General features: G+C 62.8%; 36 protein-coding genes and 2 tRNA genes. 32 read left to right on the top strand and 6 right to left on the bottom strand.

The genetic code is table 11. The features are described from left to right. The 8 genes from Uis1B_RS01065 to rplI all read left to right on the top strand — a co-directional run. On the top strand, nucleotides 1–628 hold a 628-nt coding region (locus Uis1B_RS01065; protein ID WP_165782658.1), incomplete at its 5' end, for a transposase. A 423-nt stretch (nucleotides 629–1051) separates the two neighbouring features. Beyond that, entirely contained in the window at nucleotides 1052–2065 is a 1014-nt protein-coding gene (locus Uis1B_RS01070) for a ribose-phosphate diphosphokinase (RefSeq protein WP_101614720.1), read from the top strand. A gap of 93 nt (nucleotides 2066–2158) precedes the next feature. Further along, entirely contained in the window at nucleotides 2159–3628 is a 1470-nt protein-coding gene (locus Uis1B_RS01075) for a metallophosphoesterase family protein (protein ID WP_101614723.1), read from the top strand. Between the two features lies 1 nt (nucleotide 3629). Continuing rightward, entirely contained in the window at nucleotides 3630–7109 is a 3480-nt protein-coding gene (locus Uis1B_RS01080; RefSeq protein WP_165782659.1) for an AAA family ATPase, read from the top strand. A gap of 114 nt (nucleotides 7110–7223) precedes the next feature. Then, the gene (rpsF, locus tag Uis1B_RS01085; protein WP_101614727.1) at nucleotides 7224–7520 is read left to right on the top strand and encodes a 30S ribosomal protein S6; all 297 of its coding nucleotides are present in this window, start codon (nucleotides 7224–7226) and stop codon (nucleotides 7518–7520) included. Between the two features lie 101 nt (nucleotides 7521–7621). Next, nucleotides 7622–8251: a single-stranded DNA-binding protein gene (locus Uis1B_RS01090; protein ID WP_101614729.1), complete on the top strand. Its 630-nt coding sequence runs from the start codon at nucleotides 7622–7624 to the stop codon at nucleotides 8249–8251. Between the two features lie 81 nt (nucleotides 8252–8332). Beyond that, a complete protein-coding gene (gene rpsR / locus Uis1B_RS01095; RefSeq protein WP_055427494.1) occupies nucleotides 8333–8581 on the top strand; it encodes a 30S ribosomal protein S18 in 249 nt (82 codons plus the stop codon). A 14-nt stretch (nucleotides 8582–8595) separates the two neighbouring features. Continuing rightward, entirely contained in the window at nucleotides 8596–9051 is a 456-nt protein-coding gene (rplI, locus tag Uis1B_RS01100) for a 50S ribosomal protein L9 (RefSeq protein WP_101614731.1), read from the top strand. Nucleotides 9052–9164: 113 nt separating this feature from the next. On the opposite strand, the gene Uis1B_RS01105 is transcribed toward rplI, so the two are convergent. Continuing rightward, a complete protein-coding gene (locus Uis1B_RS01105; RefSeq protein WP_101614732.1) occupies nucleotides 9165–9512 on the bottom strand; it encodes a phenylpyruvate tautomerase MIF-related protein in 348 nt (115 codons plus the stop codon). 139 nt (nucleotides 9513–9651) lie between these two features. Between Uis1B_RS01105 and Uis1B_RS01110 the strand changes: the two genes are divergently transcribed. Next, complete coding sequence (locus tag Uis1B_RS01110; RefSeq protein ID WP_243390195.1) at nucleotides 9652–10206, top strand: GtrA family protein; 555 nt, start codon at nucleotides 9652–9654, stop codon at nucleotides 10204–10206. A gap of 54 nt (nucleotides 10207–10260) precedes the next feature. Here the strand turns inward: Uis1B_RS01110 and Uis1B_RS01115 are convergent, their stop codons facing one another. Further along, nucleotides 10261–11613 carry an MFS transporter gene (locus Uis1B_RS01115; RefSeq protein WP_101614735.1) on the bottom strand — a complete coding sequence of 451 codons (1353 nt, stop codon included), beginning with the start codon at nucleotides 11611–11613 and terminating at the stop codon, nucleotides 10261–10263. A 418-nt stretch (nucleotides 11614–12031) separates the two neighbouring features. Between Uis1B_RS01115 and Uis1B_RS01120 the strand changes: the two genes are divergently transcribed. Both Uis1B_RS01120 and Uis1B_RS01125 read left to right on the top strand, forming a co-directional pair. After that, nucleotides 12032–12691, top strand: coding sequence for a histidine phosphatase family protein (locus tag Uis1B_RS01120; protein WP_101614737.1), 660 nt, complete (start codon nucleotides 12032–12034; stop codon nucleotides 12689–12691). A 140-nt stretch (nucleotides 12692–12831) separates the two neighbouring features. Next, a complete protein-coding gene (locus tag Uis1B_RS01125; RefSeq protein ID WP_101614739.1) occupies nucleotides 12832–13725 on the top strand; it encodes a hypothetical protein in 894 nt (297 codons plus the stop codon). Between the two features lie 175 nt (nucleotides 13726–13900). Here Uis1B_RS01125 and Uis1B_RS01130 read toward each other — a convergent pair whose 3' ends face one another. Then, a complete protein-coding gene (locus Uis1B_RS01130) occupies nucleotides 13901–14944 on the bottom strand; it encodes a DUF805 domain-containing protein (RefSeq protein ID WP_165782660.1) in 1044 nt (347 codons plus the stop codon). A 389-nt stretch (nucleotides 14945–15333) separates the two neighbouring features. On the opposite strand from Uis1B_RS01130, the gene Uis1B_RS01135 reads away from it, so the two are divergent. The 4 genes from Uis1B_RS01135 to Uis1B_RS01150 all read left to right on the top strand — a co-directional run bounded on the left by Uis1B_RS01135 (nucleotide 15334) and on the right by Uis1B_RS01150 (nucleotide 27458). Next, a complete protein-coding gene (locus Uis1B_RS01135; protein ID WP_133124785.1) occupies nucleotides 15334–23880 on the top strand; it encodes a beta strand repeat-containing protein in 8547 nt (2848 codons plus the stop codon). A 77-nt stretch (nucleotides 23881–23957) separates the two neighbouring features. Beyond that, complete coding sequence (locus Uis1B_RS01140) at nucleotides 23958–25589, top strand: SpaH/EbpB family LPXTG-anchored major pilin (protein ID WP_165782661.1); 1632 nt, start codon at nucleotides 23958–23960, stop codon at nucleotides 25587–25589. Between the two features lie 140 nt (nucleotides 25590–25729). Then, entirely contained in the window at nucleotides 25730–26626 is an 897-nt protein-coding gene (locus Uis1B_RS01145) for a class C sortase (protein WP_101614746.1), read from the top strand. Nucleotides 26627–26654: 28 nt separating this feature from the next. Next, nucleotides 26655–27458 carry an isopeptide-forming domain-containing protein gene (locus Uis1B_RS01150; protein ID WP_101614748.1) on the top strand — a complete coding sequence of 268 codons (804 nt, stop codon included), beginning with the start codon at nucleotides 26655–26657 and terminating at the stop codon, nucleotides 27456–27458. 23 nt (nucleotides 27459–27481) lie between these two features. Here the strand turns inward: Uis1B_RS01150 and Uis1B_RS01155 are convergent, their stop codons facing one another. Next, complete coding sequence (locus tag Uis1B_RS01155; RefSeq protein ID WP_101614778.1) at nucleotides 27482–28255, bottom strand: ABC transporter permease; 774 nt, start codon at nucleotides 28253–28255, stop codon at nucleotides 27482–27484. 377 nt (nucleotides 28256–28632) lie between these two features. On the opposite strand from Uis1B_RS01155, the gene gltX reads away from it, so the two are divergent. The 5 genes from gltX (at nucleotide 28633) to Uis1B_RS01180 (ending at nucleotide 34620) form a co-directional block, all read left to right on the top strand. Beyond that, the gene (gene gltX / locus Uis1B_RS01160; protein ID WP_101614751.1) at nucleotides 28633–30159 is read left to right on the top strand and encodes a glutamate--tRNA ligase; all 1527 of its coding nucleotides are present in this window, start codon (nucleotides 28633–28635) and stop codon (nucleotides 30157–30159) included. A 260-nt stretch (nucleotides 30160–30419) separates the two neighbouring features. Continuing rightward, nucleotides 30420–30492, top strand: a tRNA-Glu gene (locus Uis1B_RS01165). A gap of 40 nt (nucleotides 30493–30532) precedes the next feature. Continuing rightward, nucleotides 30533–30604 (top strand) — tRNA-Gln (locus Uis1B_RS01170). A 359-nt stretch (nucleotides 30605–30963) separates the two neighbouring features. Continuing rightward, nucleotides 30964–33132, top strand: coding sequence for a KUP/HAK/KT family potassium transporter (locus Uis1B_RS01175; protein ID WP_101614754.1), 2169 nt, complete (start codon nucleotides 30964–30966; stop codon nucleotides 33130–33132). Between the two features lie 78 nt (nucleotides 33133–33210). After that, nucleotides 33211–34620, top strand: a complete 1410-nt coding sequence (locus Uis1B_RS01180; protein ID WP_243390196.1) for a metallophosphoesterase family protein — start codon at nucleotides 33211–33213, stop codon at nucleotides 34618–34620. Nucleotides 34621–34648: 28 nt separating this feature from the next. Here the strand turns inward: Uis1B_RS01180 and Uis1B_RS01185 are convergent, their stop codons facing one another. Further along, nucleotides 34649–35518, bottom strand: coding sequence for an IclR family transcriptional regulator (locus Uis1B_RS01185; protein WP_101614758.1), 870 nt, complete (start codon nucleotides 35516–35518; stop codon nucleotides 34649–34651). Between the two features lie 194 nt (nucleotides 35519–35712). Between Uis1B_RS01185 and leuC the strand changes: the two genes are divergently transcribed. The 12 genes from leuC to Uis1B_RS01245 all read left to right on the top strand — a co-directional run bounded on the left by leuC (nucleotide 35713) and on the right by Uis1B_RS01245 (nucleotide 51973). Next, nucleotides 35713–37116 (top strand): 3-isopropylmalate dehydratase large subunit, encoded by a 1404-nt coding sequence (gene leuC / locus Uis1B_RS01190; RefSeq protein ID WP_101614760.1) that lies wholly within the window; start codon nucleotides 35713–35715, stop codon nucleotides 37114–37116. Nucleotides 37117–37232: 116 nt separating this feature from the next. Beyond that, complete coding sequence (gene leuD, locus Uis1B_RS01195) at nucleotides 37233–37919, top strand: 3-isopropylmalate dehydratase small subunit (protein ID WP_101614763.1); 687 nt, start codon at nucleotides 37233–37235, stop codon at nucleotides 37917–37919. Nucleotides 37920–38977: 1058 nt separating this feature from the next. After that, nucleotides 38978–40138: a beta/alpha barrel domain-containing protein gene (locus tag Uis1B_RS01200; protein WP_101614780.1), complete on the top strand. Its 1161-nt coding sequence runs from the start codon at nucleotides 38978–38980 to the stop codon at nucleotides 40136–40138. Nucleotides 40139–40274: 136 nt separating this feature from the next. Next, nucleotides 40275–41825 carry an RNA-binding domain-containing protein gene (locus Uis1B_RS01205; protein ID WP_101614765.1) on the top strand — a complete coding sequence of 517 codons (1551 nt, stop codon included), beginning with the start codon at nucleotides 40275–40277 and terminating at the stop codon, nucleotides 41823–41825. Between the two features lie 341 nt (nucleotides 41826–42166). Then, nucleotides 42167–43489: a UDP-N-acetylglucosamine 1-carboxyvinyltransferase gene (gene murA / locus Uis1B_RS01210; RefSeq protein ID WP_101614767.1), complete on the top strand. Its 1323-nt coding sequence runs from the start codon at nucleotides 42167–42169 to the stop codon at nucleotides 43487–43489. Nucleotides 43490–44004: 515 nt separating this feature from the next. Next, nucleotides 44005–44892, top strand: coding sequence for a lysophospholipid acyltransferase family protein (locus tag Uis1B_RS01215; RefSeq protein ID WP_101614768.1), 888 nt, complete (start codon nucleotides 44005–44007; stop codon nucleotides 44890–44892). 138 nt (nucleotides 44893–45030) lie between these two features. Continuing rightward, nucleotides 45031–45771, top strand: coding sequence for an MIP/aquaporin family protein (locus Uis1B_RS01220; RefSeq protein ID WP_101614770.1), 741 nt, complete (start codon nucleotides 45031–45033; stop codon nucleotides 45769–45771). Nucleotides 45772–45989: 218 nt separating this feature from the next. Then, nucleotides 45990–47057: a glutamyl-Q tRNA(Asp) synthetase gene (locus Uis1B_RS01225; protein ID WP_207763351.1), complete on the top strand. Its 1068-nt coding sequence runs from the start codon at nucleotides 45990–45992 to the stop codon at nucleotides 47055–47057. A gap of 361 nt (nucleotides 47058–47418) precedes the next feature. Next, on the top strand, nucleotides 47419–48474 hold the full coding sequence (locus Uis1B_RS01230; RefSeq protein ID WP_423734844.1) for a class C sortase: 1056 nt from the start codon (nucleotides 47419–47421) through the stop codon (nucleotides 48472–48474). Between the two features lie 358 nt (nucleotides 48475–48832). Then, on the top strand, nucleotides 48833–49669 hold the full coding sequence (locus Uis1B_RS01235; protein WP_101614773.1) for a YggS family pyridoxal phosphate-dependent enzyme: 837 nt from the start codon (nucleotides 48833–48835) through the stop codon (nucleotides 49667–49669). A gap of 57 nt (nucleotides 49670–49726) precedes the next feature. Next, entirely contained in the window at nucleotides 49727–50542 is an 816-nt protein-coding gene (locus Uis1B_RS01240) for a fumarylacetoacetate hydrolase family protein (protein ID WP_101614786.1), read from the top strand. Between the two features lie 324 nt (nucleotides 50543–50866). After that, complete coding sequence (locus tag Uis1B_RS01245) at nucleotides 50867–51973, top strand: ABC transporter substrate-binding protein (RefSeq protein ID WP_243390199.1); 1107 nt, start codon at nucleotides 50867–50869, stop codon at nucleotides 51971–51973. Nucleotides 51974–52082: 109 nt separating this feature from the next. Here Uis1B_RS01245 and Uis1B_RS01250 read toward each other — a convergent pair. Then, nucleotides 52083–52531 (bottom strand): DDE-type integrase/transposase/recombinase (locus tag Uis1B_RS01250; RefSeq protein ID WP_165782662.1); only part of this gene is annotated, 449 nt, incomplete at its 5' end.

A 52531-nucleotide genomic window follows, 5' to 3' on the forward strand; every position in this document is an offset into this window, starting at 1 on the left:
CTCCATCCGGGTCGTCACCGGCGACGGCGCACGCTGGATCGACTCATGCGTGCGCGAATGGTGCCCGGACGCGCAGCGCGTGCTCGACGGCTTCCACATCGTCTCCTGGATGAGCGACGCGCTCGACCAGGTCAGGAAACGCCTCTGGAACCAGGCCAGACGCGAAGGCGACGAGGAGACCACGAAACGCATGCGCGGCGTCAGGTACGCGGTCCTGAAGAACCCCGACCATCTCACCGGACGGCAGGACGAATCCCTCACCGCGTTGGGGAACACGGATCCCAGGGGACAGCTCTACCGCGCATGGCGGCTCAAGGAACTCCTGCGCAACCTGCTCAGACACCCCATCGAACAGGCCCGCGGAGAGCTCAAACACTGGGTATTCTGGGCGTCCCACAGCCGCATCCCCGAGATCGTCGAACTCTCCAGGAAGATCAGGAGACGCCGGCCCGACATCCTGCGCACGATCGAGCTCGGCTACTCCAACGCCAGGCTCGAGGCGTTCAACAACCGCATCAAGGTCACCATCCGCATGGCCTACGGCTTCCACCACGTGAACAACCTCATCAGCTTCGTCATGCTCAGATGCGGCGGCCTCGACATCCGACTGCCGGAGCCCACCAACTAACCCACGAAAACAACAGAAGCCTCAAAAATTACGTAGATTTATTGGTGTCGTCGTACTATGGGTTATGCGCCGCGTGGTCGCCGCTGCACTTTCGGTCGGTCGTCGGGCTTGCCCGTCGAAAGGTCGATTGGACGGCTGCGCGGTTGCTTTCCCGTGATTGCGGTGATGCGGTTGCGGTGTTGCGGGTGCAACGGTTGCGGTATTGGCGAATTGATTTTCGGCGGCCTGTCGGCTCAAGGGGCGTTGTTATAGTGTGGAGAGCCGGAAAAACGTATCGGGAAGACGGTGGATCCCTTGTGCGACATGGCAGAATGTGTCGTGTCGCGGTGGGACGTCCGGTGGTTTTCGCGGTGGGAGCCACGGCGAAAACCACGGTGAGAACTTTGGCGAGGACCATAGCGAGAACGAAAGGCGGTTCGTCGGATGTCGGTGTTGTTGGAAGGTACCCCCGAAAGGCGGCTGGCACTGGTAACGGGTCGTGCCTATCCGGAGCTGGCCGAGGAGACGGCGAAGTATCTGGGAATCGACGTGTTTCCGACCAACGCCTACGATTTCGCCAACGGGGAGATGTACGTGCGGTTCGCCAAGCCGGTTCGTGGTGCCGACGTCTTCGTTCTGCAGGCGCATACCGATCCGATCAACAAGTGGATCATGGAGCAGCTCATCATGCTTGACGCGCTCAAGCGGGCCGATGCGCGATCCATCACCGTGGTGGCGCCGTTCTTCGGGTATTCCCGACAGGACAAGAAGCATCAGGGTCGTGAGCCGATCACCGCGCGGCTGATGTTCGACCTGTTCCGTAAGGCTGGCGCCGACCGGATCATGACCGTGGATCTGCATGCCGCGCAGGAGCAGGGATTCTTTGACAAGCCGGTGGATCACCTTACCGCCATGCCGATTCTGGTGGATTACGTGCGCGAGCATATTCCGCTGGAGAACGCGACGATCGTTTCCCCGGATGCCGGCCGTATCAAGGTTTCCGAGCAGTGGGCCGCCAAGCTGGGCGGTCTGCCGCTGGCGTTCATCCACAAGTCGCGTGACATCACCCGTCCGAACCATGCCGAGGCGCATGGCATCATCGGTGATGTGGAGGACAAGGATTGTGTGGTGGTGGACGACATGATCGACACTGCGGGCACGATCTGCGAGGCCGTGAAGACGCTGCGGGGAGCGGGCGCGAAGTCCGTGACGCTGGTGGCCACGCACGGTCTGCTGTCCGGGCCGGCCGTGGAGCGGCTGAAGAGCTGTGGCGCACGGGAGATCGTGCTCACGGATACGGTGCCGGTGCCGGATTCCAAGCGTTTCGATGGATTGACCGTGCTGTCCGTGGCGCCGCTTCTGGCGGCGGGCATCCGTTCGGTGTTCGAAAGCCGGTCGGTGACCACGCTGCTCAACGGTCTGCCGGCGGATATGCGCACGCGGAATATTTATGCGTGATTGAGTTTGCGGGTGTGGCGATTGCGACACGCGGCCATGAATAAAACAGGGAGATATCTCCCTGTTTTTTCATATGCCGCTTAGTCTGAGGCCATGAAGATTCTGCATACCTCGGATTGGCATATCGGTAGACGGTTCAAGGGCCTTGACCTCGCCGATTATCAGCGTCGCGCGCTGGACTGGCTGGTGGGGCTGGTCAAGCGCGAACGGGTCGATGTCGTATGCGTTTCGGGAGATGTCTACGATTCTCCGACCCCGTCGGCGTCGTCGGTGGATCTGCTCGACGATGTGCTGACTCGCCTGACCGGGATCACCGATGACGATGGCCGTCCGGCCGTTGATGTGATTATCACGCCGGGGAATCATGATTCAGCGACGAAGCTGGGATTCGGTGCTCATATGATGTGTCCGAATCTGCATTTGCGATGTGAGATCGGGGATATCGCATCGCCGGTGATCGTGCGGAGGAGGCGCCGGATCGAGGGGCGGGCGGAGACGCTGTCTGTGGAGACGCTGTCTGTGGAGACGCTGGCCGTGTACGCGCTGCCGTATCTTGATCCGGACGTCGCGCGTCCGACGTTGGCGCGGATGCTGGATGAGTTCGAGGGGAATACGGCTGCGTCGAATGATGTCGTGTCGGCGGATGGTCGGACTGTGTCGGCGGATGGTGTCGTGTCGTCGGATGGTCGGACTGCGGGTGATGCTGTGTCGTCGGATGGTGTTGCCGTGTCCATTCCTCGTTCCCATGAGGGTGTGATGACGGCGGCGATGAGGCTGATCGGTGACGACCTGAGGCGGCGGCGGAGCGAGGATTCTCGGCTGACGGCGATGTTGATGGCGCATGCGTTCGTGACGGGGGCGTCGCCTACCGATTCCGAGAGAACCATCGCCGTGGGAGGCGTCGACGGTGTTCCGGCAGGCGTGTTTGCTGGATCGGGGCTGGATTATCTGGCGTTGGGGCATCTGCACCGTCCGCAATGGGTAACGGTGCCGGATGATGGGGATCGTCGTGCCGTGACACTGGCCAGATATTCCGGATCGTTGCTGGCGTACTCGTTTTCGGAGGGGTGTCGCCCTCCGGTGGTGGGCAATGGCAAAAGCGTGGTGCTGGTGGAAACCGATGAGGAGGGGCGGATCGCTCCGGATCGTGTGCGGGTGATTCCTGTGGAGTCCGGCGAGCCGGCGTTGGTGCGGCTTCGAGGGAGTATGGCGGAGCTCACCGGCCCGATGGCAGACAATCATAGGCGGGATTGGGTGAGTCTCGCCGTCACCGAACCGGAATACCCACATGGCATGTATCGCAGACTGGATGAATGCTACGAGTCGGCATTGGAGAAGGGCTTCGAATCGACTCGTCGGGCGAATGATCGTGCCGGCAATGATGCGGGCGCCGCGGACGCCGCTGATGGGGGTGCGTCGATGGCTGGTCTGCGTCGGAATCACACCGAGTTGGATGTGGTGAAGGCGTTCGTCGTGCACACATTGGGCCGCGATCCCGATGCGGCGGAGTTGGATGTGCTGCAGACGGCCATCGAACGGGTTCATCGGGAGAATGGGGACTGACATGAAACTCATCGGAATGCGTTTTCAGGGGATCGGCCCGTATCAAGGCGAATACTCGATTGATTTCGCGGCGTTGAACCGTTCCCGTATTTTCCTGATCGAGGGAGAAACGGGGGCTGGAAAGTCCACGATTCTCGACTGCATCAGCTTCGCGCTGTATGGTGACGTGTCCGTGGACGACGCCAGCAAGAACAGACTGCGATCCCGCTTTCTCGATTTGCAGGACAAGCCGTCGTTCGTCGATCTGATCTTCGAACTCAACGGGCGATACTACCGGGTGAAGAGGGAGCCGGCCTACGACCGTCGCAAGAAGCGCGGCGAGGGTACGGTGGCCGTGAATGCCAAAGGGAAATTATGGAGGCTTGACCCCGGATTCGGCGAGCTGCTGCCGGGTGAGACGTCTGGCGAGACGCTTGGTGAGACGCCTGGTGAGACGTCTGGCGAGACGCCTGGTGGTGGTGTTGTTTCCGACGGTAGGGCCGATCGATACTTCACGTACGCCGAACAGGACGAGCACGGCGAACTGCTGGCCGCGCAGGCGCGAGACACCGGCGCCGAGATCATTCGGCTGCTGCACCTGAGCCGCGACCAGTTCTCCAAAACGGTGATGCTTGCCCAAGGGCAGTTCGCGGGATTCCTGAAATGCCGTCCGGAGGAACGCACGCAAATCGTCAAAAGCCTGTTTTCGGCGGATGTGTACGAGTCGATTCAGAAGACATTGGACGAAATGCGCAAGGAGCAGGCCGCGGATGTGTCTTCTCTGCGCAGTGATCTGCTGCATTCGGTGCTGACGATGAAATCGGTGACGATGATGCTGGAAGATGCCCGGGATGAGCGGGAAACGCGCATTGAGGATGATGGTGTTGCTTCCGGTGGCGCTGTTGCTTCCGGTGGCGTTGCTGACGGCGATGGTTATGGCGTCGTTGATGGTGATGGTGCTGGCTGCTCGATGCCGGAGCCGAAGGAATGGGCGTTGCGGAATGGTGACATCGCCGAACCGGCGCTGGAGCCCAAGATCATTGAGACGATTCTGCGCAGTCGCGCTGCGGAGGCGAAGCGTTGCGCCGATGAACTGCTGACGAGACGCAGCCGCGAGCTGGACGAGGCTCAGGAGCAGGCGGAGGCGGCTCAGCGGCGGTGCGACGGTATGGATCGGTTGCGCGTTTCGGGTGCGAACGTCGTTGAGGCGCGAACCAAGATGGACGAGCTTGATTCGCTCGCCGATGAATACGCACAGCGGCGCAGAACGTTGGAGAAGTCGGATGAGGCCAAACCCGTCGTGCGGGCGGCGGACGATGTGAATGGCAGACGGGCCGATGGCGACGCTCGGCAGGCGGAGCTTGACGCGGTGACGGCACGTTTGAACGAGATCGAGCCGGAGCAGGAGCTGAACCAGGCGCGTGAGGAGGCGGTGCGGCGGGCCGCAGCCAGACCGGTGGCCGAGCGGCGGTTGGACGAGGCTCAGCAGCGACGCGAGAGACTGAAACGCTACGAGCAGGCTGCGGATGATGCGAAGCGGGCCGAGAAAGCCGATGCTCAGGCCCGTGATGCGCTGGAACGAATCGTGCAGGAGCTCGGGGAGCTGGAATCCGAGGAATCGGTGGAAAAGGCGATCCGCGAAGCCATTCGCGTTGAAGAACAGCGGGATCTGCTCGCCGAACGACTCGAACAGGCCACACAGCGGTTGCGGTACGTTCATCAACACGATCAGTCCGTCGAACGTGTGGGCGCATTGCGTGCCGCACTCGCTGACGCGCAGCAGGACCGGCAGACGGCGGAAGACGAATACCGCCAGGCGAAGGAGATGTTCTTCGCAGCCGGCGCCGCCTCCTATGCCGCTCGACTCGAGGACGGTTGCCCCTGCCCGGTATGCGGTAGCTCGGTTCATCCCGAGCCGGCGATAGTGCCGGAAACCGTAATCGACCAGGAACGATTGAACGTTTTGGAGCAGCACGCTCGCCAAGCCGCTGATGCGGTGTCTCAGGCGAACGCAGCCGTGGAAAGCGAATTGGAGAGGAGTGCCTCGCTTGCAGTGCTTAGCGACGGATTGAACGCCGAGGAAGCCCGAACAGCGATCGACGAGTTGAACGGGAAGATCAAGGATTCGAACGACGTCGAAGAGCGGCGGCGCGCACTGGAACAGCAACTGGAGCATATTCGGGCCGTCCGCCGGCAGGAATCGGAATCCCGGCAGCATGCCCAGTCCGCAAACGACCAGATGGACGCCGCACGGCGACTCATGCGATCCATGCGGGAACTCTGCCGTGACGATGACGGCGAGCCGTACACCGAAACCTCGATCGCGGAACTTGAACGTTCGGCTCGCGAAGACATCGCCGAATGCGAACGGCAGGATGCATTGGCGAAGACTCTTGACGAACGGATCGAACGGCGTCGGGAGCTAACGCGTCAGGCCGCCGAATTGCAGGCGGTGCTGAATGAGATCCGGGAACAGATCGCAGTCAAGTCGGCCGAACTCGACGCACTGCTCGCCTCCAGCGGGTTCGACGATTTGCCTGCCGCGCGAGCCGCTGAGATCTCAGATGACGAACATGCCCGCATCGCCGCCGATATCAAACAATACGACCGAACCGTGGATGTGGCTCATGATCGACTGCTACAGGCACGAGGCGAATTCCGAAAGCTCCGGGATTCCGACGAGATCGCAAAGCTGAATCTCACGATGTTCAATGGGCAGGTCGTGACGCTCGACGAACAGGGTACGCAGCCGGAGCAGTTGGAATCCGAAGCGCGGCAGGCTGCGGCGCTCGATCTCACCGAAGCGCATCAGGAGCTCGCCGACATCAAAGCACGCCGGGATCACGCCATTCGCATTCAGGAACGGGCCAGGAATCTGGACGCCGAGCGCAAGGCCGCCGACCGTTCCATGATCGAATCACTGCAAGCCTGGCTCAAAGCCTCCGAACGATTCGTTCCCGTTCGTGACATGGCGCTGCTGACCGCCGGCCGACCCGGCTCTCTGGCCAACGACGGGCTTTCGCTCGTCACCTTCGCCGTCACCGAACGATTCCGGGACGTGCTCGCCCGCGCCAACGACATCCTCAAAGACATTCACGGTGGCGTCTACGAGCTTCGACTGGGATCCCACGAGGGACGAGGAGTCAAAACCGGCCTGCCCATCGAAGTGTTCGACCGTCGCAGTGAACTCACCACCGAGGCCACCACGCTTTCAGGAGGCGAAACGTTTTTCGTCTCCCTCGCGCTCTCCCTGGCGTTGGCTGACATCATCCAAGCCGAAAACGGCGGCATCTCCATGGAAACGCTGTTCATCGACGAAGGATTCGGCAGTCTTTCCGAGGAGTATCTCGACGACGTGCTTGCCGTGCTGCGGCGTATCAGCCGTCACCGGGACATCGGTGTGATCTCCCACGTCGGACAGCTCAAAAGCCAGATCGCCGAACGGATCAGCGTCGCGCGCATCAGCGAGGATTCCGCCAGTACATTGCAGGTGATCGTATGAAGTTGAGATTGTCCGAGAGGGTGAGTATTTTAAGAGAGTTGCCCATTTTGGGCACGCGCTTACACACTCCTGCCATGGAACGTCCATGGCCTTTTAGTCCGAAGGAGGTGGGTGATGTCTGCGCACAAGTATGAACTGATGCTCATTGCCGATCCTGAACTGGACGAGCGAGCACTCAAGAAGCTCACCGAGCAGTTCCTGAAGGTTGTCACCGATGAGAAGGGCACCATCGACAGCACCGATTACTGGGGCCGTCGCAAGCTTGCCTACGAAATCGCCGGCAAGACCGAAGGCAACTACGCCGTTATCGAATACACCGCTGAGCCGGCCACCAGCGACGAGCTGGATCGTCTGCTGAACCTCAACGAGTCCATTATCCGTACGAAGATCCTTCGTAAGGACGCCAAGTGAGTCTTCGGGTTCAACCCGAAACCCGCATCTTCACACGTTACTGATTACCCGACAGGCAGATCCTGAGTCTGCCGACGAGCGGGACCAATGGAAGGCTGAATATGGCAGGAGATACCATCATCACGGTTGTGGGCAATCTCACGGCCGACCCCGAGCTGCGTACCATTCCGAGTGGCGCCACGGTGGCCAACTTCACCATTGCCTCCACTCCTCGTACCTACAACAGGCAGTCGGGCCAGTGGGAGGATGGCGATGCGCTGTTCCTCCGCTGCTCCGCATGGGATTCGAACTACAATCCCCTCGCCTCCAATATTCAGGCATCGCTGTCCAAGGGCATGAGGGTCATCGCTCAGGGCCGCCTCACCCAGCGCTCATATCAGGCGAACGACGGTTCGCAGCGCACGGTGGTGGAACTGCGCATCGATGAGATCGGTCCCGCGCTTTCGCGCAACACCGCTCAGGTCACCCGCAACAACAACGGCGGTGGCTATCAGGGCGGCAACGGCGGCGGATTCGCCGGCGCCCAGCGCAATCAGCGCAATCAGGCTCCGATGCAGCAGGGTGGCTACCAAGGTGGCTATCAGGGTGGTGCCGCGGCTCAGTCCGCTCCCGCCCAGCAGGCTCCTGCCGCTGACCCGTGGTCGACCGGTGCCAACACCGGCACCAGCTCGTTCGGCTCCTATGGTTCCACCGACGATTTCGGCGGTGGCGGAGACGAGCCTGAATTCTGAGCCGATTCCAAGCCCAGGACATCGAGTAATCAATTCGATACGAAGAACACGAACATCAGTTTTAATTTGTAAGGAGTGCATATGTCACGCAAGAGGCCGCAGCCGCCGGTGAAGCCGTTCAAGAAGAAGCCGAACCCGCTGAAGGCTGCCAAGATCACCGAAATCGATTACAAGGACGTCGCTCTGCTGCGCAAGTTCATTTCCGACCGCGGCAAGATCCGTTCCCGTCGTATCACCGGCGTCACCGTTCAGGAACAGCGTCAGATCTCCAAGGCCATCAAGAACGCCCGCGAGATGGCTCTGCTGCCGTACGCCACGTCCGGTCGCTGATAGGAGGAACAACAATGGCTAAGGAAACCAAGGTTATTCTCACCACCGCCGTTGCCAATCTGGGTCAGTCCGGTGACGTCGTCGACGTCAAGCCCGGCTACGCCCGCAACTACCTGATCCCTCAGGGTCTGGCCTTCGCCTGGAACAAGGGCGCCGCCAAGCAGATCGAGCAGATGCAGCGTCGTCGTCGCGCTCTGGCCCTTGCCAGCCGTGAAGACGCCGTGGCCGCCAAGAACGCCATCGAAGGCTCCACCGTCGAGCTTTCCGCCAAGGTCTCCGAGTCCGGCAAGCTGTTCGGTGGTATTTCCGCCGACGCCGTCGCCAAGGCTCTGACCGCTGCCGGCAACGCCGTCGAGGCCAAGTCCATCTCCATGAACGTCATCAAGACCACCGGCGATTTCCCCGCCACGGTCCAGCTTCACCCGGAGATCTCCGCCAACTTCACCGTCAAGGTGGTCGCCGCCGAGTAAGCCTCGCCGCTTACCGCGCGTAACACACACCTGAGCTTAAGCCAGAAACCCCCGTTGGAAGGCATGACGCCATCCAACGGGGGTTTTGCTGTGCCGGTACGCCGCCGACGAAGCTAGAAGTTCCTTCCGCTCCAGCCCCAATCCGTCGTCGCCGTGTAGCGGATGTACATGCGGTTCTCGGGAATGCCCAGCTCCTGGTTCAGCGCCGCAGAGATCTGCTCGGTCAGCGACTCCCACACATCGCGGGCCACGCTTGTACCGAACACGTTCACCTCCACATAGGCGGCGGGCGCGTCGTCGCTGCCGCCGAAGTAGATCGGCATGTTGTCTTCGAACGGACACATCAGCCAGCCCTCCGACTTGCCCGGCACGGCGGTGATCGCCTTGCCGTATGCGGCCTTCAGCGCTTCGCGCTGGGCCTGGGTGGTGGAGCAGCTCACATGGGTGTGAATGACGGGCATGATTCCTCCTTGCTTCCGGTTTCGGACACCGGAGTCTACGACGATTCACCACTCATTATGCCGTCAAGCGCGAAGAATGTGTGTGACTGCGACGTCGCCGCGGCTTCGCCATCGCCGCCACACGGTATAAAGGTTCGTTGTGAGAAAACTGATCGCACAGCTTATGAAGTTCGGTCTCGTCGGAGGCATCGCATTCATCATCGACTACGGTGTGATGAACCTGCTGCTCCTTACGCATATGCACAACGTGCTGGCGACCTCGATCTCGTTCTTCGTCTCATTGATCTTCAATTACGTGGCAAGCATGAAATTCGTGTTCAAGCATCGACCTGACATGGCCCGGTGGATGGAGATCACCATCTTCTTCGCCGCGGCCTTCGTCGGATGGATCATGAACGAGGTGATCGTGTGGATCAGCACCTCATGGATGCCGCACGATTCGATGTACACCATGCATGTGCAGTACATCATCTGGACGAACATCGGCAAACTCGTCGCAACCGTGGTGGTGATGGTATGGAACTTCGTGATCCGAAAGTGGCTGCTTGACGACACCCACACCAATGCCATGAACCGGCTACGCCCGGAGGGGCACAAGCTCACCGAAGCCGAGCTTGAGGCCAAACGGGAGCGAAGTGTGGCTCATCGACTCGGCATGTGGTCCATCGAACATGCGCCATTCGGGTGGAAATAACGATTGCCCGTCACTCTTTGACGCAGGCCTGAAAGAGTGAACGGAAGCGGCGCCTCACACCGTCACCTCCGCCAGAATCGGCGTCTCAGTGCTGGTCTTGATCTGCCTGAATCCAACGAAGGCAATGGCCAGCGAGCCCAATGCCAGCACGGTTACGGTCATGAAGCCCCCGTGCGAGCCATAACGGTCGATGAACTGACCGGCCACCGCCGAGCCGAACGAAGCCCCGATGGAATTCATCGCGCCCATCCACGCCACACCTTCGGTGAATCGCGAGGGCGGCACCAGATGCAGCATGATCTGATTGCCGTTGATCCACGTCGGAGCCTGACACACGCCGCACAGCAGGTAGATGATCATGATGACCCACAGATGATTGGCGAACACGAAGCAGGAAATACCGAGATTCACCACGGCGAGGCAGAAATAGAAGCGCTTCCACAGCGGAATGACCCAGTTCTTCGCGCCGTACACCAGCGCACCGCACAGCGAGCTGAACGAGAAGCAGGCGAATACGAATCCCGTGAACTGGGCCATATCCTGCTCCTTGGCGAACGCGATGATCGAAATGCCCGTAGCACTCTGGAACGCGCCCAGTCCGAACCACGTCACGCACACGGCGAGCAGGCCCGGGCCGAAAATCGAGTCCTTGGCCTTGTCGGCGTCCGCACCCTGCATGGCAGCGGCCCGGGCGGCCTCGCGCTCTCGGTATTCCTTGCGGGTCAGTCCGGCTTCGCGCGCCAGCTGGGTCTGCGACGGCGGTTCGGTGGACAGCTCGGTGAGAAACATCAGCGCGCCCACGATCACGCAGACGCCGGTGAACGAGAACGCCAGCACGCCGGAGATCACGGCGAGAATCGAGGCGAGCGGGTTGCCCACCACCCACATGCATTCGTCGAACACGCCCGACAATGACAACGCGCGGTTGATCCGCTCATTGTCGCCCTTGAGCTGGTTCGTCCATCGGGCGCGGCTCATCGCGCCCCACGGCGGGATGAATGCCAGGAACGGCGTGATCACATACAGGATCCATTCCGGCACTCGATGCGTGATGCAGGTCACGAGGGCGATGGCGGCCACGATCCAGATGATGATCGACGGAATGGAGATCTGTCGCTGACCGAACTTGTCGACCAGGCGTCCCAGCAGTGGTGTGAGAATTGCCAGGGCGATGGCCTGCACGGCGGTGAGTGCGCCGGCCAGACCATAGCTGCCGTAGTAATGCTGCACGGAGATGGTGATGGTCATGCCGATCATCGGGAACGGCATGCAGGCGATCACCGAGCCGATGGAATACCGCGCCGCATGGGGGAGTCGCAGCAGTTCGGCGTATCCGCCGAAGACGCGGTGATTCACGTCCTTGATAGCCTGAAACATGGATGGTTTGGATGGTTGATTCGACTGCATTTCTCCTCCTTTTGGGTGTGCGATGCTCCTCTTCGGGCATCGGGAAGCGATGGGTTTGTGGGGTTCCGGGGGTTTGCCCCGTCGTCAGCGTGTCTGTTGGCCGCCGGGCACCGTGGCCCGATTTTGCGCTTATCGACCTTGCACCTACCGTTCGGTTGGTTTGTGCATGTGCGGACTGGGCTAGTCTATGTCCGTCCAACGGTGCGACACGCGGCGGATATGATGGATACGGCAGTTTTTTCGATGAATGTACCGACGGGTATTGATTCGGCGATCGTAGTGCGGCGGCCACCGTGTGAACGCTCATGGATCCGTGTGAACGCCCATGGATAACGGGGATTGCACGCGGGCGGCGGACGCGGATGCGAGTGCGCGGACGGTCGGACGAATCAGACAAAGTCAGACAAAAGGAGTGACGATGCCAGCAACCACGGTTCATCTGGTCCGGCACGGCGAAGTGTACAACCCCGACCATGTGCTGTACGAGCGACTGCCCGACTTCCATCTTTCCGATCGAGGCGTGCGCATGGCCCAGGCAACCGCACGCTACATGGCGGGGCACAGCGGCATCAACCACGCTGAGGCGGTCTATTCCTCGCCGCTCGACCGCACCCGCGAGACGGCCGGCGAGATTCTGAAGGCGCTGAACGCGGTGCGATCGCAACGCGGCGAACAGCCTCTTGATCTGCATACCGATCCACGGCTGATCGAAGCCGGCAACGAGTTTCGCGGCCGACGCATCGGTCACGGTTCAGGAGCGCTGTGGCGTCCGGAGAATCTGAGGCTGATCCGCAATCTCCACAGGCCGACGTGGGGGGAGTCGTATCAGAGCATCGGGCGACGGATGAGCGAATTCGTCTATGAGAAGGTGGACGAGTACGCCGGCGGGCAGATCATCGTCGTCAGTCATGAGTCGCCGATCTGGTCGTTCCGGCACCTGCTGGAGACCGGGCACCCCGAACATTGGATGTTCCTGAGGCATACGGCGCTCGCCTCGGTGACGTCCATCACCTTCGACGCCGATACGCATGAGCTGCTCGCCATCGCCTATGCCGATCCGGCGGCATCGGTGCAGTAGGCCGAGCGGTGCATTCCGGTGCCGTCCGGTCCGGATCGGGATGCACGCCAAAGGTGATCTTGCTCACGAATCGGTACGAAAACCGGGAAAACCACGAAAACTCGGGCTGATTTTCCGTGGATCCGACCATACTGGACAGTATGAGCAATACTGCATGGACTTCCTCCGCAGCCGCGTTGAAGCAGCTGCCGTCGTTTGCCGCCGCCGTTGAAGCCGGCAAGACGCTGACCGGCATGTGGCCGCTCCACGACCATATGCACATCGACAATGACGTGAAGTACGCCGAATCGTTCCAGGTGCGCGTCACCCGCCAGTTCGCGCTGACGCTGACCGGCGAGGACATCACCGTGCCGGATGCGGAATACGTGTACGAAGGTGCGGATGAGATTCCGGGCCGTCCGCAGAGCATCGTGGATGCGCTGCTTGCCGCGAACGATGCCTACGACGAGTCGGCCGACTTCTCGGATGACGGCGATGCGGCACACATCGTGGAGGCCGCCTCGCTGCTGGGCGACGTGTGGAACGACGAAACCGCCGAGGCGGTTCGCGCGCTGACCGATCGGGTGGCCGACGAAGCCGGAAAGCTGGCCTCCGACGACCTGGAGGATCGCTACGCGTTGACGACTTCCGCGTTCGCCGAAGCGCTGGTGACGGTGAGCGGGCACGCCGCTGATTCCGCTGCCGCAGCCAAGGCCGCGCTGCCCGTCGTGCTGTATTTCAAAGAGCTGAACGAGCGTTTCGGTGTGCCGATCGTCTTCGTGTCGGCCGAGGATTTGGAACGATTCCGCGCCATTGCGGTGGAGGGGCCGGAGGCCACTGACGCCGAGGGCCGCAGTGGTGCTGAGCGCTTCGGTGAACTGCTCGACCCGCTGGCGAAGGCCGAGTGGACGAAGCGCCATGACGATATTCTGTGGGATCCCGTGGAAGCCAAGAAGAAGGCCCGCGAGGAGGATGAGAAGAAGAGCAAGGCTGCGCTTGCCGCCAAGTTCGCCCATATCAAGGACGATCCGGGCAAGGAAACGGTCGAGCTATAACGCCGCATGGGATATCGAGAGCTGGGCTGCATGTGGCAGTGGACTTGGCTCTCGCTGGCGGGAGCTGGCTCGCGCAGCGAGTCTGAGGGTGGCTGGATGATGCGTTGATTGATGCCCCACCCGCTGCGCGGGAGCCCCGACGTCTTGTGCGACGTGCGCCACTGCTACGAGTAATTCACTGCCGTCCGTCCGGGCGGTCCCAGCGGGCTCCCGCGGGATCGCTTCTGCCGACGAACATCACGATGTTGAGCACCACGGCGGCGATGATCAGTATGGCACCGATGAGGATCGCGGCCGCTCCGGCTCCGGCGCCGCCATTGCCGTTCGATGCGAACAGCAGGCCAACGCCTCCGGCCATCATTGCTATGAACGCCAAGACGCACAGTCCATACGGTAGCAGCAGCCACCATCCGCTTTTGTTGCGGTCATGCAGCCGACGGACGGCCACCGCAAGCTGCGGAATAAGAATCGCCAGACCCCATATCGCTTCCAGTCCGTTGACCACCGCGGAATCGTTCGTGGCGCTCGACAGGATGTTGAATGCCGAACCGACGATGAACGTGAACAGGACCACCCACCAGTATTCGCTGCGGGATGCACGGCCGTGGAACGTAGCGTACTTTTTGAAGAACCGTACGATCGCATTCGGGAAACTGATGCCGTAGTAGGGAGCCCACAGCGGCGGTTCCCCTCCGTTAGGTGCGTATCCGGGGCCGTAGCCGCCGTAATTGGGGGCGGTGGATCCGGATCCGCCGTTGGGCGCGAACCCGTTCGGATTTCCTTGGGAGTAGTCGAAGTTCTGCTGACCGGGATTCTGATAGCTCTGCCCGTTTTCGCTCTGCGGATACTGCGGGGTTGCGGAATACTGCGGGTCGGTCTGCGGGGCTGCATACTGCGGATTCTGGTATCCCTGATCGCCGGTCTGCGTGTATCCGGCTCCCGACTGGGGCTGATCGTAGGAGGGCTGACCATACGCGGGTTGACCGTAGACCGGAACTCCGTCATATGTTGGCTGTTGCGCGGCCGGCTGCTGGGGGTTCGGCTGCTGCGTCGCGGACGAATCGGCACCGGGCTGCTGAGGCATTGGCGAATGCTGAGGAGTCGGCGGCTGATAGGACTGGCCATAGGGGTCGGTGGTGCTATTGCCGCCGAAATCGCTGAACTGGCTGTTGGGATCGTTCGGCTTTCGGCTGCCGTTGAAGCCATTCGGGTCGGTCATGGTTCCCCTTCCTCGTCCCCGCAGGAGTTCTCCTGCGGTATTGGTACGTGCGTGCGGCTGTGCATTCGCATATTCGTTTCCATTCTCCCGCATAATCGGCGAATCCGCTACTGAACAGCGTCGGTGTGATGTTTCGATGTGGTGGTTAAGGAGGTGTGTCGCGTCGTTGCCTACTGTTGCCAAATTTTGCCTCCGCCTACTGAATTAACGACGGAAACGCTTGCGCGGTCGACTGGTTAGTGAGGGTATAAGGGGGTATATGGACGACAGATTGCGGTGTTTTGTCGTCTTTGGGCCTTACCTTTACTGTGTTTGCCCCCCCCCCCAAATGATGGTAGGGGGTGGCCGATGCAGTGCGAGATGAATCGGACGTTAGAGGAAGAGACACGATGACCGCATTCGATTGGGTGAGCTCTCGGTTGCGCAACCGTGCCGGCTGTATGCCGGGCGAGAACGGCCATGCCTCGGCATGTTCGGCAATACACTCATCCACGGATCGAGAATCCACTGGCCATGAGTCCGTGGACCGTGAATCCGCTGTTCGCAGGCACCCCCGACAGAGTGCAGCCCCCCGCGGTCGCAAGGCGTTGGCCGCATTCCTTGCCGTCGTCACCTCGATGTTCGCGCTCGTTCCCTCGGCCGGCGCCGATACCGCCAGCGTTTCCACGGGGAATGCATCGTCCATGCAGATCGTAGCCGCCGATACCGGTGCTGCCGCCGCAGTCATGAACGATGCGAACGATACCGGGAGCGATACCGGGAACGGCGGTGCCGTCAATGATGCCGCTTCCGCTCGGTCATCATCCGCTGCAACACCTGCGGCACTGCCGACCGCATCCCCGTCCCCGACCGCATCCCGGCCCCCGGCGGCTTCCGATGCGGCCAAGACGGCCGAGCCCAAGGCCAGGGCCGTTGCCGGAAATCCACGCGGCGCGAACACGAACCGCAAAACCGACGGCACCGCAACACGCGCAGCCAACCCCGCACCCCGCGCAGCGGCCGCCACCAACGACTCCCTCTCCGGCCGCAGCGTCGCCGGACAGACCGTCGCCACCATCAACGGCAAGCGTTACATCCTGATCGGCAACGAACAACAGCTGCACGCCATCGGCACCGGGAAGAAGGTCATCGGTCGCATCTGGCGTGTGCAGCAGACCTACTCGCACACCGGTGATCTCGGTCTGATCCCGCAGTACGACTGGGTGGACACCGGCACCAAGGAAATCGCCTACGACGGCGACGCCGACCTCGCCGCGGGAGAAAAACTACGCAACGAGGACGCCGAAGACCACGACACCGTGCTCATCCCTCTCGAGGGAAAGACCCGCTACCGCTACTTCTCCTACGATGAGAACGGCAACGAGGTGAACGCCACCTCAACCGCCGGCGCGAACACCGGACTGGCCTACAGCGCCGACGCGCACTATCTCGTCTTCAGGAACATCGACCTTGCCGCCGATGCGGAAAACGGGGTGACCACGGGAGCGCAATGGACGCCGCTGATGTTCTCCGGCACCATGATCGGCGCGATCTCACCGAACGGCGACACCCAAGGCGACCTGTTCAAGCAGATCGCCGCCGACGGCCTCGGCCCGGCCAACGCCGACGTCACCAAACCCGTGATCTCCAACGTCGTGGTGAATCAGCCAGCCGGCAACCTGCACGTCGACAAGCAGCAGGGCATCGGCTTCTTCGCGTCGATCACCAGCAAATCAAGCATCACCAGCAGCGGCAACAACTCCGGCGGCGTGCAAAGCCTCGGCACGGTCACGGTCTCCAACCTCAAGCTCAGCGACGTCTCCGTCACCAACCAGGCCACGGTCGCCTACGTGAACCCGACGCTGGTCTCCGCGCTGCTCGATCTCGTCGGTCTGCTGCTCAAACCCCTTGGGCTCGGCCTCGATGATCTGCTCGCCGTGCACAAGAACAATCCGTCGAACTTCGCCACCGGCGCGTTCGCCGGCCGCATCTACGGCGACGCGAAGGTGACCGGCTGCGAAGTGGAGAACGCCGCCGTCGCCAACGTCAAAGGCATGACCGGCGGATTCGTCGGCTACGTCGAAGGCGCCACCCGATACGACATCGTCTCCGATTCGCTGGGCACGCTGATCACCGTGCTCGCCGACATCCTCAACGTCATTCCGTTCCTCGGCCTCGGCGATCTCGTCGACTGGCTGCTGGGCAGCACGCTCGGCCTGAACGCCCTGGTGCCGATCGGCTACTACAACCCGGTCGTGACCGACTCCCACGTCTCCGGCCTCAAGGCAGGCACCGTGATCGGCAACGCCGATTCCCCCTACGCGGGCGGATTCGCGGGCGCGCAGATCGGAGCGATCATCGAGGACTCCTCGGTCACCAGCAGCACCGCCTTCGAGGTGCGCGCGAAGAAATACGCGGGCGGGTTCGTCGGCGTGAGCCGCAACGGCGAAGTCGGCGGTCTGCTCAACTCGCTCGGCATCACGATCCTCTCCGCCATGCGTCCGCAAAGCCTGATCCAGAACTCCACGCTCACCGTCAGCGGTGGAACCGGCGGCATCACCGTCACCGCCGAAAACTACGCGGGCGGATTCGCCGGGCGGCTCGCCAACGCCTACGCGGTCAACGACACGCTATCGGCCACCGCGAAAGTCACCGCCACCGCATCGCACGCCGGCGGCTTCACCGGCCGCGCATCCGCAGGATGGGGGCTGGAGGCCGGCACCGATTCCGACGAACAGTCCGCCGACACGTCACTGGTCAAACAGCTGACGAAAATCCTCACCAAACTGCTCGAAACGAACCCCGACGGTGCCGGTGCGCTCCTCACCATCGCCGGCGTGAACCCGTCGATCATCCTCGGCGCGCGGATGAGCGGCGACATCACGGTCACCTCGAACGGCGACTATGCGGGCGGCATCGTCGGCGACGGCTCAGGCACGGTGATCGGCGACTCCTCGCACGCCCGCCTCGAAAAACTCTCGTTCTGGAAATACAACAACCCCCGAGACTTCCCGACCCAGCGAACCACCACGCTCGCCGGTCTTCGGGCCGTCACGGCCAAAGGCTCCTATGCGGGCGGCATCGCCGGCAACCTCCAGCCCACCACGGTCGCCGGACTGCTCAACAGCGTGATCAAGATCGGCGACCTCAGCACATTGAAGAAATTCGACCAATTCTCCGCGTTCACCGTCGAGAATGCCGTCGTCAGCGGTGTGGCCGGCACCGGGGATGCGGCCGGAAGCGCAACCGGCGGCTGGACGGTCACCGCCGGCACCTACTACGCAGGCGGCGCGATCGGCTGCGCAACCGGCGGCGACGCCACCAACGTGACGCTCAACGCCCTGGCCTCGGTGGAGGCCAAAGGCGAGGCCGGCGGCTTCATCGGATTCTCCGGCCCCGGAGACACGGTCGGTGCGAACAGTCTCAGCCTGCTCGGACTGATCAAGGTCTCCGGCCTGCTGTCGGTGGCGGAATACTCGTCGGTCAGCGTGAGGGACGCCACCGTCTCCGGCGTTCCGACCGGCTACACCGTCACCGCCACCGGTGCGAACAGGAACAACGAAACCAACGACTATGCGGCCGGCGGCTTCTACGGTCAGGCCAACAGCACCAAAACCATCGACGCCCACGCGGTCAACCTCAAATCCGTGACCGCCGACATCGCCACCTCCGACGGCATCGCCGGCGGATTCGTCGGTTACTCCACCACGGGCGGACTGGCCGACGCGATCAACGATTCCGACGACACCACGCTGCTGCAGAGCCTGATCGACGGCGGGCTGCTTTCCGTCAACGACCTGCTCGGCGCGGTGCCGTACCTGATCCCCAACTACAAGAACACGGACGTCTCCTACGTGAACGGCGGATTCGTGAAGGCCGACGTGGCGGGCGGCTTCGCCGGCGACTTCCAAAGCGGCAAGATCAACCAGTTCACCGCCGACGAACTCAAGAACGACCCGACGCTCGCAGCCCAGCAGGCCAAGGTGAAGGCGAATCCGGTGGCGGTGACCAACATCGACCATGTGACCGGCGGCGCGTACGCCGGCGGATTCGGCGGCAAGGTCGTCTCCGGCGCGCTCGCATCCGCAGGCAAGGGCGGACTGAGCCTGCTCGGCAAGATGGGCACGGTGAACATCTCCAGCCTGCTCAGCCTCGTCTCCGGCTACGTGCCGTTCGTGCTGTACGCGGGCGTGAAATCCGACGCCGACACCTTCAAGGCAGCGGGCGGCACCGTCGACGCCAAGGCCGACTACGGTTTGACCGTCTCCGCCGAACGACTCGACGCCACCGATCTCAATTCCGGTTCGGCCGGCGGATACATCGGCTACGGTTCCGGCGTGCAGGTGAGCACGTCATCGGTGACGCAGCTGCGCCACACCACGGTGAAGGCCCCGGCGAATCTGGAAGCCACCGGGTCGATCGACGACACCTATCTGAGCGCGGACAGCGCCTACGCCGTGGACGCTCCCCGATACGCGGGCGGCTACATCGGCAAGATGGACATCGGATCCACGGCGGCGGTGGGCGAAGGACTCGACCTGCTGGGCGGCACGGCGGCCGAAGTGAACGTCAGCCAGATCCTCAGCGTGCTCGACGTGGTGGTCTCCACCATCGAGCAGTCCGACGTCTCCGGCGGTACGGGCGGGTACTCGGTGCGATCCAGCGCGGCCGACCATGCGAACGCCGACGGGAGCGCCGATCCGCTCGGCATGGCCGGTGGTTTCGCGGGCGACATCGAAGGCGGGCACATCCAGAACTCCGACGCGCACGAGTTCGCGTACATCATCGGTCAGGTCGCCGCGGGCGGCTACGTCGGCTCGATGCAACCCGGCGCGGCGGCGAACGTGCTCGGCAAGGGCAACGTGTTCAAATACATCGTGGACGCCACCAACGCGGTCTCCGTGATCCAGGACTTCGTGCCCACCATCCGCAACAGCTCCACCGACGCGGTGATCTGCGGCGGTGCGGTACGGGCGCAGGCATCCTCCGACACCACCACTCGGCGAGGCATGGCCGGTGGCTACGTGGGCCACAACCGCGGCGGACACGTCTGGGGCAAGCACGATCCCGCGCAATGGTCGAGCATCGCCGGCACCACGCCGACCGCGCGCACAGCGTACGCGGCCCGCATCCGCAGCGTGTACGGCGCCGAACTCGCCGGCGGATACACCGGATTCATGGAGGCGGCCGACACCGCCGACGCCGGCACGATCTCCGTGCTCGGAGGCCTTGTGAAGCTCGCCGGTCTCGTCAACGCCCTGTCGCTGGTCTACCCCACCGAGGAGCACAGCGCGGTCACCGGTCCGCTGCGCAACATGAGCTACGGCCAATGGCAGACGTGGCGCGACAACGTGGGCAAGTACGGTGCCTACGGCGCGCAGTTCACCGACGTGGTGAAGGCCGGCGCCGACACGGTGAAGGATCAGGCTACGCTGAACGACTTCCTCGACGACTACATCTTCGGATTCAACACGGTAGCCGGACGTGCCGCCTACGCGGCCGGCGCGAATCTGCGCGACTCCGGCGTGGCAGGCGGCCATGTGGGCCTGATGCGCACCGGCACGATCACCGACGGCCAGTCGCAGGACGTGAAAACCGTCGCCGCCATGCGAGCCGCGGGCGGCTACGCGGGCGCGATGGAAGCGGGCTCCGTCGCCAGCTTCGGCGACGTGGAACTGCTCGGCCTGGTCGATCTCGACCTCGGCAAGCTGCTCGGCGCCCCGCAGGTGTTCGTGCCGGTGATCAAGGCGTCGAGCGTGGCCGGATACCGCAAGGGACTCAAGGTCTCCGCCACCGGCACCGACATCACGCACGGCACCGGCAATGCGGGCGGGTACGTCGGACTGATGGTCGGCGGGCAGATCTGGGGAGACCGAGACGCCGACGGCAATCAGACGACCGACGCGACCAAGGCCACCCACGCCGACGTCAGCAATCTGCGCAAGGTCTCCGGGCGCAACAACGTGGGCGGCTATGTGGGCATCGCGGTGTCCGGCTCCACGGCCGACGTGGACACCAACGCCTCCGACGGGTTCCTGCAGAAGGTGCTCGACTCGCTGATCGACAACGCGAACCCGGCCGGGCTGGTGAACCTCCTGCAGGCCACCATGGTCACGATCCGCGGCGCCCACGTCAGCGCCGACAACCCCGACTGGGGCTTCACCGTCGAAAGTCGGTACGATACGCAGGCCAACGGCAAGACCGAAACCCGGTACGCGGTCACGGCCGGCGGATTCGCCGGCTCCCTGCAGGCCGCGATCCTCGGCGACCGCGACTCCGCCAAAGGCTCCGGTACGGCGGCCGACGTGTCCAATGATCCGGCCGAAGTCACCGTCACCGGTCTGCGCGGCGTGGACGGCGGCCAGTACGCCGGCGGATTCCTCGGTCTCGGCGACGTCTCCTCCGTCGCCTCGGTCGGCGGTGGTACGGCCGGCACGAGCGGCGACACCAACCTGCTGATCAAACTGCTCAAAGTGGGCAACGTCGGCGTGCTCGAAGCGTTCCGCACGTTCATCTACGACGGCCGGGTCGACGGCGTGCCCGACGGCATCCAGGTCAAGGCCCACGACGCCAACACCTACGGCATGCTCGACTCCACCCGGTTCACCGGCGCGGCCGGCGGCTTCGGCGGCGGACTGATCAACGGATCGGTGAAGAAGTCCAGCGTCACGAACCTCAACAGCGTCACCGGGCTCAACTATACGGGCGGATTCATCGGCCATCTGGGCAAATCCGGCACCGTGGACGCCAGCCAGGCCGAGGTCGCGAGCTCGCTGCTCGCCGGACTCACCGCCGGCGTGATGGACATCTGGGGCTCCCATGTGGACGACTCGTCCGTGGCCGGCATCGCGAACGGCTTCACCGTCACCGCCACGCACAACGGAGCAGACTACGGTCGTGGTGAATCCCTCACCGACAACAAGCATCGTTCCGGCGAGGAGGTGGCCGCCGGATTCGTCGGCTACGCGGACCTTTCCCGCATCTCCGGCGCCACGGTGACGAACTTCAAGAAGGCCGCCAGCGGCGAACTGGCGGGCGGATTCGCCGGCCAGACCACCAAGGCGTATCTGGTGGACGCTGGCGTGAACTCCAAGCTGGTGGATCTGCTGCTCAAATACATCGTCAACCCGCTGCTCGATATCCTGTACGTCAACGACATCGAACACATCGGCGACAAGCTCGACGATCTCAAGGAGCAGCATTTCGGCTGGCTCACCAAGTTCATCGATCTTGAGCTGTTCACCGACGGCAACGCGCTGTACGTGAACCTGCTCGGGCTGAAGATCGGCGTCGCGCTCGACAAGCACGGCACCGCAAACGACGACACCGACGACACGGCCGACATCTTCATCGGCGACTCGCACGTCACCGTCGGCTGCTCCAAGCAGGGTGTGGACTCCGATTCGGCGGACAACGTGAAGGTGCAGCTTATCAAGGCCAACCGCACGAAGATCACCGGCTCCTCGGTGCAGGGCATCGCCGACGGCTACGACGTGTTCGGCGGCGGGGCAACGCAGACCTCCGACGGCACGGCGAATCTCAAGACCGGATACGCCGGCGGATTCGTGGCCGTCAACGACGAGGGACTGCTCGAACGCAACGACATGACCTACGCCGACACGATTCGCGGCACGTCCGGCCTGGTCGGGCCGTTCTCCGGCAGAACCAACCTCGAATCCGTATACGACTTCAACACCGTGTACGGCATCGAAGGCAACGGCAACACCTACCACATTTACCGTGACGTGCCCGCCACATGGTCGTACGCGCTCACCGCCGCCCGCAAGCAGTTCACCTACGGATCGCATATGGACGACGGTACGGGAACCGGCGGTTCGGCCGGCACCGCAGGCACGCGGAAGCTGCCGCTCAACCGGTACGACGTGGCGCATCTGGCCCGCAGCCTCGTACCCGGCACCACCGACCAGTACACGGATCCCGACATCAAGCAGTTCGCGGACTATCAGGACGCGGTGATGGCCAACAACGTGGGTGGATCGAATACCGGAACGTCGGCCTCCGGCGTGCAGAACGAGGCCAAGCCGCTCGGCGTCTACGTCTCCTCGGCGAAGGCCGTGCTCATGCTCGACACCGCCGTAACCGAAAACAACGGAGGCCTGACCCCCGAACCCGATGAAGGTCAGGATCCGTGCGGTGCGAACGGCTGCCAGACGGTCGATCTGACCCTGCAGAAGGTGTGGAACGACGTGGCCGGCACCGTGGAACGGCCGAAGGCGATCACCCTGCGGGTCACCGCCACCTACACCGACAAGGACGGCAAGACCGTCACCCCGACGAAGATCGTGTGCCGTGACGCCGACTGCACGGCGAAGGAGCAGGCCAATCCGTGGACCGTGACCATGGACTCCTCCGACGACGCCGGACTGTGGAGCGATACGTGGCGCAGGACAATCACCGGACTGCCGGTCGCATTCGTCGACAAGGCCTCCGGCGCGAACGGCGAGGACGTGGTGCGCTACTACACGTACAGCGTGCAGGAGATCTCCATGACCTATCCGGGCGACGGCGGAACCGGCGATGTGGCCCGCACGCCGGCCGAAGGCGGCTACAGCGTGAGCGTGGCCTACGACGCCAAGGAGCGCGTGGCCACCGTGACCAACTCGGTCGCATCCCTGCCCGACACGGGCGGCATGGGAACCCTGTGGATCGTGATCCTCGGCCTGCTGCTGGTGGCGCTCGGCACCGCCTGGTATCTGCGCGACCGGTTCAAGCCGGCGGGATTCGCCGTCTCCGCGTCGGGTGGTGCCGGTGGTGCTGGCGGTGCTGGTGGTGCCGGTGGTGCCGGTGGCGCCGGTGGCGCCGGTGCGGGAGGTGGTGACGGTGGTGCTGGTGCTGGCGCGGGAGGCATCGGTGGTGCCGGTGATGCTGGCTCTGGTGCCTTGGCTTCCCCCTTTGGGGGAAGCTGTCAGCGGCAGCTGACTGATGAGGGCCAATGAACGCCGGACCCCAGATTCAAGACTTCCGCCGATCGGCGGTAATGCAATGTTCCAAATATAAGAGAAAGGAAGCAGTGATGACATCACTGATCAAGAGAATCGCAGCCGTGGTGCTCGCCGCCGCGACCGCGCTCGGCATGGCCGGCCTCGGCGCCGCCACCGCCAACGCTGCAGGAACCGGTACCATCACGGTGAACACTGTGCAGGGCTTCGCCGAAGACAATGGCTTGAAGCTGTACAAGATGTTCGGTGCCACTGTCGATGCGACGAAGACGCCGACCGAGACCACCTACACGCTGGAGCAGGATTGGAAGGCGTTCTTCACCAGTGATGATGCCAACGCTGCCGGCACCAAGTTCGCCGACGACGCAACCCTTTCCACCAATGCGGTGAATTACATTAAAGGTCTGAGTGACACTGAGCTTGCCTCCTTCGCTAACACTGCGAAGACTTGGTCCGAGGCGAACAATATCGCCGCGACTGCTACAAGCGTTAACAAAGCCAACGACAAGAGCTATACCTTCGAGAACCTTGATCTTGGCTACTATCTGATCGCTCCGGCCGACAGCCAGTCCAGCAACACTGTTGACCAGTCCTACCATGCACTGCTGGTGAACCTTACCGATGCGGATCACAACGCGTCCATCCAGCTCAAGCATGAGTTCCCGACCATCGACAAGACTGTTGAGAACAAGCCCGCCATTGACAAGAACATCGGCGACACCGTGAACTACAAGCTGTCCTCCATCGTGGCCACCAACATGGCTGATTACACTGAAGGCTACGTCTTCACGTTCCACGATGTGCTGTCCAAGGGCCTGACCGTCGACGTTGACAACTTCGCTCCCACCGTGAAAATCAATGGTACTGACGTTCCCGCGGCCGATTACACTGCAACTGCTGCCAAGCAGGCCGACGGCACCACTAAGATCACCGTGAAGTTCAACGACATCCAGAACAAGCATCCGGAGGCCGCGGGCAAGGAAGTCACCGTCGAATACTCCGCCACCCTGAACGCGGACGCCGTCACTGGCACTGCCGGCAACAAGAACTCCGCACAGATCGAATACAGCAACGATCCGTCTAGCAACCAGACCGGTACCTCCGTGCCGAGCGAAGTCAAGGTGCACACCTTCGAATTCACTCTCGATAAGTACACCGGCAACATTTACAACGAGTCCTCCGAACGACTCGGCGGTGCAAAGTTCAAGGTGTACGGCGACAACAACGGCACGGCTGATACCACTGCGCTGAAGTTTGCCGTTACCGCCGGCAACGGCAGCACTGCCACTACTGCCAAGTACAACAAGGATCAGGCCGCAGCCGGTCTGACCGACGAGCTCGTCACTCCGGAATATGGCCGCATCGTCATCTCCGGTCTGAAGACCGGTACTTACTGGGTGGAGGAGACCGAAGCTCCCGCCGGCTACAATAAGCTGACCGAGAAGATCAAGGTCGTAATCGAAGCCACCTACGATCTCAACGGTCAAGGTCAGGTGGACGCTACTCATACCGGCAAGCTGACCTCTTGGAAGATCACCTATAACGGTGCTGATGGCACCGGTGAGCATCCGGTGGTCCCGGTGCAGAACAACAGCGGCTTTACACTGCCGTCCACCGGTGGCATGGGCACCATCGCCTTCACCGTGGCCGGCGTGCTGATCGTCGCCTTCGGCGTCGTCTGGGCCATCCGCCGCAAGCGCGCCTAACCGCGTCCTCTCGGCTTCCCCTCTTGGGGCTTCCCCCCTCGGGGGAAGCTGGCTGCCGCTAGGCAGACTGATGAGGGGTATGCGACGTTAGCCCTCGGCTTCACCGGCCCCCTCCCAATCCATCTCAAGAAACCCAATCCATGAAAAAACTGCGCGACATTCTGCCCCTGCTGGTCATCATCGGAGGCCTCCTCGTCCTCTTCTACCCGACGATCAGCAACCTTCTCATCATGCGCAACGCCAGCCGCGCCGTAGGCAACTACGACGCCGCCGTCAACGCCATGAGTGAGGAGCAGTACGCCAAAGTGCTGAATGCCGCGCACGCCTACAACGCCAAACTCGCCAAGCAGGCCGCCGGAGGCACCACCGCGCTCTCAAACGCGGTGGACTCCGCCGCCCGCGACAAGGAATACCAGTCGATCCTCAACATCGACGGCAACGGCATGATGGGCTACATCACCGTGCCGCGGCTCCACGAGACCCTGCCGCTCTACCACGGCACCGCCGAAAAAGTGCTGCAGGTCGGCATCGGACACCTGGAGGGCACGTCGTTCCCCGTGGGCGGCGCGTCAACCCACACGGCGGTCTCCGGCCACCGAGGACTGCCCAGCGCCAAGCTGTTCACCGACCTCGACCAGATGAAGAAGGGCGACCTCTTCTTCTTCCGCATCCTCAAAGACACCTACGCCTATCAGGTGGACAACATCATCACGGTACTGCCCACCGACACGACATCGCTGGCCATCACGGCCGGCAAGGATCAGGCCACACTGATCACCTGCACGCCATACGGCGTGAACACGCACAGACTTCTGGTACGCGCACATCGCGTGCCGTACACGCCCGACCTGGAGGATCAGGCGGCCAAGCAGTTCGGACTGCACATACCGCCGCAATACCTGATCCCGATGATCGGACTGGCGGTGCTGCTCGTCGGCGGCGGCATCGCCCGACACCTGTACCGCCGAACACACGACGCTCCGGTGCGGCAAGGCACCACCGGCGAAAGGAGACCGCGACATGGCAAGCACGCCTAGATCAGCTGGGGCATTCAGAGCGGTCGTCATGATCTCGGCCCTCCTGGCTCTGCTCGCATCCGTCTTCACGCTGCCGGCCATGATCACGCCGGCACGCGCCGCTGATGTTTCTCCTGACGCGTCGGCCGCATCATCCGTCGGATCGCTGACCATCACCGCCCAGATCAAGGACGCCGGCACCACTCGATATCTTGCCGGCGACACCTACTCCGTGGCGTGGGTGGCCGCCGCGCAGCTCGGCCCCACCGGCACCATCGCCTCGCTGAGCACCCGTGCCCCGTTCCGCTCAATGAACCGCAACTGGACCGCGCTCACCTCATCCCAGTTCAACACCGCCGCCAAGGAGCTCGCCTCCTACGCCGGCGCGCACAGGCTCTACGACGTCACCACGCACGCCGTCACCGATTCGGACGGCACCGCCGTGATCTCCGACCTGCAGCCCGGACTGTATCTCGTCTCGCGCACCGGCATAGCCAAGGCGAACGCCGCCTACAAATGCGACGCCTTCCTCGTTGCCGTGCCGGAAACCAACGACGGTGCCGCCGGGGGAGTGGGCACGGCGAACTACAGCGTCGTTGCCGCGCCGAAATTCGAACGGACCGCCACTCCCGTGCCGCCCACGACGAACCGGCCCGGCGGTCAGCCTACGCCCGGCATCACGCCGCAGACCGGCAATACGCAAACCAACGCGGGATCGCCTTCGAACGTTGCCAGAACCGGTGCCGAAATCATGCGGTACGTGGAGGCCGCCGTCATCCTCGGGGCGGCGGCTGTGATCCTCCTGTTCATCCGCGATCGTTTCCGTGACCGACGTCGTGACCGCGATCGCTAGATGCTGGGCGCTCGGTGTCGCCGCTACTGATCCAGGTCCTCGTCCTTCGCCGAGCCGAGCAGTATGCGCTCGCTGAGATTCACCACCAGCATGAGCACGGCGGTCAGTGCCACGATCACGAACGTGGCCGAGAAGATCAGCGGCGTGCGGAACGAGTTGTACGCCGCCTGCAGCCAGATGCCAAGACCCTTACGGGCGCCCAGATATTCGGCGGTCGATGCCGTGGCGAAGATGTAGGCGGCCGAAATGCGAATGCCGCCGTAGATCTGCCTTGCTGCCACGCGCAGCTTCACATGCCACAGCGTCCACGTTTCGGTGGCTCCGCAGGTGAGCGCCACGTCGGAATAGAACTGCGGTACGGCGGCGAGGCCGCGAATGGTCTGCACGGCGATCGGGAACAGGCCGAAAATCGCCACGATCACGATCTTGCCGTTGATCTCGAACCCGAACCAGATCAGGAACAGCGGGGCGATGGAGATCAATGGCATCGTCTGTGCCGCGGCCAGCAGCGGGAAGAACGCCGCGTTGAGCATCCGGGAGCAGTAGAACACGATGCCCACCAGAATGCCCAGTGCCACGGCGAACGCGAAACCGACGAACCCTTCGAATGCCGTGACCTGCGTGGCCGGCCACAGCGTGGGCCAGGTCTCGATCGTAGCCTGCACGATTTCGCTCGGTGCGCTCATCATCGTCGGCGGCACGTCGCTGGTGCGTACCCAGACCTCCCACACCGCGATCAGCACCGCCACCGCGATCACCGTGGGCACGTACCGCTTCAGCTTCTCCAGCACCGTCATCATCACCTTGCCTCCTTGCGCCTGTGCGCATCACGGCCGGGCGTTGAGCAGTAAGGTGAGGAGCCTGCGCGCAAGACGGCCGACAAAACTTCCAACCACACAGTATAGAGCGCGCTGGAATGCGCCAGGTTGCGCTGGATCGCGTGATCTGCCGTCCCTGAACCTTCCTTACCTCGGGCGAACCGAGTTGTGAGGCTTTGTTCCGGCGTATACGGCAATTGCGGTGATTTTCCGATGTAGACAGTGTTGAAATTCCGCGGTTGTGCGAGTGCCGCAACGGCTCTCTGCCGAAGCGAAGCCTCACAACTCGATATTTCGGTGGTATGGTGCCCGGGAGCCGCCCGCTGCCGTCCCGTTGACGCGGCACAATAGAACGTATGACTGAAGAGCATTCTGAAAACAGCAGGCCTGAGCTGCCTGAAAACGTTCGCGTTCGTTTCTGCCCGTCTCCGACCGGAACCCCCCATGTGGGCATGGTGCGCACCGCCCTGTTCAACTGGGCCGAGGCCCGTCACACGCACGGCACCTTCGTGTTCCGCATCGAAGACACTGACGCCCAGCGCGATTCCGAGGAAAGCTACAACCAGATTCTCGACGCCCTGAAGTGGCTCGGTCTCGACTGGGATGAAGGCGTGGAGGTCGGCGGCCCCGACGGACCGTACCGCCAGTCCGAGCGCGGCGACATCTACAAGGACGTGGCGGCCAAGCTGCTTGAAGCCGGCTACGCTTACGAATCCTTCTCCACCCCCGAGGAGATCGAGGCGCGCAACGTGGCCGCCGGCCGTCCCAAGGCGTTCGGCTACGACGGCTACGATCGCAACCTCACCGAGGAGCAGAAGGAGGCGTTCCGCGCCGAGGGCCGCAAGCCCGCGATCCGCCTGCGCATGCCCGATGAGGACATCGCCTTCGACGATCTGATTCGCGGCCGCATTGAGTTCAAGGCCGGTTCCGTGCCGGACTACGTGATCGTCCGTCCGAACGGCGACCCGCTCTACACGCTCACCAACCCGGTGGATGATGCCATGATGCGCGTCAACGTGGTGCTGCGAGGCGAGGATCTGCTCAGCTCCACCCCGCGTCAGATCGTGCTCTACCGCTACCTGATCGAGCTTGGCGTGGCCAAGGAGATGCCGCTGTTCGGCCACATGCCGTACGTGATGGGCAAGGGCAAGAAGAAGCTTTCCAAGCGCGACCCGGAATCCAACCTGTTCCTGCACCGCGACCACGGCTTCATTCGTGAAGGCCTGCTCAACTATCTGGCCCTGCTGGGATGGTCGATCGGCCCCGATCGCGACGTGTTCTCGATGGACGAGATGATCGAGAAGTTCGACATCCGTGATGTGAAGGCCAATCCGGCCCACTTCGACATCGACAAGGCCATCGCCATCAACGCCGAGCACATCCGCATGCTCGAACCGCAGGACTTCCTCAACCGTTCCGTGCCGTATCTGCATCGCGACGGCGTGGTTTCCGCCGACAATTGGGATGCGCTCACCGATCGCGAGCGTGAGGTGCTCACCGCCGCCGCACCGCTTGTGCAGCCGCGCGTGCGTCTGCTTGGCGAGGTGGCCGGCATGGTCGGATCCCTGCTGTCCGACGCCGAGTACATCGAGCCGGAGGATGACGCCCGTAAGACGCTCAAGGATTCCGCCGGGGAGGTGCTCGACAAGGCCGTGGCGGCGCTGGAAGGCGTGGCTCCTGCCGATTGGAAGGCCGAACCGCTGCACGAGCTGCTGAACAAGGAGCTGATCGAGGAGGGTGGTTTCAAGCCGCGTCTCGCGTTCGGCCCGGTGCGCGTGGCTGTTTCCGGCCGTCGTGTTTCGCCGCCGCTGTTCGAGTCGATGGAGATCCTCGGCAAGGACGTCACCGTCGCCCGACTCAAGGGTCTGCGCGCCCACCTGTGATGGCCGGCCTGCGCAGGCAGTCCTCCCTTGAGGCTTCTTTGGAGGGGAAGCTGTCGGCGCTAGCCGACTGATGAGGTGACAAGCAACGCACTTGGTCGAATCGTTCATGAAACCCCTGAAAACGGCTTCATATGAACGATTCGGCCAAGTGTCGCACGAGGCCTGACGACCGCGACACGCCGAGGGTTGCACGCTGGGGGATTCATCCGTATAGTAATCACTCGTTGCGCACGAGAGTGCACAGCGGAAAACTAAAGAATGCCCCCATCGTCTAGCGGTCTAGGACTACGCCCTCTCACGGCGCCAACACCGGTTCAAATCCGGTTGGGGGTACGACTGACGGAACGGCCCAAGAGCCGCGACGCCTGCCAATTGGGGTATGGTGTAATTGGCAACACAGGTGATTCTGGTTCATCCATTCTTGGTTCGAGTCCAGGTACCCCAGCGAATAGCCTCGCGAATCGAATGATTCAGCGAGGTTTTTTTGTTATCGCCATGGCTTTTAGCGCCGGCCGTGTGTGGCAGTACGCCGACAGTGTGACTTCGCTCGTCGGGATAATGATCCATGACGTTAGCGCTTCGTTAACATACGGCCGCTTTTCCGTTTGGAATCCGTTAGGGCCTGTCTTCGCCGCCGTCTCCCGGAGTAACGTGAGCGGTGCTCGCACAACCTTTCACGATGGCTGATCTCGGACGTCGGGTGCCCGCCGCCCGATGCCGGATCCTCGACCTCGGGTATTCGGCAGTGTCGTCGGCGGAGACGATGTCCTTGATGTATACGGTTCATAAGGGGGAGACCGGCAGATGAGCGCCAGCGGTGTCAGTACACAACCACGGCCGAAAGCCGAAGCCAAATCCAAGCCGAAGACGAAAACCACCCGCATCTCCCGTATCGTCGGCGCCGGCCGCACGGGCCGCGACCGACGTGGCGGCACGCGTGCGGCGCCGGGCGGGCGTGGCATCCCGCTGACCGTGGGCACGGCGCTGGTGGCGCTCGGCATCGTCTACGGCGACCTGCTTACCAGCCCCGTGTACACGCTGCCCGCCGTGCTCGCCGGTCAGGGCGGCCTCGCCGCGGTGACGACCGACTTCGTCGTGGGCGTGCTGAGCCTCGTCTTCTGGACGCTCATGCTCATTGCCACGCTGAAATACGTGCTCATCGCCCTACGTGCCGACAACAAGGGCGAAGGCGGCATCCTGGCGTTGTATGTACTCGTGCGCCGGCATTGGAAGTGGCTGATCGCGCCGGCCATGATCGGCGCGGCCGCGTTCCTGGCCGACGGCGTCTTCACGCCCGCGGTGAGCATCACCTCCGCGATGGAGGGGCTGCGCACCATTCCGGCGCTCGCCTGGCTCGACACCCATACGGTGATGGTCATGAGCCTCGTCGTCATCGTGCTGCTGTTCCTGCTGCAACACAACGGCACCACGAGCATCGGTCGCCTGTTCGGCCCCGTCATGCTGCTCTGGTGCCTGTTCATCGCCGCCGCCGGTTTGCCGCACGCCATGCGTCATCCCGAACTGTTCCTGGGCGCGCTCAACCCGTGGAACGGCATCTCGTTCCTGTTGTCGTCGCAGAACCATGCCGGATTCGCCGTCCTCGGCAGCGTGTTCCTCTGCGTCACCGGCGCGGAGGCCCTGTATTCCGACATCGGCCACGCCGGCATCAAACCCATCTACGCCACGTTCCCGATCGTCGTGGTGTGTCTGCTGGTGTGCTACACCGGCGAAAGCGCGTGGATCCTCGACCATGCGGGCGATCCGTCGTTCGCCGGCAACGTCAGCCCGTTCTTCCAGATGATGCCGGAGCAGTTGCGCGGCTTCGCCGTCGTGTTCGCCGTGGCGGCCGGCGTCATCGCCTCGCAGGCGCTCATCACCGGCGCGTTCACCATGGTCAAGGAGGCCACGTCCGTCAACTGGATGCCGCATCTCAAGGTGCTGTATCCCTCCGTAACCAAGGGCCAGCTGTACATTCCCGCCGTGAACTGGACGCTATGCGGTCTGACGATCATCGCCGTGCTCACGTTCAAGGACAGCCATCATATGGAGGGCGCGTACGGACTGGCGCTCAGCGTGGCCATGGTCACCACGTCCATCCAGCTCGCCGCCTACATCCTGCGTGTGTGGCCCGGCCTGCACGACTGGCAGCGCCGTCTCGGGGCCGCCGGCATGCTCGTCGGCTTCGGCGCGCTCGACACGGCGTTCATGGTCTCCTGCCTGATGAAGTTCCTCAACGGCGGCTGGTTCAGCGTCATGGTGTGTGTGGCGGTGCTCGCCGTCATGATCTCGTGGGAGGAGGGTACGCGCGTCGAACGCAAGGCTCGCCGTCGTGTGAAGATCGCCGGTTTCGAGGACGAGCTGATCCGCCTGTCCACCGACGACGACGTGCCGCTCACCGCCGGCAATCTCGTGTTTCTCACGCCCGACATGACCACTGACCGCGTCGACAGTGACATCCCGCGCAGCATCTTCGCCGGCAATCCCAAGCGCGCGTACGCCTATTGGGTGGTGACGGTGCTGATCAGCGACCATCCGTATGGGGAGGAGTGGTCGGCGCAGTCGTATGCGCAGGGGCATCTCATCCGTGTGCGCATACGATTGGGATACAAGGAGCCGCAGCGTGTGCGACCCATGCTGCGAGTGATCATGCGCGAACTGCTGCGCACCGGAGAACTGCCCCCGCAGCGCAACGCCTATCCGGGGTGGAACGGCGAGACCGCCGACATCGCGGCCACTCGCTATGTGTTCATCAAGAAGTCGCTGGTTCCCGAATCCGACATCAAGGATCTGGAACGGTTCGCCATCCGGCTCAAATACGCGATCCGTTCGGTGGCCGGCAACCCGCTCGCATGGTATGGTCTGGCGTTCGACCGTCCGATAGTCGAGATCGTGCCGTTGCGGACGAAGGAGTATCCCGAGTCGAAGGTCAAGCGCGTGCGGTTCCGCGGCCAGGTGATTCCCGGCCGCGGATGATGCGGCCGTCGGATGAATTTCCGACGTCGTCTGCCCGATGCGGTTGATTCTCGGTGCAGGTGAAGTAGGGTGGTGATTATGAGTGACCGCCTTCAGCATATGAAAGCCGCGGCCGGTGCAGTCCGCGATGGCATCCGGGACGATCTGCGCGAGGGAATCGCGGGCGTAACGTCAGGCGTATCCGGCGCAGGCGAAGCGGACGAATCCGCGCATTCCCTGTCGGTCTCCGTAAGACTGGGCCGGCTGCAGTTCCACCATTCCGGCAAGTTCCGCGTCCTGCAGCTCAGTGATATTCAGGACGGTCCCAAAGTCTCTCCCGACACGATTCGCCTGATCGAAGCGGCATGCGACGCCGCCCGACCCGATCTCGTGGTGTTCACCGGCGACCAGATCGCCGGATACGATTCCGCTTACGCCAAAACCTTCCGCAAACGTCGATGGGATTCCCCGAAACGACCGATCGACGCCGCCGACAAGGACCATACCCGCGAGCTGGTCCGCGGATGCATCCGCCAGTTCATCCAGCCGCTGGTGGATCGGGGCATCCCCTTTGCCGTCACCTACGGCAATCATGATTTTCAGTGTGGTCTGAACACCGCCGAGCTTGACGCGATCTACCGCGAGTTCCCCGGATGCCTCAATCCCGAGCCTGACGATACGCAGACCGTCTGCGTGCGTCCCGCGCCGCAATCCGCACAGTCCATCGGTCTCAAAGATCAATCGGTTTACCCGTGCGAACCGGGCACCTTCGCATTGCCGATCGGCGACGTGAATCAACAGCGCAATGTGATCGGTCTGGTGATCGTCGATTCCGGCGACTACGCGGAGTCCGGCGGATACGGCAGCCCCAGCAGCCGCGCGCTCGAATTCATGCGGGCCGTGCCCCGGGTTCTTGGCGCTCCTTCACTGGTGTTCCAGCACATTCCGATCCCGCAGTTCTACGATGTGCTGCGCCGCGTGCCATCCACCACCGCCTATGCGATTCAGGGGTATCGAACCTTCGATTCGGCCTGCTACGTGCTCGACGAAAGCAAGGTGGAGCCGGACGGCTATCTCGCCGAAGGCGTCAGCTGCCCCGACGTGGATTCCGGGGAATTCGAGATCCTGAAGCAGTCAGGCTGTTATTTCGGCCTGTTCGCCGGGCACGATCATCGCAACGGATTCGTCGGCGTGACCGAGGGCATCACGCTGGGCGCCACGCCAACCTGCGGTTTCGGCTCCTACGGGCCCGTGCCGGACAAGCGCGCGGCCCGTCTGTTCGAATTCGATATCCGGCATCCGTCCCGGCCGCGCACCCAGCTGCTGGAATTCGGTGATCTGGTCGGCAAACCGCAGTCGCGCAAGGCGTACACATTCGCGATGAGCCATGTGCCCACCACGCCCGGCGATGCGTGGAATCTGCTGCGCAAACCGGGATTGTTCTCCGCGCTCGGCGCCGGATTCGCCGCCGCCCTGGCCTCCGTTGGCTTCACGGGCAAGCGGCGATAAGCGGGAACCTCCGAACTACATGCCGGTACTACATGCCGGTGCCGGCGTGGGCGCGAATCAGCGCTTCGGAAAGATACTTGCCGGCGGCCATCACCAGCGGCGCGAAATGCTGACCCGGCGTGGTGCCCATACGGTTGGTCGGTCCGGAGATCGAAATGGCTGCGATCACCTGACCGGAGGCGTTGCGGATCGGAGCGCTTACCGAAGCCACGCCCGGCTCGCGTTCGTTCACCGACTCGGACCATCCGCGCTTGCGCACGGTGGTGAGCTTGGCCGCGGTGAATTTCGCGCGACGAAGGCCCTGATGCATGCGATCCGGATCCTCCCAGGCGAGCAGGATCTGCGCCGCCGAACCGGCTTCCATCGACAGGATCGCGCCCACCGGAATCGAATCGCGCAGGCCGCTGGAACGCTCCACCGCGGCGATGCACACGCGCTGATCGCCCTGACGGCGGTAGATCTGAGCGGATTCGCCGGTGCGGTCGAGCAGCGTCTGCAGGATCGGGCCGCAGGCGGTGAGCAGACGATCCTCGCCGGCTGCCGCGGCCAGTTCGCCGAATCGGGAGCCGAGCACGAATCGTCCATGCTGATCGCGTACGATGAACCGATGCTTCTCCAGGGCGATGGCCAGTCGGTGGGCCGTCGGTCGGGCCAGACCGGTCTCGTTCACCAGCTGGGCCAGCGTGGCCGGTCCGCTTTCCAGGGTGTCGAGAATCTTGGCGGTCTTATCGAGTACGCCCACGCCGGAATGCACCTCTTTGCGGCCTGTTCCGACCTTCGTCGCAGTGGCCTCCGGGGCGTTGTTGGAGGCGTTTTGTTGGTTTGTCAATACTTCCGCTCTTTCTTTTTCGGCCTGTAGGCGTCCGACCGTTGAAGTGACGCCATTTCTTATTGCCATGATTGGGATTATGCCATCTCATATTGTGAAATGCAAAAGTCTGGATTTTGGTCTAGGTCTCATACTCGTTGTGATTGGATTGTTCGCGGTACTGTGCGGGAACAATTAAGGAAGCAACGAAGTCGCAATCAACGTTGATGAGTCGGCGTTGATAGGCGTAATGGAAGACGGCAAAGCGCCCAGGAGGAAACACTATGGGAACCACGTTGGCCGAGAAGGTCTGGGCCGATCATATCGTCCGCAGAGGCGAGAACGGCGAGCCGGATCTGCTGTACATCGATCTGATGCTGATGCATGAGGTCACCAGCCCGCAGGCGTTCGAGGGGCTGCGTCTCGCAGGGCGCAAGCCGCGTCACGTCGATCAGCTGATCGCCACCGAAGACCACAACACCCCCACCGTCGACATCGACAAGCCGAACCCGGACAAGACGAGCGCCACCCAGCTGAGCACGCTGGAGCGCAACTGCAAGGAGTTCGGCGTGCGTTTGCACCCGCTGGGCGACGCCGATCAGGGCATCGTTCACGCTTTCGCGCCGATTCTGGGACTCACCCAGCCGGGCATGACCATCGTGTGCGGTGACTCGCACACCTCCACGCACGGCGCGTTCGGTGCGCTCGCCATCGGCATCGGCACCTCCGAGGTGGAGCATGTGATGGCCACGCAGTGCCTGAGCCTCAAGCCGTTCAAGACCATGGCCGTGAACGTCGAGGGTGATCTGCCGAAGGGTGTGAGCGCCAAGGACATCATTCTGGCGATCATCGCGAAGATCGGCACCGGCGGCGGTCAGGGCCATGTGATCGAATACCGCGGCGAGGCGATCCGCAAGCTGTCGATGGACGCCCGCATGACGATCTGCAACATGTCGATCGAGGCCGGCGCGCGTGCCGGCATGATCGCGCCCGACGAGGTGACGTTCGAATATCTCAAGGGCCGTCCGCACGCTCCCGAAGGTGAGATGTGGGACAAGGCCGTCGAGTACTGGAAGACGCTGAAAACCGATGACGACGCCGTGTTCGACACCGAGGTGACGCTGAACGCCGCCGATCTGCAGCCGTTCGTCACCTGGGGCACGAACCCCGGTCAGGGTCTGCCGATCACCGCGAACGTGCCGGTTCCGGAGGAGATCACCGACGAGACCAAGCGCAACGCCGCCAAGCGTGCGATCGACTACATGGGCCTCAAGCCGGGCATGCCGATCAAGGACATTGCCGTGGACACCGTGTTCATCGGCTCCTGCACGAATGGTCGCATCGAGGATCTGCGTACCGCCGCCGCGATCATGAAGGGGCATCACAAGGCCGATTCGATCCACCGCGTGCTGGTGGTGCCGGCGTCGTCCCGCGTTCGTCTGGAGGCGGAGCGCGAGGGGCTTGACAAGATCTTCAAGGACTTCGGTGCCGAGTGGCGTAACGCCGGATGCTCGATGTGCCTGGGCATGAACCCCGACAAGATGGTGGCGCGCGAGCGTTCGATCTCCACGTCGAATCGCAACTTCGAGGGACGTCAGGGCAAGGGGTCGCGCACGCATCTCGCATCGCCCGCCGTGGCTGCGGCTACCGCCATCCGCGGCACGATCTCCAGCCCGGAGGACCTGTAAGGTCCGGGCCGGCGTCACGGACGTACGGATGTTGCCGGCGTTACGGACGTTGCCGACGCTACATGCGCTACAGACGTTACAACTGAACTTCACATTGAACTAAGGATTTGCAGACAATGGAAAAACTTACCGTGGTAACCGGCGTGGGCGTGCCGCTGCGCCGCTCGAACGTGGATACCGACCAGATCATTCCGGCCGTGTTCCTCAAGCGCGTGACCAAGACGGGCTTCGAGGACGCGCTGTTCTACGCATGGCGTCGTGATCCGGAATTCGTGCTGAATCAGGGCCCGTACCGGGATGGCAAGGTGCTGGTGGCTGGCCCGGATTTCGGCATCGGCTCCTCCCGCGAGCATGCGGTGTGGGCGTTGCGCGATTATGGTTTCCGTGTGGTGATCGCTCCGCGGTTCGCCGACATCTTCTATGGCAACACCGCAAAGAACGGCGTGCTGGCCGCGATCATGCCGATGGAGTCGATCGAACTGCTGTGGAAGCTGCTGGAGGAGGAGCCGGGCCGCGAGATGACCGTGGACTTGGGCGAACGTACTGTGACCTGCGGTGACGTGACCCTGCCGTTCGAAGTGAACGACTATACGCGGTGGCGTCTGATGAACGGTTACGATGACATCGATCTGACGTTGCAGCACGAGGACGACATCGCCGCATATGAGAAGATGCGCGCCGAGAAGTTCCCGTTCAAGCCGAAGACCATCCCCGCCAAGCATCTGCCCGAGGAGCCCATCGCCCCCGCCCGAGAAAACACATATGAATGGACAGGCCCGTTGGCCGATCGCGGCATCATCTAGCCGCGATGGCCGGCTGGGCAGTCCGGTGGACTGCCCGGCAGGGCCTGTGCCGGATCGCGTTGCTCGCGATTCGGCCTATATAGCGCGGCCTGTCCTCGGACAGGCCGTCCGTTGTTGCTGGACAGGCCCGTTGGCCGATCGCGGCATCATCTAGCCGCGATGGCCTGCTGGGCAGTCCGGTGGACCGTCACATGGGCCGTCTCGTGTCACATTGGTCGCCCGGCCCGCGTGACGGTACCTAGCCCGTTGCCTACCACCCACTCTTGCCTTCCCCTTAGGCCGAGCCGTGAAGAAAAGGCCGGAGGCGTTTTCAGGCGAGGGCTCGCCGACAGGCGAGCAGAAAAGCCGCGGCCGTAGGCCGACCACTCTTGCGGAGAAGGTGGCCGGCAGAGCCGGTCGGATGAGGTGGTTTGCGGACCAAGCCCGTCCGTTGGCCGATCGCGGCATCATCTAGCCGCGAAGTCCGGTGGACTGCTTGGCCGGGTCTGTGCCGAATCGCGTTGGCTTGCGATTCGGCCAGTATGGCGCGGTATGCGTGACCGGGTACACCCATGCCGCGTGACGCATGTTCGCGATCCCAATGATTTCAACGTTTTTTAGACGGCGTGACCGGGTATACCCGTTCCCGGTGACGTCGGATATACCTGATGACGTCGGATATACCCGGTCATGCCGAATAAGCCCGGTCATGCCGGATGAGGCGCCCCAGACGAAACGCCGATCCATATGGACTCACCGCAAACCTGCTTGCATCACCTCATCAGTCGGCCTGCAGCCGACAGCTTCCGGCAACATCGGTCGACCTTTCGGCCGCGCCCTATTCGCTCGCCTGTCGGCGAGCCTGAACCCTAGAAACAGCTCTGCTGTTTCCTTGACGGGTTCAGCCTGAGGGGAAGCCCGGTTTCCTCTCTTGCCGGGAAGGTGGCCGGCGAAGCCGGTCGGATGAGGGGGAGCGTGCGAAGCGGATTCTCCGAAATCGATACGCCTCGATGCACTTCGATGCGCCGTACAATCAGAAGAGTCGTAAATTGCCGTATCGACCATCATCGGGAGCAATCATGAGCGAGAAGACCATGCCGTTCTATGACGTTGACCGCACCTACGAAGACAACTACCGGTTCGGTCCGTTCGGTGCGTTCGCCGAAGAGCTGGGAGGGGACGCCAAGGACGGCGTCTCGGCCGATCAGGTGACCCGTGCGGTGGCCAGCGGCTTGACCGAACATGAGGCGGCCGATCATGAGCCGGCCGAATCCTTCTTCGGTGTTCCCGTTGATCTGCCGTTCGGCATTCCCGCCGGCCCACTGCTCAACGAACGGTTCACCACTGCCGCGTTTCGCATGGGTTTTGATCTTGCTGTCTACAAAACCGTGCGCTCACGCGCATGGGGCTGCAATCCGTTCCCGAACGTGCTGGCCGTGCATCCGCAGTCGGCCGACGGCGTGCTGTCTCCCGGCAGCCCTGAATGCGACGAGGGCGTGCTGGCCGATCATCGATTCGAAACGCCGATCTCCATCTCCAATTCGTTCGGCGTGCCCTCACAGGATCCGGACGTGTGGCAGCCCGACATGCAGCGGGCCATGGAGCGTGCCGGGGCGGGTCAGCTGCTCGTGCCGAGCTTCCAGGGGTCGCGCGTCGACGGCATGACCGCCGCCGAATACGTGGCCGATCACGTCACCACCGCGCATCTGGTGCTGGAAACCGGCGCCCAGGTGATGGAGATGAACACCAGCTGCCCGAACGAGGGGCACAACCGACTGCTGTGCCATGCGCCCGATCAGGTGAGGCTGATCACCGAGGCGGTGAAGAACGAGATCGGCGACGTGCCGCTGATCATCAAGCTCGCATATCTGCCGAGCGACGAGGATCTCGAATACATGGTGCGCGTGACGGCCGGTCGGGGACTGGTGCAGGGCTTCTCGACGATCAACACGATCTCCGCTCGGCTGGTGGACGCCAAGGGCGCTCAGGCGCTGCCGGGCGCCGGGCGGGATCGCAGCGGCGTGTGCGGTGCGGCGATCAGGCCTTCCGGTCTCGACATGGTTCGTCGGCTCTCCGCCATTCGCGAGCGGCTGGGGCTTGATTTCGGCATCGTCGGCGTGGGCGGCGTCACCGTTCCGCAGGATTACTTCGACTACCGTGCCGCAGGTGCCGATGCCGTGATGAGCGCCACCGGAGCCATGTGGAATCCCGCTCTCGCCCGTCGGATCAAGTCACGCTGAGATTGGTGATGTCTGGTCGATTTCGCTGATTATGCGGTCCGACCGACGTGATTGCGTGTTTTGATTGCGCATCGGATAATATCTGATATTATTGATATTAGATAATATCCGTTTTTCAAAGGAGGTCTCCGTGGCGATGTTTGACATTCACGAAGGTCCTTCGATTGAGTTCAAACGAATCTGGAGCGAGAGCGCCAAGAAAACCGTGGCGGCTTTCGCCAATACCGATGGAGGGACGCTTTATATCGGGGTTGACGACGATGGGAGCGTAGTGGGTCTGAAGGATCCCGACGCCTGCATCGTCCAGGCCGCTCAATCGGTTACCGATGGGATTGTTCCTGACGTCGCGCATATTGTTGATATGCGAATAGCGGAATATGAACAACGTTCCGTTGTGATCGTGGATGTGCAGCGCGGCACAAGCCGGCCATACTATTTGGCCGACAAGGGGATACGACCCGCCGGGGTGTATGTGAGAATGGGGGCGGCTTCCGTTCCTTCTTCCGATGCCGCCATTCTTCGTATGATTCGAGAATCATCGGATGATTCATTCGAGGATTCTCGATCCGTTGACCAGCAGTTGACGTTCGAGCATGCGCGAGAGACTTTCGCGGAGGCGAACGCGGAGTTCGGGGAGCGGGAACAAAGGACATTGGGTCTGCTTGACGAAACCGGGCTGTACACCAATTTGGCGTGGCTGCTGTCCGACCAATGCACGGCGTCGATCAAAGCCGCCGTGTTCCAAGGGGATACCAAGGCGGTATTCAAAACGCGATACGAGTTTTCCGGATCATTGTTTCGCCAGTTTCGGCAGGTGGCGGAGTTCATCGACCGATACAACAACACCCGGTCGCGGATCGGCGAACAGTGGAGAAGGGTGGATTATCGGGATTATGCGCCGGAAGTGCTTCGGGAAACGCTGCTCAACCTCATCGTACATAGGGACTATACGTTTTCCGGACCGGGCTTGATCAGCATATTCGATCATCGGATCGAAATGCTCAATCTCGGAGGGTTGCCGAAGGGGTTGACCGAGCGGGATATGATGCTGGGAATATCGCAGCAGCGCAACCCGCGGTTGGCGCAGGTGCTGTATCGCTTGAAATGGGTGGAAGCATATGGCACCGGTATTCCACGAATCGTGGAAAACTATGCGGATTGTGACAGGAAACCGGAATTTCGGATCAGTGACAATGCATTCAAAGTGGTGCTGCCCAGTCGGATTGCCGGGAAAGACGGGAATGGCGGAGACCGGGAAGACGATGCTCTGATAGCCGGTGTGAAGGCTGAGGGATCGCCGACCGAGGGATCGCCGATGGTGGGACCGAAGGTCGTGGGATCAACGACTGCGAGCGATTTGGCAATGGGCGACCGGGGTGCTGTCCCGACGATATCGCCGACGGTGTCGAACGTGCTTGATGGCATGATCGTTACGCCTCGAATGCGGCGTAACGCCATGCGTCTGGCTACTCCCGCCGTGGTGAGCAATGGGTCGGTTGTGGAGGAACGCATGCGGATAGTGTTGAATCTTGCCGAACGGCAATCCGAAATCCGGAGGAGCGACGTTCAACAGGCCACCGGCCTGTCTCAGGCCGGTGCCGTCAACCTGTTGCGTGAACTGGTGGGACGCGGGCTGTTGCTCAGAGTCGGAGTCGGCCGCAATACGCGATATCGGGCATCGGCATAGCAAGTCGGCGGAAAGATCGGCATATGATGCCGACGTGGAGCGTCGGTCGGAAAGATACGGTCGGTGCAATACCGTTCAGGTGAGCGCTGGTGGCATGGTTCTCCGACGATTCGCACGGGCGGCACGGTATTCCCGTGGTTAGCCGAGAGTGATTTCACTGAGTCGCCACACCGAGTATGGCAAACTTGTAGATAGTTTTTTCGCCCCGGTAAGTCAGATGCGGGGAGAGAAGCATGAAGGTGGATCAGACAACGATCTGATGGCAGTGATCTGATGACGGCGATCAGCTGGATCGGACGGACTGGATCAGACAGATCGGACGACATCAAAGGAGCGGGTTCGTGAATTCCGAGAATGACGTGTTGCGCGTGGTCGGCGGCAAGCCGCTGAACGGCCAGATCAAGGTGCGTGGCGCCAAGAATTTCGTCAGCAAGGCAATGGTGGCGGCACTGCTCGCCCCCGGCGTTTCCGTGCTGAAGAACGTCCCCGAGATTCGTGACGTGCATGTGGTCTCCGATCTGCTGCGTCTGCATGGCGTGAACGTGACCGTGGACGGTGCGGACGGCGTCGTGACCATCGATGCCAGCCATGTGCAGCTCGCCGACGTGGCCGACGTCGATACGCTCTCCGGCTCATCCCGCATCCCGATCCTGTTCTCCGGCCCTCTGCTGCACCGCCTCGGCGAGGCCTTCATTCCCGCGCTCGGCGGCTGCAACATCGGCGGTCGTCCGATCGACTTCCATCTTGAAACCCTGCGCAAGCTCGGTGCCAACGTTGATAAGGAACACAAGGACGGCATCCACATCACCGCTCCCGACGGGCTTCACGGCGCCAAGATCCACCTGCCCTACCCGTCCGTCGGTGCCACCGAGCAGACACTGCTCGCCGCCGTTCTGGCCGAAGGCAAGACCGAACTTTCCGGCGCCGCCATCGAGCCCGAAATCATGGACCTCGTCTCCGTCCTGCAGAAGATGGGCGCCATCATCTCCGTCGATGTGGACCGTACCTTCCGCATCGAAGGCGTCAAGCAGCTCAAGGGCTTCACCCACACCTCTCTCACCGACCGCATCGAAGCCGCATCCTGGGCCTCCGCCGCCCTCGCCACTCACGGCGACATCTTCGTCAAAGGCGCCACCCAGCCCGAAATGATGACCTTCCTCAACGTGTTCCGTAAGATCGGCGGCGAATTCGACGTCACCGACAAAGGCATCCGCTTCTGGCATCCGGGCGGCGACCTCAAGCCCGTCGCCATCGAAACCGACGTGCACCCCGGTTTCATGACCGACTGGCAGCAGCCCCTCGTCGTCGCCCTCACCCAGGCCAAGGGACTCTCCATCGTCCACGAAACCGTTTACGAAAACCGTTTCGGCTTCACCAAGCCCCTCGTCCAGATGGGCGCCACCATCCAGCTCTACCGCGAATGCCTCGGCTCCCTTCCCTGCCGCTTCCAGCAGCGCAACTACAAGCACTCCGCCGTCATCTTCGGCCCCACACCCCTCACTGGCCGTGACATCGACGTTCCCGACCTCCGCGGCGGTTTCAGCCACCTCATCGCAGCCCTCGCCGCCCAAGGCCCCTCCACCGTTCGCGGCATCTCGCTCATCGACCGTGGATACGCGGACTTTAGAGGGAAGTTGGCCGCCCTCGGCGCCGATTTCGAGTAAAAAATCGGGAGACGGAGCGTCCCCGGCGTTGCCCCTCGGTCGACGTACCTTTGTACGCCTTCCCCTTGTACGCCTTGAAGCCGCACTCGTCTCCCGATTTTTTGTGTTGTTGGGCGCGGAGCGTCCCCGGCATTGGTCCTTGGCTTCCCCTTAGGCTGAACCCGTCAAGGAAACGGCAGAGCCGTTTCTAGGGTTCAGGCTCGCCGACAGGCGAGCGAATAAGATGCGGCCGAAAGGCCGACCGATGTTGCCAGAAGCTGGCGGACGGAGTCCGTCTGATGAGGTGATGCAAGCGGTTTCGCGTTGGTTCCGTACTGGTGTTTCGTTCGGGTCACCTCATCCGTCCGGCTTCGCCGTCCACCTTCTCGGCAAGAGAGGACGGCCTGCGGCCGCGGATTTCTGCTCGCCTGTCAGCGAGTCCTCGCCTGAAAACGCCTCCGGCCTTTTCTTTACGGCTCGGCCTAAGGGGAAGGCGGGTTTCCGGCTCGGGAATGGCTTGCGGCACAATAGAGGGCATGGTATCTCCCGGAAAACCCTCGCCGCGCTCCGCCGTCAAGCCGCTGAGCAACGAACAGGTGGCGAAGCTGGCACGCATGCACAACCTCGTCAACCCGATGCGCAACCACCCTACAGGGCCGCGCAAAGACAACATCGCCGAAATCAACGCGCAGAACCCCAAAGCCACCCAGCGCCTGCTCGACGCCTGCGCCGCGGTCGTCCGATCCCGCTGCAAGGTCAAGGCATGGGGACTCGAACGAGTACCCGAAGACGGCGTCTTCATCACCGCCTGCACGCACGTCACCCTGTTCGACGTGTTCATCCCCATGGTCGCACTGTTCTATCAGGGGCGTCGCCCGCGCTACATGGCCAAAGCGGAAATGGCGAGCTGGCCGATCATCGGCAAATGGTTCCAGCTCGTCGGCATGCAGCCCGTGCCGCGTCGCAAAGGCGAGGCGCTCGCCATCGAAAGCGAATCCATCCGCATCCTCACCTCCGGTCGTCCCCTCACCATCTGGCCGGAAGGCACCCTGACCCGCGACCCGAAGAAATGGCCGATGAGCCTCAAACCCGGCATGGCCTACATCGCCCTCGAAACCTGCAGAAAACTCGGCCGTCAGGTGCCGATCTACCCCGCAGCCACCTGGGGTGCGGCAAGTATCAACCAGTGGTGGCCCTGGCCGCGCAAGAACGTCGTCATGGGATTCGGCGAAGCCATCGACTATGCCGACCTCATCGAAGACATGGACTCCTGGGAAGGTGAGCCGCCGAAAACCGCGGTGCATGAGCTCACCCGTCGCGTGCGCGAACGACTTGAGGAAATCGAATCCGAAATCCGAGGCGAGCAGCCACCCGCCGAAGGCTATTGGGATTATCGGACCATGAAACGCGTTCCCCGCGACTGATATCCACAGTCATCAGCCGGTGGAAGCCGTCGCGGAGCCAGAATCGTCGAAGTCAAGACCCCGGACCACAATAACGCGTGTTTGCCTATCTGGCATGAGAGAGAAATTCGAGAACTTCGAGAGATTCAAGGACCTATTGTGGAATATTCCCTGATGACCAAATTGGCCGCCGAATTCATCGGCACCGCCATTCTGATGATCTTCGGCAACGGTTCCGTCGCCAACGTGGAACTCAAGAACACCAAGGGGCATCACGCCGGCTGGCTCAACATCGCCATGGGCTACGGTTTCGGCGTGATGTTCCCAGTGCTCATGTTCGGTGGCATCTCCGGCGCGCACATCAACCCGGCCATGACCCTGGCTCAGGCGGTCAACGGTATGTTCCCGTGGAACGACGTACTGCCCTACATCGTCGCCCAGCTGCTGGGCGCGGCCGCCGGTCAGCTCGTCGTGTACGTCACCTACCTGCCCCACTACCGCGAAACCGAGGAGGCCGACGCCATCTTCGCCAGCTTCTCCACCACCGACGCGGAAGGCTCCCGCTTCAACTACTTCGTCAACGAGTTCTTCGGTACGCTCGTGCTGGTGCTCGGCGCGCTGTGCTGCCTGCTGATGCCGTGGGGCGCCAAGGATGCCGCGGCAGCTTCGATCGTCGTCGGCTTCATCGTGTGGGGTCTGGTCACCTCGCTCGGTGGCCCGACCGGCCCCGGCCTGAACCCCGCCCGCGACCTCATGCCCCGACTGCTGCACGCGATCCTGCCGATCCCGAACAAGGGAAGCTCCCGCTGGGGTGAAGCATGGATTCCGGTGGTCGCGCCGATCGCCGGTGCCATCGTGGGCGCCTTCATCTTCAAGATCTTCTTCGGCGCGCTCGTCTGACCGTCTGATCGTCTGACCGTCTGATCGATACGTCGTCTGACTTGATCATGGCCCGGCCGACCCCATGCCTCCGCGGAACAGTCCCCGTTGAACAGTCCCCGCGGAACCGCATGGTGTCGGCCGGGCCTTGCCATAATATTCGCGTGACGGAGAACACGGAACGTACGGAGAACACGGAACGTACGGAGAACACGGAACGTATGGGGAGCATGGAAACCATCGTCGGACGACTGGCCCCCTCGCCCACGGGTCGTATGCACATCGGCAACGTGTACGCCGCGTTGGCCGCATGGCTCGGCGTGCGCTCGCGGAACGGTCGTCTGCTGCTGCGCATCGAGGACATCGACACCCCCCGTGTGCGCAAGGACGCCGACCGGTGGATCATGGACGATCTGCATTGGCTCGGCCTTGACTGGGACGGTGAGCCGATCTATCAGTCACAACGAATCGACCGGTATGATCAGGCGATCGAACTGCTCAAACGCCGATCGGTCACCGAAGCCGATGGAATCACCGAAACCGGTGCATCGTCAACTTCGACCACCCCTCTGATCTACCCGTGCTTCTGTTCCCGGGCGGACATCAGGGCCGCCTCGGCGCCCAACGAAGGCGACGGGTTCATCGTATATCCCGGAACCTGCCGGCGCCTCGATCCGCAGATCCGCGCCGCACGGCTCGCCCGCGGCGATCGCCATTCCTGGCGCATCGCCATGCCGGCGAATCGAGTCGAGACCTTCGATGATCTGATCTTCGGCGCCCAGCGTTTCGATCTGACCCGGGAACTCGGTGACGTGGTGGTGAAACGCTCCGACGGTCTGTTCGCCTATCAGCTCGCCGTCACGGTGGACGACCTGCTCACCGGCGTGAACCAGATCGTACGCGGGCGGGATCTGCTGCGATCCACGGCCGTGCAGCTGTGGATCCGCGAGAATCTCATCGCCGCAGGATTCACCACACCGAGTGTGCCGCAGTCCCAGTCTCACGAAACCTCGCAATCTCCGCAACCGGCACGCCCGCTCCCGCAGTTCGCCCACCTGCCGCTGATCGACGACCCGACCGGTCGACGCCTCGCCAAACGAGACAAGGCATGGGATCTCGGAGCCATGCGTGAGGAAGGCATCGCCCCGCAGCGGATCATCGGATACTGCGCGTGGCTGCTCGGTCTGCGACCGACGGCGGCCCCCTGCACTCCCGATGAGCTGCTGCCGGGATTCTCATGGCGGCGAATCGCCACGAATCGTGCCGATCGACTCAGCGATCCGCACACCCTCACCCAACAGCCCTAAACGTCACCGATTACCGTTTCCGGTCGACCGTCATGGAGCGGACGGGTCCCCGCATCGGCTCCGTCGCGCTCGACGGAAACGACGCTGCCTGAAGACGGGGGTTCGCGGCGATGCGATTCTGTGACATAATCAGTAAATTGTGAGTGGATCACGGTGAATCATTTCGCGATGATGCGCCGCAATGCCATATTCCAGATTTCAGCCGGATTCCGAACGGAAGCCGAGCAAGACGCAAGGACGGGAGGCGACAGTGTTCGGCCGTTCTGCCCGCAAACCGCGACACGCCAGACATTCGGCGGCATCGACCGCGCTGGAGCGGGATACGTCGGTTTCGCAGCTCCCCGTTGACGACGATTCCGCAGTGCATACCCCCGTCTCCCGCACCCCAAACTCTCATACCCCCGTCTCTCATACCCCCGTCTCCCATCCCGAGAACGCTTTCAGCAACCGTCCGTTCCGTGAGGCCATCGACACCACCGACGTGATGACCGAACGCCGTTCGCTGCGTCTTCGACTGCTGCTCCTGCGCCTGCTGACCGCGATCCTGCTCATCGCCGCGATCTGCGTGGCGGGCTTCCCGCTCGCCCTGCAATGGCAGTCGTCCCAGCGTCTCGCCGAAACATCCGATGTCTCCGCTCAGCATGTGGCCGGCTGGCCATATCCGCAGGCCGAGGAGGCGTTCGCGGCCGCGCAGAAATACAACGAAAAGCTGGCGATCTCCGGTCAGCCGGTGCTTGGCGAGGCGGTCGATCCGTTCACCAGCGCCCAAGGCGGCTCGAAGGCGAAAAGCGAGGACTCCGCATCCGCGAAGGACAAGGAATACCAGTCGCTGCTGAACTCCGGCGACGGGGTGATGGGCACGATCCGCGTGCCGAAGGTCTCGATCAAACTGCCGATCTACCACGGCACGTCCGAGGAGGCGCTGGCCTCCGGTGCCGGACACCTCTACGGCACGAGCCTGCCGGTGGGCGGCAGATCCACCCATTCGGTGATCACCGGCCACCGCGGACTCGTGGAGGCGCTGATGTTCACCCGTCTGGACGAGATGAAGACCGGCGACTTCTTCTACATCGAGGTGATGGGCGAAACCCTCGGCTACAAGGTGGATCGCATCACCGTGATCGAGCCGAACGACACCTCGCAGCTGAAGATCGTGCCCGGCGAGGACCGCGTGACCCTGATGACCTGCACCCCGTACGGCGTGAACACCCATCGTCTATTGATTTCCGGCCACCGCGAGGCGATCCCGATCCCCGCGCCCAACCCCAACGACGTGCACGACGGTCGCAATCTGGCCGTGATCGTCGGCGTGGCGATCCTGATTCTCGGATGGCTGCTGGTCGGTCTGTTGCGCCGACTTCGCAGTATGCCGTGGCGGGCGATGCATCATGCCGCCGGCTGGCCTCGGCGCTGGTGAATTGGCTACCCCTTAATTCACTATCACAATTCACTACCCCTCAGACCCGCTTTGCGGGCCAGCTCCCCTGACAAGGGGAGCGGGGAGCGGAGGTGATGTGCAGTCCGGCTCGGGCCAGCTCCCCTGACAAGGGGAGCGGGGAGCGGAGGTGGTGTGCCCCGGCTTGGGCTGGCTCCCCTGACAAGGGGAGCGGGGGAGCGGGGGGTGAACGAATTTCTGACGCGCGGTACTAGACTATCGATGCGGAACTATCGATGCGGAAGACCGCGGACAGGGCGGTGGTCGAACGGCGGCATCACGGCCGGCAGCAATGCCCCCGGCCAACATCAGCGAAACAGCAGCGTAGGGGAGTGGAACGATGGTCGCATACATGGATCACAAGGATCTGGCGAACGAGACGATCGACGAGGAACGCGCACGGCAGATCACGGATGGCGTGCACAAGGTACTCGACGGGATCGCCGAGGCGGAATCGGCCGCCGGGCGCGAGGCGGGGTCGGTCACATTGCTCGCCGCGACGAAGACCCGCGACGTGGGCGAGATCATGGCGGCGATCGACGCCGGCGTGCGCGTGATCGGCGAGAACCGTCCGCAGGAGGTCGAGGTCAAGACGGCCGGGCTGACCAGACTGTGCGCGGACCGCGGCTTTGCGCTGGGCGCGGCCGCGAAGCGAGGCGCGACCCTCACCGCGCCGGCGTCGGACGACACGTTCCCGCTCGTCCCGTTGCCGTTCCACCTGATCGGGCAGCTGCAGTCCAACAAGATCAACAAGGTGTTGCCCAGCGTCACCACCATCGAATCGGTGGACACGCTGTCATTGGCCGAGAAGATCGCCCGGCGTGCGGTGGTGCGTGGCATCACCGTCGGCGTGCTGCTGGAGGTCAACGAATCTGGCGAGGAGTCGAAGTCCGGCTGCGATCCCGCCGAGGCCGTCGATCTGGCCCATCGGATCGCCGCGCTGGAAGGCGTGCGTCTGGAAGGTCTGATGACCATCGGCGCACATGTAAGCGACGAGGCGGTGATCCGCCGCGGGTTCGCCCATCTGCGCGAAACCCGTGACGCTCTGCGAGCCGATATTCCGTCGTGCCGCGAACTGTCGATGGGCATGACCCACGACATGGCGTTGGCGATCGACGAAGGCTCCACGATCGTGCGCGTCGGCACCGCGATCTTCGGGCCGCGCGCCTTCATCTGATCGGGCCCATCGGACGGAAGCGGTCGGGGTGGGATGCAGTGGGGATACACTGACCATATGAGAATCGCACGTTTTTCCGTTAACGACCGCCCCCAGTACGCCTTCGTGCAGACCGACGAAAACGACGGCAAGGACTACCTCGTCGCGCTCGACGGCTTCCCGCTGGGCGCCGCCGAAGTCAAGCCCACCGGCGAACGCTACGCGCTGGATGCCGACGGCGTCCGCCTGCTCGCCCCGATCATCCCGTCCAAGGTGTTCGGCCTGGCCAAGAACTATCAGGCCCACACCACGTTCATGGCCGAGAAGGGTCTTTCCGACATCAAGGTGGCCCCGGAGGAGATGGTGATCTTCACCAAGCCGTCCACCTCGGTGATCGGCCCCGACGATCCGATCGTGATCCCCTCGTTCTCGCATGACATGAACTTCGAGCCGGAAGTGGCCGTGGTGATCGGCCGCATCGCGAAGAACGTGCCGGTCGAGAAGGCCATGGACTACGTGCTCGGCTACACCTGCGTGAACGACGTGACCCTGCGTGACGTGCAGGGATTCGACCCGATGTGGACGCGCGCCAAGGGATTCGACACCTCCTGTCCGCTCGGCCCGTGGATCCAGACCGATCTCGACTGGACCGACGCCCGCATCGGCTTCACGCTCAACGGCGAATCCGTGCCCGAGGCCTCCGGCTCCACCGCCGGCCTGATCCACTCGATTCCGGCGCAGATCGCCGCGATCTCGCAGTTCTCCACGCTGCTGCCCGGTGACGTGATCCTCACCGGCACCCCGAACGCGTCCGGCACGCTGAAGCCGGGCGACGAGGCGATCGTCTCCGTGGAGGGCATCGGTGATCTGCGCAACGTGGTGGTCGCCGGCTGACCATCCTGCAAACCGACCGTATCGTCGGCTGACCATATCGCCGGCTGATCCTGCCGTTCCAGTGTTTCGTTTCGGCCCCGTTTCCCGTTTTCCGCGCGGGGATCGGGGCCGAATGATGTCTGCCAATCCGGTTTATAATCGTGGTGCTTGATCGCCGGTGTGTGGCAAACCGAACATTCGTATGCGCAAAGCTGCGTACGGGATTCGGGGGCACCTGCGGGATGATGAGCCCGGCCCTTCGGATCGTTTTCTGCCTGGCCCGTCAGCCAGTCGTTCCTAGAAAACGGTCATCTGAGAAGATCTAGGGAAATCATCATGTCTGTTATGTCCTCCATGGGCAAGCTTGTTTCCGGTAATCTGCGCAAGGCCGTGGCCATTATCGGTGCCGCCGCCATGGCGTTCTCGCTGGCCGCCTGCGGCTCGTCCAGCAACGATTCGTCCGCCGACTCCTCCGCGTCCGGCTCCTCCAGCTCGACCTCCCTGAAGAAGGTCACGTTCATGCTGTCGTGGGCGCCCGACACCAACCACATCGGCGTGTACGTGGCCAAGAACAAGGGCTACTTCAAGGATGCCGGCCTCGACGTCGACATCGTGGCCGTGGCCCAGGCCGGCGCCGAGCAGGCCGTGAGCAACGGCGTGGCAGACTTCGCGCTGTCGAACATGACCAACGTGGGCAACTACACGCTCAAAGGCGCGAAGATCAAGCAGGTCATGCAGGTGCAGCAGAAGCCGAGCGCCATCTGGTGCGCGCTGAAGAGCAACACGAACATCAAGTCGCCGAAGGACTTCGACGGCCGTACGTTCGCCACCTTCGGCTCCAACGAGGACGACGCCGTGCTCAAGCGCATGATTCAGCACGACGGCGGCAAGGGCCAGTTCGACAAGGTCACCGTCGGCACCTCCACCTTCCAGACGCTGAGCTCCGGCAAGGCCGACTTCGGCGGCTTCTACGCCACCTGGGAGGGTGTGCAGGCCGAGATGGAAGGCCCGGCGCTCAACTGCTTCACCGAGCCTGACTACGGTGTGCCCGGCAACGCGGATTCCATCGGCATCATCACCAACACCAAGACCATCTCCGACAACCCCGAGCTGGTGAAGAAGTTCGTGCAGGCCTCGCAGAAGGGCTACGAGTACGCCTACGAGCACCCGGACGACGCCGCGTCGATCCTCGTGAAGGAGGCTCCGGAAGCCAACCTCAAGCTCGACTTCGTGAAGCGGAGCATGAAGACCATCGTCGACGGCCAGTACTGGGGTGATCCGGCGAAGATCAAGGATGGTTCGTTCGTGCTCGGCACCAACGATTTCGTCGATACGCAGAAGTTCTTCGACTTCCTCGGAGAGAACCACACCTATGAGGATGCCAACGGCAAGCAGATCAACGACATTCCGCAGGCCAAGGAGATCGCCACCAACGAGTTCCTCGGCAAGTAGGCGTCGCGTCGCTCCCGCTGGCGGGAGCTGGACGCCGTAGGCGGACTGATGGTGGTCAGGCGGTGAACTGCGCCCCAATTGTTAGACGCGGTTTATTAAGGGTACCTGATCAGGCTGCGAGGGACATACTCCGGAATTCCTCCGGGGTGCGTCCCTCCAGCCGTCTCTGGCGTCGTCTGGTGTTCCAGTGGATGATGTACTCGTTCAGACCGGTCTCGAACTCCTCGTAGGAGGCGAACTCGCGGCCGGTGTAGAACTCGTCCTTGAGATGGCCGAACACCTGCTCGGTCGCGGCGTTGTCGATGCAGTCGCCCTTCCTGCTCATGGACTGGCGTATGCCCAGTTCCGCGAGACGGTCGCGCCACCACCGGTGCTGGTACTGCCATCCCATGTCGCTGTGGAGCACGGGATCGACGCCCTCGGGCAGACGGTCCTCGAGCATGGCGAGCAGCCTTCGCTGCTGGGCGAGGTCGGGACGCCGGCTTACGTCCCAGGCGACGATCTCCTTCGATCCCATGTCGTAGACGGGCGCCAGGTACGCCTTGCCGCCGGCGACCC

Origin of the sequence: Bifidobacterium margollesii (genome assembly GCF_002860355.1) — a bacterium.
In the GTDB taxonomy this organism is placed as follows: Bacteria; Actinomycetota; Actinomycetes; order Actinomycetales; family Bifidobacteriaceae; genus Galliscardovia; species Galliscardovia margollesii.

Bases quoted from the DNA above. Each gene is read 5' to 3' on its own strand.
- Uis1B_RS01215 (WP_101614768.1), top strand. From the start codon at position 44,005: ATGGTATCTCCCGGAAAACCCTCGCCGCGCTCCGCCGTCAAGCCGCTG.
- Uis1B_RS01200 (WP_101614780.1), top strand. From the start codon at position 38,978: ATGAGCGAGAAGACCATGCCGTTCTATGACGTTGACCGCACCTACGAA.
- Uis1B_RS01175 (WP_101614754.1), top strand. From the start codon at position 30,964: ATGAGCGCCAGCGGTGTCAGTACACAACCACGGCCGAAAGCCGAAGCC.
- Uis1B_RS01090 (WP_101614729.1), top strand. From the start codon at position 7,622: ATGGCAGGAGATACCATCATCACGGTTGTGGGCAATCTCACGGCCGAC.
- Uis1B_RS01245 (WP_243390199.1), top strand. From the start codon at position 50,867: ATGTCCTCCATGGGCAAGCTTGTTTCCGGTAATCTGCGCAAGGCCGTG.
- Uis1B_RS01070 (WP_101614720.1), top strand. From the start codon at position 1,052: ATGTCGGTGTTGTTGGAAGGTACCCCCGAAAGGCGGCTGGCACTGGTA.
- Uis1B_RS01155 (WP_101614778.1), bottom strand. From the start codon at position 28,255: ATGACGGTGCTGGAGAAGCTGAAGCGGTACGTGCCCACGGTGATCGCG.
- Uis1B_RS01185 (WP_101614758.1), bottom strand. From the start codon at position 35,518: ATGGCAATAAGAAATGGCGTCACTTCAACGGTCGGACGCCTACAGGCC.
- Uis1B_RS01115 (WP_101614735.1), bottom strand. From the start codon at position 11,613: ATGCAGTCGAATCAACCATCCAAACCATCCATGTTTCAGGCTATCAAG.
- Uis1B_RS01180 (WP_243390196.1), top strand. From the start codon at position 33,211: ATGAGTGACCGCCTTCAGCATATGAAAGCCGCGGCCGGTGCAGTCCGC.
- Uis1B_RS01145 (WP_101614746.1), top strand. From the start codon at position 25,730: ATGAAAAAACTGCGCGACATTCTGCCCCTGCTGGTCATCATCGGAGGC.
- gltX (WP_101614751.1), top strand. From the start codon at position 28,633: ATGACTGAAGAGCATTCTGAAAACAGCAGGCCTGAGCTGCCTGAAAAC.
- Uis1B_RS01130 (WP_165782660.1), bottom strand. From the start codon at position 14,944: ATGACCGACCCGAATGGCTTCAACGGCAGCCGAAAGCCGAACGATCCC.
- Uis1B_RS01235 (WP_101614773.1), top strand. From the start codon at position 48,833: ATGGTCGCATACATGGATCACAAGGATCTGGCGAACGAGACGATCGAC.
- Uis1B_RS01080 (WP_165782659.1), top strand. From the start codon at position 3,630: ATGAAACTCATCGGAATGCGTTTTCAGGGGATCGGCCCGTATCAAGGC.
- Uis1B_RS01075 (WP_101614723.1), top strand. From the start codon at position 2,159: ATGAAGATTCTGCATACCTCGGATTGGCATATCGGTAGACGGTTCAAG.
- leuD (WP_101614763.1), top strand. From the start codon at position 37,233: ATGGAAAAACTTACCGTGGTAACCGGCGTGGGCGTGCCGCTGCGCCGC.
- Uis1B_RS01125 (WP_101614739.1), top strand. From the start codon at position 12,832: ATGAGCAATACTGCATGGACTTCCTCCGCAGCCGCGTTGAAGCAGCTG.
- rpsF (WP_101614727.1), top strand. From the start codon at position 7,224: ATGTCTGCGCACAAGTATGAACTGATGCTCATTGCCGATCCTGAACTG.
- Uis1B_RS01150 (WP_101614748.1), top strand. From the start codon at position 26,655: ATGATCTCGGCCCTCCTGGCTCTGCTCGCATCCGTCTTCACGCTGCCG.
- Uis1B_RS01120 (WP_101614737.1), top strand. From the start codon at position 12,032: ATGCCAGCAACCACGGTTCATCTGGTCCGGCACGGCGAAGTGTACAAC.
- Uis1B_RS01105 (WP_101614732.1), bottom strand. From the start codon at position 9,512: ATGCCCGTCATTCACACCCATGTGAGCTGCTCCACCACCCAGGCCCAG.
- Uis1B_RS01135 (WP_133124785.1), top strand. From the start codon at position 15,334: ATGACCGCATTCGATTGGGTGAGCTCTCGGTTGCGCAACCGTGCCGGC.
- Uis1B_RS01240 (WP_101614786.1), top strand. From the start codon at position 49,727: ATGAGAATCGCACGTTTTTCCGTTAACGACCGCCCCCAGTACGCCTTC.
- Uis1B_RS01140 (WP_165782661.1), top strand. From the start codon at position 23,958: ATGACATCACTGATCAAGAGAATCGCAGCCGTGGTGCTCGCCGCCGCG.
- leuC (WP_101614760.1), top strand. From the start codon at position 35,713: ATGGGAACCACGTTGGCCGAGAAGGTCTGGGCCGATCATATCGTCCGC.
- rpsR (WP_055427494.1), top strand. From the start codon at position 8,333: ATGTCACGCAAGAGGCCGCAGCCGCCGGTGAAGCCGTTCAAGAAGAAG.
- Uis1B_RS01205 (WP_101614765.1), top strand. From the start codon at position 40,275: ATGTTTGACATTCACGAAGGTCCTTCGATTGAGTTCAAACGAATCTGG.
- rplI (WP_101614731.1), top strand. From the start codon at position 8,596: ATGGCTAAGGAAACCAAGGTTATTCTCACCACCGCCGTTGCCAATCTG.